The 57,671-nt window shown below is 61.0% G+C and carries 56 protein-coding genes and 1 tRNA gene (2 of these 57 running past the window's edge); 24 read left to right on the forward strand and 33 right to left on the reverse strand.

Going from position 1 to position 57,671, the window contains the following annotated elements:
- On the forward strand, positions 1-137 hold the end of the coding sequence (locus RID42_17595; protein ID MEQ8249492.1) for a biotin carboxylase N-terminal domain-containing protein. Its footprint begins 1,858 nt before the window's first position; 137 of the gene's 1,995 nt are visible here — the last part of the coding sequence; its start codon lies beyond the left edge, outside the window; the stop codon is at positions 135-137.
- Here RID42_17595 and RID42_17600 read toward each other — a convergent pair.
- Together RID42_17600 and RID42_17605 are read right to left on the reverse strand one after the other, a co-directional pair.
- Positions 131-877, reverse strand: coding sequence for an arylmalonate decarboxylase (locus RID42_17600; GenBank protein ID MEQ8249493.1), 747 nt, complete (start codon positions 875-877; stop codon positions 131-133). The two genes, RID42_17595 and RID42_17600, sit on opposite strands and share 7 nt — an antisense overlap.
- 60 nt (positions 878-937) lie before the next feature.
- Positions 938-2,161, reverse strand: coding sequence for an FAD-dependent monooxygenase (locus RID42_17605; GenBank protein ID MEQ8249494.1), 1,224 nt, complete (start codon positions 2,159-2,161; stop codon positions 938-940).
- Between the two features lie 103 nt (positions 2,162-2,264).
- On the opposite strand from RID42_17605, the gene RID42_17610 reads away from it, so the two are divergent.
- Positions 2,265-2,684: a DUF1489 domain-containing protein gene (locus RID42_17610; protein MEQ8249495.1), complete on the forward strand. Its 420-nt coding sequence runs from the start codon at positions 2,265-2,267 to the stop codon at positions 2,682-2,684.
- On the opposite strand, the gene RID42_17615 is transcribed toward RID42_17610, so the two are convergent.
- Together RID42_17615 and RID42_17620 are read right to left on the reverse strand one after the other, a co-directional pair.
- Complete coding sequence (locus RID42_17615) at positions 2,685-3,500, reverse strand: MipA/OmpV family protein (GenBank protein ID MEQ8249496.1); 816 nt, start codon at positions 3,498-3,500, stop codon at positions 2,685-2,687. It abuts the gene before it with no gap.
- Between the two features lie 72 nt (positions 3,501-3,572).
- Positions 3,573-4,691: an NAD(P)/FAD-dependent oxidoreductase gene (locus RID42_17620; protein ID MEQ8249497.1), complete on the reverse strand. Its 1,119-nt coding sequence runs from the start codon at positions 4,689-4,691 to the stop codon at positions 3,573-3,575.
- Positions 4,692-4,820: 129 nt separating this feature from the next.
- Between RID42_17620 and RID42_17625 the strand changes: the two genes are divergently transcribed.
- The 6 genes from RID42_17625 (at position 4,821) to RID42_17650 (ending at position 11,006) form a co-directional block, all read left to right on the forward strand.
- Complete coding sequence (locus RID42_17625) at positions 4,821-5,861, forward strand: DUF3179 domain-containing protein (GenBank protein MEQ8249498.1); 1,041 nt, start codon at positions 4,821-4,823, stop codon at positions 5,859-5,861.
- Between the two features lie 69 nt (positions 5,862-5,930).
- Complete coding sequence (locus RID42_17630; protein MEQ8249499.1) at positions 5,931-6,638, forward strand: VWA domain-containing protein; 708 nt, start codon at positions 5,931-5,933, stop codon at positions 6,636-6,638.
- 1 nt (position 6,639) lies between these two features.
- Positions 6,640-7,353, forward strand: a complete 714-nt coding sequence (locus tag RID42_17635; protein MEQ8249500.1) for a molecular chaperone DnaJ — start codon at positions 6,640-6,642, stop codon at positions 7,351-7,353.
- 66 nt (positions 7,354-7,419) lie between these two features.
- Entirely contained in the window at positions 7,420-8,295 is an 876-nt protein-coding gene (gene galU / locus RID42_17640; GenBank protein ID MEQ8249501.1) for a UTP--glucose-1-phosphate uridylyltransferase GalU, read from the forward strand.
- Between the two features lie 3 nt (positions 8,296-8,298).
- Positions 8,299-9,630: a UDP-glucose/GDP-mannose dehydrogenase family protein gene (locus RID42_17645; GenBank protein MEQ8249502.1), complete on the forward strand. Its 1,332-nt coding sequence runs from the start codon at positions 8,299-8,301 to the stop codon at positions 9,628-9,630.
- Complete coding sequence (locus tag RID42_17650; protein MEQ8249503.1) at positions 9,627-11,006, forward strand: phosphomannomutase/phosphoglucomutase; 1,380 nt, start codon at positions 9,627-9,629, stop codon at positions 11,004-11,006. The genes RID42_17645 and RID42_17650 overlap by 4 nt, the downstream gene beginning before the upstream one ends.
- On the opposite strand, the gene RID42_17655 is transcribed toward RID42_17650, so the two are convergent.
- From RID42_17655 to RID42_17665, 3 genes are all read right to left on the reverse strand, one after another.
- Positions 11,007-12,182 (reverse strand): class I SAM-dependent methyltransferase, encoded by a 1,176-nt coding sequence (locus tag RID42_17655; protein ID MEQ8249504.1) that lies wholly within the window; start codon positions 12,180-12,182, stop codon positions 11,007-11,009.
- A 56-nt stretch (positions 12,183-12,238) separates the two neighbouring features.
- Complete coding sequence (locus tag RID42_17660) at positions 12,239-13,405, reverse strand: methyltransferase domain-containing protein (protein MEQ8249505.1); 1,167 nt, start codon at positions 13,403-13,405, stop codon at positions 12,239-12,241.
- An 84-nt stretch (positions 13,406-13,489) separates the two neighbouring features.
- A complete protein-coding gene (locus tag RID42_17665) occupies positions 13,490-14,728 on the reverse strand; it encodes a D-alanyl-D-alanine carboxypeptidase (GenBank protein MEQ8249506.1) in 1,239 nt (412 codons plus the stop codon).
- 151 nt (positions 14,729-14,879) lie between these two features.
- On the opposite strand from RID42_17665, the gene RID42_17670 reads away from it, so the two are divergent.
- The 4 genes from RID42_17670 (at position 14,880) to clpA (ending at position 19,115) form a co-directional block, all read left to right on the forward strand.
- Positions 14,880-15,587 carry a hypothetical protein gene (locus RID42_17670; GenBank protein ID MEQ8249507.1) on the forward strand — a complete coding sequence of 236 codons (708 nt, stop codon included), beginning with the start codon at positions 14,880-14,882 and terminating at the stop codon, positions 15,585-15,587.
- A gap of 103 nt (positions 15,588-15,690) precedes the next feature.
- Positions 15,691-16,224, forward strand: a complete 534-nt coding sequence (gene phaP / locus RID42_17675; protein MEQ8249508.1) for a TIGR01841 family phasin — start codon at positions 15,691-15,693, stop codon at positions 16,222-16,224.
- Between the two features lie 159 nt (positions 16,225-16,383).
- The gene (gene clpS / locus RID42_17680; GenBank protein MEQ8249509.1) at positions 16,384-16,713 is read left to right on the forward strand and encodes an ATP-dependent Clp protease adapter ClpS; all 330 of its coding nucleotides are present in this window, start codon (positions 16,384-16,386) and stop codon (positions 16,711-16,713) included.
- Positions 16,713-19,115, forward strand: coding sequence for an ATP-dependent Clp protease ATP-binding subunit ClpA (gene clpA, locus RID42_17685; GenBank protein ID MEQ8249510.1), 2,403 nt, complete (start codon positions 16,713-16,715; stop codon positions 19,113-19,115). The genes clpS and clpA overlap by 1 nt, the downstream gene beginning before the upstream one ends.
- Here clpA and RID42_17690 read toward each other — a convergent pair whose 3' ends face one another.
- The 3 genes from RID42_17690 to RID42_17700 are packed head-to-tail and all read right to left on the reverse strand — an operon-like array spanning position 19,116 to position 22,227.
- Entirely contained in the window at positions 19,116-20,555 is a 1,440-nt protein-coding gene (locus RID42_17690) for an MFS transporter (GenBank protein MEQ8249511.1), read from the reverse strand. It abuts the gene before it with no gap.
- Positions 20,556-20,587: 32 nt separating this feature from the next.
- A complete protein-coding gene (locus RID42_17695) occupies positions 20,588-21,751 on the reverse strand; it encodes a GNAT family N-acetyltransferase (GenBank protein MEQ8249512.1) in 1,164 nt (387 codons plus the stop codon).
- Between the two features lie 8 nt (positions 21,752-21,759).
- Positions 21,760-22,227 carry a RidA family protein gene (locus RID42_17700; GenBank protein MEQ8249513.1) on the reverse strand — a complete coding sequence of 156 codons (468 nt, stop codon included), beginning with the start codon at positions 22,225-22,227 and terminating at the stop codon, positions 21,760-21,762.
- Between the two features lie 128 nt (positions 22,228-22,355).
- Between RID42_17700 and RID42_17705 the strand changes: the two genes are divergently transcribed.
- A complete protein-coding gene (locus tag RID42_17705; protein MEQ8249514.1) occupies positions 22,356-23,588 on the forward strand; it encodes an adenylate/guanylate cyclase domain-containing protein in 1,233 nt (410 codons plus the stop codon).
- A 47-nt stretch (positions 23,589-23,635) separates the two neighbouring features.
- On the opposite strand, the gene RID42_17710 is transcribed toward RID42_17705, so the two are convergent.
- Positions 23,636-24,358, reverse strand: a complete 723-nt coding sequence (locus RID42_17710; protein MEQ8249515.1) for a GGDEF domain-containing protein — start codon at positions 24,356-24,358, stop codon at positions 23,636-23,638.
- Between the two features lie 227 nt (positions 24,359-24,585).
- On the opposite strand from RID42_17710, the gene RID42_17715 reads away from it, so the two are divergent.
- Complete coding sequence (locus RID42_17715) at positions 24,586-25,380, forward strand: DUF1849 family protein (protein ID MEQ8249516.1); 795 nt, start codon at positions 24,586-24,588, stop codon at positions 25,378-25,380.
- Here RID42_17715 and RID42_17720 read toward each other — a convergent pair whose 3' ends face one another.
- Genes RID42_17720 through RID42_17730 form a run of 3 tightly spaced genes read right to left on the reverse strand, consistent with a single transcriptional unit; the run spans position 25,381 to position 28,501 of the window.
- A complete protein-coding gene (locus RID42_17720) occupies positions 25,381-26,292 on the reverse strand; it encodes an ROK family protein (GenBank protein MEQ8249517.1) in 912 nt (303 codons plus the stop codon).
- Positions 26,293-27,774 carry an FAD-binding protein gene (locus RID42_17725; protein MEQ8249518.1) on the reverse strand — a complete coding sequence of 494 codons (1,482 nt, stop codon included), beginning with the start codon at positions 27,772-27,774 and terminating at the stop codon, positions 26,293-26,295.
- A gap of 55 nt (positions 27,775-27,829) precedes the next feature.
- Complete coding sequence (locus tag RID42_17730; GenBank protein MEQ8249519.1) at positions 27,830-28,501, reverse strand: hypothetical protein; 672 nt, start codon at positions 28,499-28,501, stop codon at positions 27,830-27,832.
- Positions 28,502-28,542: 41 nt separating this feature from the next.
- On the opposite strand from RID42_17730, the gene RID42_17735 reads away from it, so the two are divergent.
- Entirely contained in the window at positions 28,543-28,923 is a 381-nt protein-coding gene (locus RID42_17735) for a response regulator (protein ID MEQ8249520.1), read from the forward strand.
- A gap of 45 nt (positions 28,924-28,968) precedes the next feature.
- On the opposite strand, the gene rpmG is transcribed toward RID42_17735, so the two are convergent.
- The 12 genes from rpmG to ruvX all read right to left on the reverse strand — a co-directional run bounded on the left by rpmG (position 28,969) and on the right by ruvX (position 42,825).
- Entirely contained in the window at positions 28,969-29,136 is a 168-nt protein-coding gene (gene rpmG, locus RID42_17740) for a 50S ribosomal protein L33 (GenBank protein ID MEQ8249521.1), read from the reverse strand.
- Between the two features lie 80 nt (positions 29,137-29,216).
- The gene (locus RID42_17745; protein MEQ8249522.1) at positions 29,217-30,125 is read right to left on the reverse strand and encodes an alpha/beta hydrolase; all 909 of its coding nucleotides are present in this window, start codon (positions 30,123-30,125) and stop codon (positions 29,217-29,219) included.
- On the reverse strand, positions 30,126-30,869 hold the full coding sequence (locus tag RID42_17750) for an NUDIX domain-containing protein (GenBank protein MEQ8249523.1): 744 nt from the start codon (positions 30,867-30,869) through the stop codon (positions 30,126-30,128).
- 59 nt (positions 30,870-30,928) lie between these two features.
- Positions 30,929-33,160 carry a ribonuclease R gene (gene rnr / locus RID42_17755; protein ID MEQ8249524.1) on the reverse strand — a complete coding sequence of 744 codons (2,232 nt, stop codon included), beginning with the start codon at positions 33,158-33,160 and terminating at the stop codon, positions 30,929-30,931.
- Positions 33,161-33,164: 4 nt separating this feature from the next.
- Complete coding sequence (gene topA / locus RID42_17760) at positions 33,165-35,858, reverse strand: type I DNA topoisomerase (protein ID MEQ8249525.1); 2,694 nt, start codon at positions 35,856-35,858, stop codon at positions 33,165-33,167.
- A gap of 174 nt (positions 35,859-36,032) precedes the next feature.
- The gene (locus RID42_17765) at positions 36,033-37,163 is read right to left on the reverse strand and encodes a tetratricopeptide repeat protein (protein ID MEQ8249526.1); all 1,131 of its coding nucleotides are present in this window, start codon (positions 37,161-37,163) and stop codon (positions 36,033-36,035) included.
- A 7-nt stretch (positions 37,164-37,170) separates the two neighbouring features.
- Positions 37,171-38,268: a DNA-processing protein DprA gene (dprA, locus tag RID42_17770; GenBank protein ID MEQ8249527.1), complete on the reverse strand. Its 1,098-nt coding sequence runs from the start codon at positions 38,266-38,268 to the stop codon at positions 37,171-37,173.
- A gap of 3 nt (positions 38,269-38,271) precedes the next feature.
- Positions 38,272-39,081: a glycerol-3-phosphate acyltransferase gene (locus tag RID42_17775; GenBank protein ID MEQ8249528.1), complete on the reverse strand. Its 810-nt coding sequence runs from the start codon at positions 39,079-39,081 to the stop codon at positions 38,272-38,274.
- 8 nt (positions 39,082-39,089) lie between these two features.
- Positions 39,090-40,379, reverse strand: coding sequence for a dihydroorotase (gene pyrC, locus RID42_17780; protein ID MEQ8249529.1), 1,290 nt, complete (start codon positions 40,377-40,379; stop codon positions 39,090-39,092).
- Positions 40,376-41,347, reverse strand: a complete 972-nt coding sequence (locus RID42_17785; protein ID MEQ8249530.1) for an aspartate carbamoyltransferase catalytic subunit — start codon at positions 41,345-41,347, stop codon at positions 40,376-40,378. Before RID42_17785 ends, pyrC begins: the two co-directional genes overlap by 4 nt.
- A 40-nt stretch (positions 41,348-41,387) precedes the next feature.
- A complete protein-coding gene (locus RID42_17790; protein ID MEQ8249531.1) occupies positions 41,388-42,332 on the reverse strand; it encodes a hypothetical protein in 945 nt (314 codons plus the stop codon).
- Complete coding sequence (gene ruvX, locus RID42_17795) at positions 42,325-42,825, reverse strand: Holliday junction resolvase RuvX (GenBank protein MEQ8249532.1); 501 nt, start codon at positions 42,823-42,825, stop codon at positions 42,325-42,327. The genes RID42_17790 and ruvX overlap by 8 nt, the downstream gene beginning before the upstream one ends.
- Before the next feature lie 91 nt (positions 42,826-42,916).
- Between ruvX and gatC the strand changes: the two genes are divergently transcribed.
- From gatC to RID42_17830, 7 genes are read left to right on the forward strand one after another with little or no spacing between them, the layout of a single operon-like run.
- Positions 42,917-43,204, forward strand: coding sequence for an Asp-tRNA(Asn)/Glu-tRNA(Gln) amidotransferase subunit GatC (gene gatC, locus RID42_17800; GenBank protein MEQ8249533.1), 288 nt, complete (start codon positions 42,917-42,919; stop codon positions 43,202-43,204).
- Positions 43,201-44,688, forward strand: coding sequence for an Asp-tRNA(Asn)/Glu-tRNA(Gln) amidotransferase subunit GatA (gene gatA / locus RID42_17805; protein ID MEQ8249534.1), 1,488 nt, complete (start codon positions 43,201-43,203; stop codon positions 44,686-44,688). Before gatC ends, gatA begins: the two co-directional genes overlap by 4 nt.
- Positions 44,685-46,139, forward strand: coding sequence for an Asp-tRNA(Asn)/Glu-tRNA(Gln) amidotransferase subunit GatB (gene gatB, locus RID42_17810; GenBank protein ID MEQ8249535.1), 1,455 nt, complete (start codon positions 44,685-44,687; stop codon positions 46,137-46,139). The genes gatA and gatB overlap by 4 nt, the downstream gene beginning before the upstream one ends.
- Before the next feature lie 9 nt (positions 46,140-46,148).
- On the forward strand, positions 46,149-46,970 hold the full coding sequence (locus RID42_17815; protein ID MEQ8249536.1) for a helical backbone metal receptor: 822 nt from the start codon (positions 46,149-46,151) through the stop codon (positions 46,968-46,970).
- Between the two features lie 31 nt (positions 46,971-47,001).
- Positions 47,002-47,706, forward strand: coding sequence for a glutathione S-transferase N-terminal domain-containing protein (locus RID42_17820; protein MEQ8249537.1), 705 nt, complete (start codon positions 47,002-47,004; stop codon positions 47,704-47,706).
- An 8-nt stretch (positions 47,707-47,714) separates the two neighbouring features.
- Positions 47,715-48,434: a glutathione S-transferase N-terminal domain-containing protein gene (locus RID42_17825; GenBank protein ID MEQ8249538.1), complete on the forward strand. Its 720-nt coding sequence runs from the start codon at positions 47,715-47,717 to the stop codon at positions 48,432-48,434.
- A gap of 7 nt (positions 48,435-48,441) precedes the next feature.
- Positions 48,442-48,930 carry a YbaK/EbsC family protein gene (locus RID42_17830; protein MEQ8249539.1) on the forward strand — a complete coding sequence of 163 codons (489 nt, stop codon included), beginning with the start codon at positions 48,442-48,444 and terminating at the stop codon, positions 48,928-48,930.
- A gap of 6 nt (positions 48,931-48,936) precedes the next feature.
- Here the strand turns inward: RID42_17830 and RID42_17835 are convergent, their stop codons facing one another.
- Positions 48,937-49,230, reverse strand: a complete 294-nt coding sequence (locus RID42_17835; protein ID MEQ8249540.1) for a hypothetical protein — start codon at positions 49,228-49,230, stop codon at positions 48,937-48,939.
- A 196-nt stretch (positions 49,231-49,426) separates the two neighbouring features.
- Between RID42_17835 and RID42_17840 the strand changes: the two genes are divergently transcribed.
- Positions 49,427-49,519: transfer RNA gene (locus tag RID42_17840), tRNA-Ser, on the forward strand.
- Between the two features lie 172 nt (positions 49,520-49,691).
- On the opposite strand, the gene RID42_17845 is transcribed toward RID42_17840, so the two are convergent.
- From RID42_17845 to RID42_17865, 5 genes are all read right to left on the reverse strand, one after another.
- Entirely contained in the window at positions 49,692-51,302 is a 1,611-nt protein-coding gene (locus RID42_17845; GenBank protein ID MEQ8249541.1) for a recombinase family protein, read from the reverse strand.
- A complete protein-coding gene (locus tag RID42_17850; GenBank protein ID MEQ8249542.1) occupies positions 51,292-51,783 on the reverse strand; it encodes a DUF2924 domain-containing protein in 492 nt (163 codons plus the stop codon). Before RID42_17850 ends, RID42_17845 begins: the two co-directional genes overlap by 11 nt.
- 257 nt (positions 51,784-52,040) lie before the next feature.
- Positions 52,041-53,000 (reverse strand): restriction endonuclease, encoded by a 960-nt coding sequence (locus RID42_17855; protein MEQ8249543.1) that lies wholly within the window; start codon positions 52,998-53,000, stop codon positions 52,041-52,043.
- Positions 52,997-54,265 carry a three-Cys-motif partner protein TcmP gene (locus tag RID42_17860; protein ID MEQ8249544.1) on the reverse strand — a complete coding sequence of 423 codons (1,269 nt, stop codon included), beginning with the start codon at positions 54,263-54,265 and terminating at the stop codon, positions 52,997-52,999. Before RID42_17860 ends, RID42_17855 begins: the two co-directional genes overlap by 4 nt.
- Before the next feature lie 26 nt (positions 54,266-54,291).
- Positions 54,292-55,074, reverse strand: coding sequence for a DUF5131 family protein (locus tag RID42_17865; GenBank protein ID MEQ8249545.1), 783 nt, complete (start codon positions 55,072-55,074; stop codon positions 54,292-54,294).
- 871 nt (positions 55,075-55,945) lie between these two features.
- On the opposite strand from RID42_17865, the gene RID42_17870 reads away from it, so the two are divergent.
- Positions 55,946-57,310 carry a hypothetical protein gene (locus RID42_17870; GenBank protein MEQ8249546.1) on the forward strand — a complete coding sequence of 455 codons (1,365 nt, stop codon included), beginning with the start codon at positions 55,946-55,948 and terminating at the stop codon, positions 57,308-57,310.
- A gap of 9 nt (positions 57,311-57,319) precedes the next feature.
- On the opposite strand, the gene RID42_17875 is transcribed toward RID42_17870, so the two are convergent.
- On the reverse strand, positions 57,320-57,671 hold the 3' portion of the coding sequence (locus tag RID42_17875; protein MEQ8249547.1) for a hypothetical protein. The gene runs 341 nt beyond the window's last position; only the last 352 of its 693 coding nucleotides appear in the window; its start codon lies beyond the right edge, outside the window; its stop codon occupies positions 57,320-57,322.

Genomic DNA, 57,671 nt, shown 5'->3' on the forward strand with positions numbered 1-57,671 from the left:
CGGTTGTCGAAGCAATGAAAATGGAACACGTCCTGCGCGCGTCAATCGACGGCACGGTATCGGGCGTGGAGGTTGGGGAAGACCAATTCGTCGATGAAGGAGACGTCCTGGTCGTCCTAGAAGCCGGGGATCAATAGTCGGCGAGAAGCGGCCCGAATCCGTGAACTTTGTCGTCGATCCCGCTATGGCGTAGCGCGTGCCAATAGCACGCCGTGTTGATGGCAATAACGGGTTTCTTTAGCCACAGCCAAGCTTCGCCGGCGACTTTGGCGTTGGCGAGCCCGGTGCCCACCTGCACGATCGCATCGGGGTTGCTGGCGTTGACCTTTAGGGTCGCCTCGCGCAGGGCGGTTTCGCTCACATGACAAATCTCGGCAGGCATGCCGACGTTAAAGCTGAATAGATCGGTGACGTCGTATCCGGCCTCGTTGAAGAAACGTCGGACCCGTTCGTCGCCCAACGGCTTATGCGGCGTGATGAGGGCTATCTTCTTGATATTCCCAACCTTTTTGAGCGCTTCCAAGATCGCGTTGTTGCCCATCGACATCTTGATGGAGAATTTCTTCTCCAGTCGGTCCAGCATGTCGAGGCTACCCTGGAGGCCTTCCCAAAACGCTTCCAACGATAGGCCGTTAACGACGTAGTCGGGATTGCACGTCATGACGCGCTCGACCGCCGCGTCGATTCCTGCGCGCATTCGTTCGATGTGGGCGATGAAGTCATCGTCGGACCCGAGCTTTGCGTCGGGAATGGCGATGCGCGAAACGTGGTTGGTGACCCCCGGCGGTTGCATCGCGGCAAACTCGGTTTGGACGACTGTGTTGGTAGAGGGAACGACGACACCGATCTTGAGGCGGTGGCCAAGGGAGTCAGTCATGCGAATCCTCGTGCGTTGAACCGGTTAGCGCGGTTGTATCCATTGTTAGGTATGCAGGTTCTAGGTGATTGAGTCAGCGCGCTCGACTGATTTGAACATCGCAGTCCGAAGCAAGAATGCGCGCGCCTTGTCCGGATCGGCCGCAGTCTCACGCCATTCCTCCTGACGTCTCTGACGCACTGCCGGATCGCGCTCTTCGAGATCTTTCTTGTTCTGTGCGGTTTGCGCCAAAAGATACTCCTCGGCGACCGTGCGCCGTTGGCGGTCATAGAGTCCAAAGACATCGTTGGAGGCTCCGCCCCGCATGACCGTCCCCATTTTTTCGGTAAGATTGAGGGCGTCGTGAATGCCGAAATTCAAGCCCATGCCGCCCAACGGGTTGTTGATGTGCGCGGCGTCTCCGGCCAGAAACATGTTCCCGTCGGCAAAGCGACCGGCAATGCGTTGATGTACCTGATAGATGTTTTTATGGACGATCGGGAACGTGCCGCCGTCGGGGTGGGGGAGAACGGCCTGTATCCGCGCCTGACAGGAGTCGTCGTCGAACGCTTCGGCTTCGGTCGTCCCCAGGGCTACCGGGGAAACCACGCGCCAGCGCCCGGGCGGGCCGTCTGCCGGCACTTTGAACATGGAGTACCAGCGCTTTGGATCCGCGATGTAGCAAGTCCCGCGGAAGCCGTAGGGAGCGTAATCGAAGGGCGTTGTCAGGACGAGAAAGCGTTCCTCGAAGGTATGCCCCTCAAAGCTCACTCCCATCGCGTGGCGAACGGCGCTTCTTCCGCCATCGCACCCGATGAGGTACCTGCCCGTTACCTCCTCCGGGCCATCGGGGCCTTCGGCGGTAACCGAAACCCCGCTTGCATCCGAGCGGGCCGACAGGACCGTACGTCCCTTGCGAATCTCGCATAGATCTGAAGCTTCGATCTTTGCCAAAAGCATTTGTGCGTATTTGTGCTGTTCGCAGTGGAGTCGGTAGGGGTACCGGGTTATGTCGGCAAGGGATCCGAGGTCGAATTCGGCGACCAATCCTTCCTTCAAGTCTCGGAACTGCCATTTGGCGACTTCGAGCCCCATTGCATGGAGTTCGTCCGCGACGTCGAGTTTCTCGAGAAGTTTCATCGTCGGGGGGTGGAAGGTCGATGCCCGCGGCTCGGTCGGGACGTCGGCGTAGGATTCCAACATCAAAACGTGAATGCCCTGCCGGATCAGGGCGTAGGCGGCGGTGAGACCGACAGGCCCTGCGCCGGCGATAACAACCCGATTATTCTTGTTTTGCACGTTCACCACGCTTTCCCAATTTCTTTGGAGACTACGAATGAATCCCCGACGCGCTCCAGGATCGATCCCGTCTTGCCCGCTCCGCGCGCACTGCTAGTCTAACGCCGTTATGCCTCTGAACATCCTCAAGCTAAGCGTCGGTGTCGATGACGTCGATCAATTGCGGGCCATCCAGGCTCGCCGCTTGAAGCAAGAGGGCACGCTCCGCCACTTCACCCGACACCGTCCTCGGCGCGCCGACGAGATCGTCGAAGGGGGCTCGATCTATTGGATCATCAAGGGATATGTCCAGGTCCGCCAGCAAATCGTTGGGATCGAGACCGCGTCCCACCCGGAGGGTAAACAGTGTGCCTTGGTCCTCAGTCCGGATCTTGTCCCGACGATGCACCAGCCCAGGCGACCCCACCAGGGGTGGCGGTATCTAGAAGATCGCGATGCGCCGGCCGATGCGGTTGCCGGTCGGGACTCAGATAGCGACGCCCTCCCGGCGCCGCTGGTCCGCACTCTGAAGGAAATCGGCGCGTGGTAGTTAGAAACGGTACCCAAAAAGGGTGCCGAAGAAGTATTGCCCGTCCGACTGCGAAATCGGGCTATCGGCGGCCTCGCCGATCAGGAGAGTGCCCCGGATCATACCGGACACAAACACCCGCTCGCTGATGTTGTAGACCACGGTGGCGTAGCCGCCGACATCCGAGAACCCGCCGCCGTCGGCGCTGAACAGCGCTCGGCCTGTGCCCGCGACTGTCGAATCGAAGTAGGCCTTGGTGTAATCCTTGCTCGCGTAGTGGGTCACGCCGCCAAGGATAAGATTCGATTTGTCGCTCAACCGCCCACCAACCGCCAAGTCGAACGACGCGACAAACCCCTCGTGGCCGTTCAAACCCTTGCGCAGGTCGCCCTTGAATCGCCAGGGCCCGTTCGTCGTCTCAAGGAAAGCCCCAAACTCGATACCGGGATCGACATCGGGGAGACCCGTGAGAAACGTACTGTCGGAGGAATCGCGCCCGCGATCGTAGGTAAAGCGTGGCCCGAACTTCAGCCCCGAGCGGCGGTAAAGATTCAGACCTGCGCCGCGCTGGGTGCTGAGGAAGTAGGCCCCGCGCCACTCTACATCGACGAGCGGTAACGCGCCGATCTCGTAATCGTTCGCACCGATGAATTCTGGAACGAGGCCAAGGCCGCCGCCGACGACGCCCTTCCAATCGCTTTGCCTCGAAAACTCGATCGACGTGTCGGTCGCGCCGGCCAACTGGGATTCGTAGCTGCGGGTGCCGCCGACGTTCGCGGCGAACGCTTGCGAGGCCCCAAAGGCGATAACAATGGATGTGGCGATCAGTCGTAACATGGTTCATTGGCCCTTCGCTGATTGGCGCCAACCTAGCGGTTTCCCCCATAGCGGACAAGAATCGGCATGGTCCTAGGCGGTCGCGCCGATGGCGTCCGCAACATAGCGGCCAATCGCTAACGAAGAGGTTAACCCAGGCGACTCGATGCCGAACAGGTTGAATAGGCCCGCAATCTTGTGTTCTTGCGGTCCCTGGATCGCGAAATCTCCGGCCGCTGCGCCCGGTCCGACGATCTTCGGCCGCACCCCGGCATAACCGGCGTAGAGGGCGCCCGGGGCCAGGGCCGGGAAATAACGGCGAATGCTCGTTTCGAAGGTCGAGACGCGATCGCTATCGACGCGGTAGTCGATGGTTTCGACCCACTCGACATCGGGGCCAAAGCGCGCTTGGCCGCCGAGGTCGACCGAATAGTGCAGGCCAAGGCTGGCGCTTGTTGGCAGTGGGTAAATCAAGCGGTCGAACGGCGCTTTGCCGTCCAAGATGAAGTAGCTTCCCTTGGCAAGATACTGGGGCGGGATCAGGTCGGCGTTGAGCCCGCGGACGGCGCTGGCGACGGCTTGTGCATGGAGTCCGGCCGCGTTGACCAAAGTGCCGCAATCGAGTTCAACAGCGTCGGACTCGGCGGTTTCGACCTGGACGCGAAAGCCGGTCGTGGTTGGGGTCGCCGACTTGAACGTTGTCCGCAGCGCCACGACGCCGCCGGCAGATTCGATGTCGCCTTCGAGGGCAAGCATGTACTGGTGGCTATCGACGATGCCGGTTGAGGGCGACACCAGCGCCGCGTGACACCGGAGCTGGGGTTCCAAGGCTTGGGCCTCGGCGCCTTCGATTAGCCGGAGGTCGGCAACGCCGCAGGCTATGCCGTTGGCCTGGATTTCCCCGAGGCGTTCCATTTCCGACGCCTCCGCCGCAACGATCAACTTACCGCATTGGCGAAAGGGAATGCCGCGGTCGCTGCAGTAGCGGTACAACAGTGCTTTTCCCTCGACACAAAGCGCGGCCTTCTTCGATCCAGGTGGGTAGTAAATCCCTGCGTGAATGACTTCGCTGTTGCGTGAACTGGTGACGCTTCCGATTCGGTCTTCTTCTTCGAGGACCACAACGTCCCGGCCTTGTCCGGCGATGCTCCTGGCGACGGCCAGTCCGACAACACCGGCGCCGATCACTATGCAATCAACGTAGTCGGTCATGGACGATCTCGGCGCTGCGCTCCCTGTGCGGCAAAGGTGTCACGAAAGCTTGACCTGCTTTGATTTGGGCCGCTCTCGGGTGAGGGTCAATGTAGGCGATGTCCCCGGTGGCTGGAATAGGAACACACGATGATGAGCACGGTCTTGCGCGCGGCTGCTGGCGCCGTCGTTTGCGCCACGGTCTTGGTTGGTGCGGCCGCCGCCGATCCATCGGTGTGGCGCCACGAGTGGCCGTCGACGGACTTCTCCCGAACGTCGGTCGAGTTCGACGAAATCCTCTCCGGCGGCCCGCCGAAAGACGGCATACCGGCTATCGACTGGCCGCGGTTCATCGACTTGGCAGAGGTCGCTGGTTACCGAGACTTCCGGATCGAACCTACCGAGCCGGTCGTTGGCGTTACCGTAAACGGCGAAATGCGGGCTTATCCGTTGTCGATTCTGATGTGGCACGAAATCGTCAACGACGACTTGGGCGGCGTGCCGATCTCGGTGACGTTTTGTCCCCTTTGCAATGCAGCGGTCGTATTCGATCGGCGGCTCGACGACCGGGTTCTCGATTTCGGCACGACCGGTAAGCTGCGCAATTCGGATCTCGTGATGTACGACCGCCAGACCGAAAGCTGGTGGCAGCAGTTCCTTGGCGAAGCCATCGTCGGTGAATTGCTCGGGAAGCGGCTTGCGGTCCTCCCTGCACGGCTCGAGTCATGGGCGAATTTTGAGGCGCGTGCGAACGATGCCGCAACGTTGCTAGTGCCGACCAACGCGGCGTTGAGACGGTACGGCGCCAATCCCTATTCGGGGTACGACTCACTTTCGACGCCGTTCCTTTATCGGGGTGTGGCGCTGGAGACGCTGAAACAGGTAGGGGTTGCGCCGCTGGCGCGGGTGATCACCGTCGATCGAGAGGGCAACAGCACAAAGGCCGCGTGGTCCCTGGATCTGCTTCGTGAGCGTGGTCGGGTCGAGACCGACGACGGCTTCGTCATTACCTGGGAACCCGGGCAAAACTCTGCGCTCGATTCCTCTTCGATCGCCAGGGGCGTCGATGTCGGCAACGTCGTCGTGCAGCGACGAACCGGGGACGGTGCGCTGGTCGACTATCCCTACGGGATCGATTTCGCCTTCGCTTACAAAGCGTTCTTTCCAAACGGCCAAATCATCTTGGATTAAGCTGAATTCATCCCCTGTGGCGCGCGTGAACCGACCCTATATAGTGGGGTCGGTTGAATTAGAGACGCCATGGTTCAGAAACCGCGAAATACCCCGACGAATCCTGCGCGGACCGGTGTCCAGGCGTTCCTCGATAAAGTCGCTGTGACCCCGGTCGCGCCAACCGCGGGCCGCGGGCGCTTGATCTTTGCGCTCGATGCTACCGCGAGCCGAGAGCCTATGTGGGACCGTGCGTGCCACATCCAGGCTGAAATGTTTCGCGAGACAGCGGCATTGGGCGGCCTAGAGATTCAGTTGGCCTACTACCGGGGTTTCGACGAATTTGCAGCGACCCCATGGATAGCCAGTTCAGCCGATCTTATTCGCCGCATGACCTCGGTGTTTTGCCTAGGCGGGCATACGCAGATTCGCAAGGTGCTAGACCACGCCGTTGCCGAAACAAAACGTCGCAAGGTGAACGCGGTCGTGTTTGTCGGCGACTGCATGGAGGAAAGTGTCGACGATCTTTGCCATAGCGCCGGCAAATTAGGTGTACTCGGCGTACCGGTGTTTCTTTTTCAAGAGGGTGCCGAGCCGATCGCGGATATGGCGTTCCGGCAAATCGCCAAGCTCACACGCGGCGCACATTGCCGCTTCGATGCGTCGAGCCCGAATCAACTCCGCGACCTCCTCAACGCTGTTGCCGTCTATGCTGCGGGTGGGCGGCGCGCCCTTACCGACTTCGGCCGCAAGTCGGGTCCCGACGTTCGGCGTCTCACCAGCCAATTGAAAACATAGAATGTACTGGCTTCTGATTGGTTTCACGGTGCTTGGTACGCTGTTCCTTATGGCGCGCTGGTTTGTGACCGCCGAACCGCGCGAGATCCTCCGCGCCGGGCGGTGGCTTGCGGTCCTTGGCGGCGTTGCGTTTTTAGGATTTCTGGCGTCGCGTGGGCTTTGGGGCGCGATGTTCCCGTTGCTGATGGCCGGGTTCATGTACTACCGGCGTCGCGCTAAGCGGGCGGCGTTTACGCGGGCGGCCGATCCGGCGGATGCGGCGCGCACGGGTAAGACCTCCGAAGTGCGGACTGCGACGTTGCGCATGAACCTTGACCACGATACCGGCACCCTCGACGGCAGCGTCTTGCAGGGACGGTTTGCCGGTCGCGACCTCGGCGCGTTGTCGGAAGCCGAACTCATTGCCCTCCTTGAGGAGTGCGGTCGTACAGACTCGGAATCGGCGCAACTTCTAGAGACCTATTTGGATCGGCGCCTCGGTCCGGCGTGGCGGGATAGGCACGACCATGCGGCGGATACCGCGCCGTCCGGCCCCGGCGCCATGTCCCGCGCCGAAGCCTTTGCGGTCCTCGGTTTGGAACCTGGCGCCAGCGACACGGAGATCCGGCAGGCCCACCACAGGCTGATGAAAGGGATGCATCCCGATCAGGGCGGGTCGACCTTCCTCGCGACGAAAATCAACCAGGCGAAGGATCTTCTCCTGGGAAAAGGCTAAACTTGCCTGGCGGTCGGTCGCGTGGCACAAGAACCCGCCTTTCTGCCCCGCCGGAGCCCGCAATACATGACTGCAACCGTGCGCAAAGCCGTTTTCCCCGTGGGGGGGCTCGGGACGCGTTTTTTGCCCGCGACGAAGGCGCTGCCCAAGGAAATGCTGCCCATCGTCGACAAACCGCTGATCCATTACGCGGTGGAGGAAGCGCGGGCGGCCGGAATCGAAGAGTTCATTTTTGTCACCGGCAAAGGCAAAAGCGCGATTGAGGACCATTTCGATCATTCGTCGGAGCTAGAGGCGCTGTTGCGCTCGCGCGGTAAAGCGGAAGCTGCCGCGAGTTTGAGCAGTTGGTTACCGGCACCGGGCAAGGTCGCCTATACCCGCCAACAGGAGCCGCTTGGACTGGGCCACGCCATTTGGTGCGCGCGGCACTTCATTGGCGACGAGCCCTTCGCCGTTCTGCTGCCCGACGATATCTTCTTGGCTGAGGTTCCCTGTCTCAAGCAGATGGTCGACGCCTATTCCGGCCGTGGCGGGATGGTTGCAGCGGAGATCATCGAGGGAGCCGACATCTCCAACTATGGCGTTCTCGACGTAGCGGGCGGGAATGGGAAGGTCGTGAACGTTCGCTCGCTGGTCGAGAAGCCTAAGCCCGCAGACGCGCCATCGAATTATGCGGTCGTCGGGCGCTACATTATGACCCCGAGAGTCTTCGAGTATCTTGATCGCCAAGAAAAGGGTGCCGGCGGCGAAATCCAGCTAACCGACGCGCTCTCGTGGTTAGCCTCGGTCGAGGAATTTGCCGGTATCGAGATCGAAGGCGAGCGCTTCGATTGTGGCCAGCGGTCGGGATACCTTCGCGCCAATATCGCCTTTGGACTTCGACGGGCTGACTTACGCGACGGTCTAATTCAGTACATCCGGAGCTTAGACCTCGGTGCATAACAGATGAAGATCGTTGTCATTGGAACCGGTTATGTCGGGCTCGTTTCGGGCGCTTGTTTCGCCGATATCGGTAACGATGTCACCTGTGTCGACAAGAATCCGACGATCGTGGAACGGCTGGGTCGCGGGGACATTCCGATCTACGAACCGGGCCTTGGCGATGTGGTTGCGCGCAATGTGGCAAACGGTCGGCTGACTTTTGCCGACACGGCGGCGCAGGTGGTCTCCAACGCGGATGTCGTTTTTATAGCGGTGGGAACGCCGCCCAAAGAAAACGGGGATGCCGACCTTTCCTACGTCCAGGCGGCCGCCGCAGAATTCGCGCCGTATCTTGCGGGCTATACCGTCGTCGTGACCAAATCGACAGTGCCGGTCGGCACCAACCGGAAGGTCGCGGAGATCGTCCGCGCCAACGCACCGGACGCCGATTTCGATATCGCGTCGGTGCCGGAATTCCTGCGAGAAGGGAGCGCTGTGGCGGACTTCGCCTCGCCCGACCGTATCGTCGTTGGCGTCGATAGCGCGCGCGCCGCGGACACCCTGCGGACTCTGCATGAACCGCTGATCAAGGGCCGTCCGGAGAGATTGGTGGTCGCCGATGTCGAGACCGCCGAGCTTATTAAGTACAGTGCCAATGCGTTTCTTGCGGTGAAGATTACCTTCATCAACGAAATCGCCAACCTTTGCGAACGGGTCGGTGCCAATGTCGAGGACGTTGCCCGCGGCATGGGTTTCGACACCCGCATCGGCCGCTGGGGACTGAGCGCCGGGCCGGGATACGGCGGATCGTGCTTTCCAAAGGATACTTCGGCGTTAGCGCATGGCGCCGCGCAGGCAGGCGCCCCGACGCGGTTGGTGGAAACGGCCATCGAGGTCAACGACGCGCGTAAGCGGGGGTTGGCGGAAAAGATCGCGGCGGCGGTCGGCGGAAGCCTCGCAGGAAAAACCGTTGCCGTTCTCGGGATCACGTTCAAAGCGAATACAGACGATGTGCGCGATAGTCCCGCCATCGATCTGGTGCAGGGCCTTCTGACTGCCGGCGCCGCGGTTCGGGTCTTCGATCCCCAGGGCGAATCGCATGCCCGAAGGCTAATCGACGGCGTTACATGGTGTGACGGTGCGATCGACGCGGCCAACGGTGCCCATGTGGCTACGATTGCGACGGAATGGGATCAGTTCAAACCGGGGCATCTGGACCTGACGGCACTCAAAGCGGCAATGGCTGTGCCGGTTTTGGTCGATTTTCGTAATCTTTTCGAACCGGCGGATGCCGCCGCCGCCGGGTTCACCTACGTCAGCGTCGGGCGGCGGCCGGTCTCCCCAATTAACGTATGATCGCGCATCGGTTCGATCCCTCGATCCTGCGGGCCTACGATATTCGAGGCGTGCTCGACGAGACGCTGGGCGCGGCCGACGCGGTGGCGATTGGGTGTGCCTTCGGCACTATTGTTCGGCGGCGCGGCGGGCGCACGGTCAATGTCGGCTACGACGGTCGCCACAGTTCGCCGGGCCTAGCGGATCGCCTTGTCGAAGGACTGAAGTCCACCGGCGTCGCGGTTCGGAGAGTCGGGCTCGGCCCGACTCCAATGCTCTATTTTAGCGTGCATGACACGTCCGCCGACGGCGGCATCATGGTGACCGGTTCCCACAATCCGCCCGACCACAACGGCTTCAAATTCATGCTGGGCCGCTCGGGATTTTTTGGCGAAGACATACAAGCCCTTGGAAAGATGGCCGAGGCTGGCGACTTCGATGTCGGCGACGGCACGGAGGAAACAATCGACGTTGCCGTCCGGTACATCGATCGTCTGGTCGCCGGTGCCGATTTTCCGGCCGACCTTACGGTAGCATGGGATCCCGGCAATGGTGCGGCCGGTGCGGTTCTCGAGGCGTTGACCGCGCGCATTCCTGGACGCCACGTCCTCATCAATGTGGCTGTCGACGGCGACTTTCCCAATCATCATCCCGACCCGACGGTTCCGGAAAACCTTGAACAGCTACGGGACGCCGTGACGCGCGAAGGCGCGGCGCTGGGATTTGCGTTCGATGGCGACGGCGACCGGATCGGTGTCGTCGATGCGGCGGGGCGTATCGTCTGGGGCGATCAGTTGCTCGCGCTGCTCGCGCGCGACGTCCTGACCAACCATCCCGGTGCAACGATTATCGGCGATGTTAAATGCAGTATCGCGTTGTTCGATGAAATCCGCCGCCTTGGCGGCGATCCGGTCATGTGGGCGGCAGGACACTCGCTGGTAAAGGCCAAGATGGTCGAAACCGGCGCGAAACTCGCAGGCGAGATGAGTGCGCACATCTTCTTTGCCGACGACTATTACGGTTTCGACGATGGGCTCTACGCCGCGGTTCGGACGCTTCAGCTGATCCAACGGAGCGGCACGTCGATCGGTGCCATGCTGGACGAGTTGCCCGTTTTCGTGAATACGCCCGAACTTCGCTTCGATTGCTCCGAGTCGCGAAAGTTCGCCGTGGCCGCCGAGGTTGCTGCACGGATGCGCGCGGCGGGCGCCGAGGTTGTCGACATCGATGGGGTTCGGGTAAGCAATGAAGACGGTTGGTGGCTGCTGCGGGCGTCGAACACTCAGGCGGTGCTGGTGGCGCGAATCGAAGCGCACGATCAGGCTGGCCTCGACCGTTTAAAGGCGCAACTTTTCGCCGAGCTCACCGCAAGCGGTGTCCAACCGCCCGCCGTCTAGTCAGGCCTTGCGTGCACCGAAGGCAAGCCACGTTGCGGTGCGCTTGAAGTCCTGACCGCTATCGATGCTTGCTTGTAGTAGGTCGGCGGCGACCGCATTCGGGACCATCTCCTGGAAGCTCCGCGTCCGATCGAAACCGACGCCGGCTGCGATGTCGATGAGGTCGGTGTCGTGCAAGGTGCCCCAGAACGGCTCGTGGTTATTGAGCGTATCCCAGTCGTAATAGAACTGCTCGAACGCATCCATCCCATCGTGCTGGCGTTGTTCGACGTGGAGCATCAGGCCCCCGGGCGCCAGGAGACGGAACGACTCGGCCAGGATATTACGCAGCGCCTGCCTGGATGTTTCATGCAGGACGATGTGGGAAACGACGAGATCGAAGGATCCTGCGGCGAAGTCCGTCGCCTCGGCGTTCTGTTGGGAAAAGTGAATGGCTTCACCCATCGAGCTCGCGCGGGCGTGCGCGTAGCGCAACATCGGCGCAGAAAGATCGATTGCGTCGATCCGCGCCTCCGGATAGACCGCGCAATAGGGCAACGTGCTGTGGCCGACGGAACAGCCAATATCGAGGATTCTTTTGGGGCGAAGGTCTGGAAACCGTGCCTTCAGAAACTTAATCGCAGAGGCACCCGCCGCTTCGCAATAGGGGCCCATGAAACCTTTGGTCAAGACGAAAACACCGGGGTCGTAAATCGCCGCCGGTGTGGAATCGTCTGGACAACGTTCCGCGTAGTACCCACCGGGCTGACCGTGGAAATCGACCTTGGCCACGTAGCCCGGCAATGCCAAGTCCGGGTTTAGACGGAGCGTGCCGGTCGCGGTACGTCCGAGCCGCGCGACGTCATCGTTGATGCGGTCGATTTGTCGGTGAACGAGTTCCTCGCCGGTTGCTTGTTTCATTTCCTGCGTCGTGCGTCGCAATCCACTCCACCACTGGAAAAGGGGTTCGTCGGCCATGGCGCGGCGGATCTCGTGCCGATCCTTTGGCGGACGCCCGTAATGCCGCTCGAACGCCGGGCCGACCCGCCGATCGTAGGCGTGCCGATTGCCTGGGAACACTTGGGCTTGGACCGCAAAATACATTGACGCGACGAAGTCCTCACGCGCCGCTTCGTCATGGCTGACGGCGGCCATGGCCCCGTGACGGCCCATTTGCCTAATGCCGATAGGCTTCATGGTTGAGGGACCGATTGCAGTGTCATGGTTGGCTCCCGGCCATCCGAGGACAGCGATTATTTTGTTGCGGTATAGAAGAACCAAGGCGGCGTTGGGGCCTCGCCCGGTTTATCTACGTTGTAGACCTGTCGGCGTTCTTCATCGCCCCATTCCATCGACTGACGGACCTTGCTGTTCGCGAAGCCGGCATCGACCGCGATTTTTTGCAAGTCCATGTCGTGAAGCGTTCCCCAAAACGGCTCGTTGTTGCCGAATGTATCCCAGTCGCGCATGAACTGATCGTAAGGATCCATGCCGTCATACTGGGGCTGTTCGATGTGGATCATCACACCGCCCGGCTTCAGGACACGGTGGCATTCGCGAATAATGTTCTTGATCCCCGCGGTCGATAATTCGTGGAGGGTCGCGCCCGAAATCACGAAGTCGAAGGTGTTATCCGCGCAGGTCATCCGTTCCGCGCTTTGTTGCGAGAAATGCACCGGCACGCCTAGGCTTTCGGCGCGGGCATGGGCATAGCGCAGCATCGGTGCGGCCACGTCGATTGCGTGAACCTCGGCGTCCGGAAGCGTTTCGGCGATGGCGACCGAACCGTGGCCCACGGCACATCCGACGTCCAAGACTTTTCCGGTGCGGAATTGCGGATAATTTCGTTTGATATACGCCGTGCTCGAGCGACCGAAACCGTCAACCTTCGGCCCCAAGAACCCCTGAGTGATGGAATAGACACCGCGGTCGTATAGAGCGCCGGCATAGACGTCGCCCTCCGTTGCCTCGCCGCAATAGCCGCCCGGCATGCAGTGGATATCGACCGCCGTGATGTAGCGCGGGAGATCGAGACTCGCGTCGAGTTCGAGCGACCCGCGCGTGCGCCCGCGCGGCTGGGCGCGTTCGTGCAGTTCGTCGTAGGTCCGATGCAGGCAGGTATCGGTCGCAACCCACATCATTTCCTGCGTCGTCCGGCGCAACGCACTCCAGGTCTGGTGGTAGGGGTCCTCGCGCATCTCCGCCCGAACTTCTTTGCGGGTCGCGGGTTGGCGTCCCTCGCGTTTCTTGAACGCAGGCAAAACGCGGTTCTGATAGACATCTTTGTTGCCCGGCATCAAATGGCCGAACACCTCGAAATGCATCGCCTGGGCGAAGTTCTCAAGTGCCATTTCGTCGTGGCTACTGTGAACGATTGCGCCATGGCGCTTCATCCGTTCGAAGGGTGTTGGTCCACTCATCCCTACCTCCAATTGGCAATGCACCCGAGTTGGCGCGTGGAGAGGATTATAGGCGCGTGACGCGACCGCGGCTACGGAGAGAGGTCAGCCGCCAGATTGATTGAGGGCGACACAGTCGAGGCCGTTTTTCACCAAGGTGCGGCAGGCAGAAAGCGCGTTCTCCCGCGTAATTCCGACGATTCGCGCGCGAAAGAGCGGTGTACTGGTTCGCGACGGTGCCTCGCTTACGGCTACCCGGGCGTCGCTAAGGTAGCGGGCGGCGATATCCGATGCGCGGCGAATCCCATGGAACGCGGAATCTTTGTCGCTGAAAGCGCCTACTTGGATCAACCAGGTTCGCTGGGTGGTCGATCTACCGGCCATTTCAGGAAGGTTCTGGACCGAAGAATCCGCGGTCGGGTAGGCGTCGTCGGTCGATCCTTGTTCCGGGGCGTCTGCTTCCGCCGGCGCGTCGGCAGCGAGCTGCGGGGCCGGGACACCTGGACGCAACGGCTTGATCGCTGGCGTCGGCACGTTGCGTGCCTCAAGGACGCTGAACGCCCGATCGAACAAAGATTTCGCGTGGCTATCGCGCGAGTTTGCCGATTTTCCGCCGAAAACGACGCCGATCAGACGGCGGTCGCCGCGCTGGACCGAAGCAACGACGTTAAACCCCGATGCCCGGATGTAGCCGGTCTTGATCCCGTCTGCGCCTTGGTATTGCTCAAGAAGGTGATTGTGATTCCGGTAGGTCTTGCCGGCATAGGTAAATTTGGTGGTCGAGAAGTAATGGTAATAACGCGGGTGATCGTTCAGGAGGGCGCGGGCTAGCAGAGTCATGTCTCCGGCGGTCGTGCGCTGATGGCGATTGGGGAGACCGGTCGCGTTGCGGAAGGTCGTTCGGCGCATCCCGAGGTCACGCGCCTTTTCCGTCATCATTTCGGCGAAATTGATCTCGGTGCCGCCGAGTGCTTCGGCCACGACGGTGGCGGCATCGTTGGCCGACTTCGTGACCATTGCCAAGATCGCGTCTTTGGCCGTGATGGTAGATCCGGCACGGAGGCCGAGGCGCGACGGTGTCTGCCCGGCGGCGCGCTGGGATACTGGAAGTTTTTGGTTGAGCCTGAATTTACCGGAATCGAGTGCATCGAATGCCAGGTAGAGCGTCATCATTTTTGTAAGCGACGCGGGATAGCGGATGGCCTCGCCGTTCCGCGAGAAGAGAATCTCGCCGGAGTCGGCGTCGACGATCATTGCCGCGTATCGGGCTTCGGCCTGGTTCATGCCCAGCGCCCACGCGAACGTTAGGGCAACAACGCCGAGGGCGACAAAACGCCAAAGCAAGTCTACTTTTCTCTGCAACCGCTCGCGCCCCAGACTGGTCTGTAGAAGTTCCCCAACAGGCGCGTCGAGGGTGCGCCTGTAAGGATGATAGAAGAGCAGTTGGCCTCGTGTCTATTCATATATTTCAAATAGTTGCGGGAGAGTCTTGATAGTGAATCTAATTGCAAACGTTGCCGCGCTGGGGTTCGCGCTCGTGGTCGGCGCCTGCAGCCTACCCGATAGCGGGGTTCTGGGGCGTCAGTTGAGCTGGTTCGACTACGTGGCCGGCGAAGACATGCGGCAAAGTTGTCCGCGGTCGGATCTGGAACGCTACAGGCTCGTGTTTAACGCCGAGTATACGAAACAGGTCCGGACCTACGATGTCTTGCAGCGCGGCGAAGGGGCGATTCTGCGGGGGCATGTTTTTCGGGGCAGTTTGACGGCAGACAGGGCGTTCCCGTCGGCGATCGGCGGATTCGTGGGCGAGACCGGATCGCTCGAACTCAATCCGGCCGAATTCCAGGCGTTGCGTAGCGCCGTGGCGGCTGCACCGGCGCCGGGCAACGACGTGCTCTATCTGCGCGCGGACTCCTACTTCTGGGTGGTTGTGTCGTGCGTGAACGGGGTCCTAAGCGCCAACGCCTTTACCGGTCCAGCAGAAAGGTTGGAAAGTCTGCCGTTCCGCCGTTTCCTTCTGGCCCACGATCCCACCGGCGTCCCCGTGCGGGTGCAACGCGGGGTCGCCGCCGACCGGTTGACCGGCTATGGCAGCGTCTACAGCCCGATCGAGACCGAATCGGCAGACCGTGCGTCCGGACGCGGCGGCGCGGTCTTCCAATTCAAGTATGAAAACGGCGCAATTACGACGCTTGGCGGCTAATGCTGCAGTGCACAAAAACGCCTTGACATTGTTGGTAGGCGGCCTATCTTAGGTGTGCTGCAACGCAATATCGCAGTTGCGAGATTTTTCTAAGAGGGCTGTAATGAGCACGAAAAAGGCAAGCGGAGAAGGTTTCAAGGCGCAGGAAGCTGCGACTCAGACCATTGATGCGGCATTGAAGGCCGGCAAAGAGAACGTCGATGTGTTCCTGAAAGAGGGAACCGATGCGGCGGCAAAGGGTTTCGAGAAAGTCGTGACGATGTCGCGCGACGCCGCCGGGAACGCTGCTCGTCAGTTCGACGATGCATCGGCAATCGGCAAGTCGAGCATCGATGCGTCGATCGCCTCCAGCGACGCTTGGCTGAACGGCGTGGAAAAGCTTTCCAGCTATGCGACCAAAGCGACCCAGGACCTTGTCAATGAAGGCATTCAGGCCAGCCAAGCCATCCTCGCGGCTAAAAATCCGCAGGAAGCCGCGCAGCTTCAGGCAGAATACTTCCAAAAGGGCTGGTCCCGTTTTCTCGACGAATCGACCAAACTCGGCGAGCTTTCGGTGCAGGCCACCACGGGCATGTTCGAGCCGCTGAATACGCAAATCAGCGCCGTCATGGACCGGTGGACGAAGACCGCCGCCTAAACAGCGCTCAAGTAGCGACAAAAGCCCGGCCGTTCCGGCCGGGCTTTTTTTTGCCTCGCGGCTATCGCGCGACGGCCCCTTTTTTTTGCGCTGTCGAGTGGCATATTAGGAAGATCGAATCGGTGGCCAACGGGTAGCGGTGCCGCAACCAGGATGGATATGAGCGAACGAGACGCAGATCGCGACGGCGGCGGGATCGACGTGGGAGTGGTCACTAAGACGACCACCAAGACCAAAAAGCCGCCAATGTACAAAGTCGTGATGCTCAACGACGACTACACGCCGATGGAGTTCGTGGTCTATATCTTGGAACGCTTCTTTCACAAGAATCGCCAAGAGGCGACCCAGATCATGCTCCACATCCACCGGAAAGGTGTGGGTATTTGCGGGGTCTTCACCTATGAGGTCGCCGAAACCAAAGTTAATCAAGTGGTAGACTTTGCCCGTCAGAATCAGCACCCTCTTCAGTGCACCATGGAAAAAGACTAGTGCCCGGATTTTCGTCCAATCTCGAACAGTCGTTGCATCGCGCGCTGGCGCTTGCCAATGATCGACGCCACGAATATGCGACGCTTGAACATTTGTTGTTGTCGCTCATGGACGACGCGGAGGCCGCAGCGGTCTTGAAGGCATGCGCGGTGCGAGTCGACGAGTTGCGCGACGTCCTGGTCCACTATCTGGACGAGGAACTGAAGAACCTGATCCACGACAGCGACGAAGATGCCAAACCGACGGCCGGTTTTCAGCGCGTGATACAACGCGCCCTCATTCACGTTCAGTCGTCGGGTCGCGACGACGTCACGGGTGCAAACGTACTTGTCGCGATTTTTTCCGAACGCGAATCCCACGCCGCATATTTTCTCCAACAGCAGGATATGACGCGGCTCGATGTCGTCAGTTATATCTCTCACGGCATAGCAAAGGCGCCCGGTGAGTCGGAGCCGCGCACCGTTGAGGGGGCGGACGACGAACCCGACGCCGAGCCTTCGGCCCGTAAAGGAACCGAGGCCCTCGATGCCTATTGCGTCAATCTCAACGAAAAGGCCGAATCCGGTAAGATCGATCCGTTGATCGGTCGCGAGCACGAGATCGAGCGGACGATCCAGATCCTGTGCCGCCGGTCCAAAAACAATCCGCTCTTTGTGGGCGATCCCGGGGTTGGCAAGACCGCGATCGCCGAGGGTTTGGCGCGTCGGATCGTCAAACGCGAAGTGCCCGAAGTTCTCCACGATGCGACGATCTTTTCGCTCGATATGGGCACCTTGCTTGCCGGCACACGCTACCGCGGCGATTTCGAGGAACGGGTAAAGGCAGTTCTTACCGAGCTTGAGAACTACGAAGGGGCCGTCCTCTTTATCGACGAAATCCATACGGTCATCGGTGCGGGCGCGACGTCGGGCGGGGCGATGGACGCTTCAAACTTGCTGAAGCCGGCGCTGGCCAGCGGCGCGATCCGCTGCATCGGATCGACGACGTACAAAGAGTTCCGAAACTATTTCGAGAAAGACCGCGCGTTGCTGCGGCGTTTCCAAAAGATCGACGTCAACGAACCGTCGGTCGAGGATGCGGTCAAGATTCTCCAGGGCCTTAAACCCTACTACGAGGAATACCACGGCGTTCACTACACTGCGGATGCGCTGAAGAGCGCCGTCGAACTCACCGACCGTTACATCAACGACCGCAAACTGCCGGACAAAGCGATCGACGTCATTGACGAAGTCGGCGCGGCGCAAATGTTGCTGCCGCCCAGCCGCCGTCGGAAGACCGTGAATGCCAAGGATATCGAAGCGATCGTCGCCAAGATCGCGCGCATCCCGCCCAAACGGGTGTCGAAGAACGATCGAGAGAGCTTGAAGAATCTCGAGACCGAACTGAAGAGCGTGGTTTACGGACAGGACAAGGCGATTGGCGCATTGTCTTCGGCAATGAAGCTCGCGCGCGCCGGCTTGCGCGAACCGGAGAAGCCGATCGGCTCGTTCCTATTTTCTGGTCCGACCGGCGTCGGCAAGACCGAGGTCGCGCGACAGCTCGCGGCAATCATGGGCGTGGAACTAATACGGTTCGACATGTCCGAATATATGGAGCGCCACACCGTTTCGCGGTTGATCGGCGCGCCGCCGGGCTATGTCGGGTTCGATCAAGGCGGCCTCTTGACCGACTCGATCGATCAGCATCCCCATGCCGTGCTGCTCCTCGATGAAATCGAGAAAGCGCATCCCGACCTGTTCAGCATCCTGTTGCAGGTGATGGATCACGGAAAGCTTACCGATCACAACGGGAAAGCCGTCGACTTTAGGAATGTCGTCCTGATCATGACAACGAACGCCGGCGCGGCCGAGATGAGCAAGCAGGCGATCGGTTTCGGTCGGGGCCTGCGCGAGGACGAAGACAGCGAAGCTATCAAGCGTTTGTTCACACCTGAATTCCGCAACCGGCTCGACTCGGTGATTCAATTCGCCGGCCTCGACATCGACATCGTCGAACGAGTCGTCGACAAATTCATTGCCCAGCTAGAGGCGCAACTTGCCGACCGCAAGGTCGATATCGTGCTCAGCGACGAGGCCAGGAAGTGGATGGCCGTCAAAGGTTATGATCGTTTGATGGGCGCCCGGCCGTTGTCGCGGTACATCCAGGAAAATCTGAAAAAGCCGCTCGCCGAGGAGTTGCTGTTCGGCAAACTGGAAAAGGGCGGGACCGTCCAGATCGAACTCAAGGACGGCGACCTAGCCTTTGAGTTCCTAAAACCAAAGGCAAAGGCGCCCAAGAAGCCAAAGGCGTTGCCGCCGGGCACCGAGCCGAAACGGTTGACCAAGAGGACCGACGGTCCGGACGACGAGGGCGGGGACGATCCGGCCGATGGTGACGGAAAAGTCCCGGAGTTCGTCCACTAGCTAGTTTGGCGAGGGCGCGCCAAGCGGCGCTCCCGGTAGATCGTCGTACCGGCGGCGGCGGTGCAAAACGAGGACACCGGCGATCGCGGCTGCCGATAGGGGCGCCAAAGAACCGATGCTTTCCACCCAACTCACCGCGCGGATGACGGTTTGCGTGCTGATCCCGTCGCCCAAGCCGCCAAGGTTAGCGACGAGACCCGCGGTCGCCGCGGCAACCGCGATCCCGAGCGATCTGACCGTGTGAATCGACCCGGCCGTGATGGACTCCTCGCCCGGTGCGGCAAGCGTCATGGTCCAGTTCATCAGGTGTGACATCGACATGCCGACGCCGAACCCGGCAACAAGCTGGAACGCCGTGACAACCTGCCAGGGCCACGTGCCGACACTGAACCCGATTCCAAGGATCCCAAGACCGGCCATTGCCGGTCCGACGACAATAAAGATGCGTTGCCATTTGATGTTTGCCCCGGCCGTCGCAATGCCGGATACCGACCACGCCAAGGCAAGTGATGCGCCAAGATAGCCCGACATGAGCGGCGAGAGACCGTAGACCACACGGTAGGTGAGCGGCATAAAAGTGCCAACGCAAACAGGGGCGACCACGATGAGAACGAAGACCCAGTAGGCCGGGCCTATCGCCCCGGTGAACGAAAAAGGCCGACTCGGAAAAATCTTGTTGGTCGCATTCCGGTCGGCGTGGAAACTCGACCAAATCACGGCAAGACCGACGACCAACGCGAAGACGCGCAGCGCGAGATGGTCGACGATTCCCGACGCCGCCATCAGCAAAACGCCCAGGCCCAATATGGCAACCCGGGCCACCGGAAAGCGCCGCCGGTTCGCGTTGGCTTTCGTTGTGTCGGGGATCACGCGGGCCGCAACCAGGGTGAAGCCCAGGATGATAGGAATGGCGAACCAAAAGGCGCCGCGCCACATGCCCAGTTGGTCGAACAGGCCGCCGACCGTCGGGCCGAACACGGCCGCGGTCGCCCAGACCATCCCGTTCATGGCGATCATCCGCGTCCGCAAGTTGCCTGGGAACAACTCGCTGATCAGGGCGGTGTTCTGCGAGACGATCAAGCCCGCGCCAAACCCCTGGATCACCCGCGCGCTGAGGAGGACACCCATGTTGGTGGCGAGACTGGCCAGAATTGTGCCAGCCAAAAAAATCAACCCGGCGGCGACATAACCGCGTCGGGTGCCGAGCATCAACCGCGCCGGGGCACCGCTGGCGGCACCAACGATCGACGCCGTCATGTAGAGCATCACGACCCACGTGTAGAACTGCGCGCCGCCGATCTCGCGGACCACCGAGGGCATTACCGTCGAGACCACGAAAGCGTCCATCGCATGTAGCGAAACGGCGAGCGTCAGCGAAATCGTGTAAACCGCGCGGCCCTCGCGAAACAGGTCCGCCCAGGTATATGTCGCGGTGTTCATCGTTGTCGGTTTTCCGGGTCCCACGGCGCTGCTCAGTCGCCGGATTTCTTGAAGGGAGAATACTCGTCCAGTGCGGCGATGTCTTGATCGACCGCGGCGCGTTCTTGGCCGAGGTAGTTGTCGACGGCGCGACGGAACCCGTCGTCGGCGATCCAATGGGCGCTATAGGTGTGGATCGGCAAATAGCCTCGGCTCAGTTTGTGTTGACCTTGCGCACCGGCTTCGACTCGCGCCAGCCCATGGTCGATCGCGTAGTCGATGGCCTGGTAGTAACACAGTTCGAAATGCAGGAAGGCGTGATCTTCGAGGCATCCCCAATAGCGTCCGTACAACGTATCTTCGCCGATGAAATTCAGGGCACCGGCGATATAGCGCCCGTGCCGCTTGGCCAGGACCAACAGGACGCGGTCGCCCATCGTGTCGCTGATGAGGCTGTAAAAGGCTCGGGTCAGATAGGGCCGGCCCCATTTGCGCGCGCCGGTGTCGGTATAGAAGTCGAAGAACGCGTCCCAGTGTTCTTCGCGGAGCGCCGAGCCGGTTAACCACTCGATTTCGATGTCGTTTTCCACGGCGCCGCGGCGTTCCTTTTTGATCGCCTTACGCTTGCGCGACGACAGGGCCCCCAGGAAATCGTCGAAGCTGTCGTACCCGTCGTTGGACCAGTGAAACTGCTCGCCGGTTCGCTGCAGGAAACCTGCGGCGCCAAGCCGTTCCCACTCAGGCTTGGTTGGAAAATTGACGTTTACCGACGAAAGGTTGTGCTGCTTGGCGACTTCGATTGCCCCGCGGATCAAGGCATCCTCCATCGGCGCGCGGGCCAATCCGTCGCGCACCAAAAGGCGCGGCCCGGTCGCCGGGGTGAAGGGTACGGCGATCAAAAGCTTGGGATAGTAGCGCCCGCCGGACCGCTCAAAGGCTTGGGCCCAGCCATGGTCGAAAACGAACTCGCCTTGGGAATGGCTCTTGACGTACATCGGCGCGCAGGCGGCGATACCGGCACCGTCTTCGACCACAAGATGGTAGGGCGCCCACCCGGTCTCCCCGGTGGCACTGCCGCTTTCCTCCATCGCCGCGAGAAAGGCATGCGCGACGAAGGGGTTTTTGTTCCCGGCGCACCTATTCCATTGATCGGCCGGTAGGCGACGGATATCGCCAACGACCTTGATCGTTATTTCCGTTTGTTCGATGTCGCCCATCGGGCGGTTCAGCGAATCTCGAAGACGGCATCGACCTCGACGGACGCGCCGAGCGGGAGCGACGGGGCGCCCACGGCAAACCGCGCGTGCGCCGCTTTGTCGCCAAAGACCGCGGCCATCAGGTCGGAGGCACCGTTTATCACTTTCGGGTGATCGGTAAACCCTGGATCGCAGGCGACGAATCCGCCGAGTTTGACGCACCGGACCACGCGGTCGAGATCGCCGTTGCAGGCGGCATTCAACTGCGTAATCAGGTTGATGGCGCATAGGCGTGCCGATTTCTGGGCTTGATCCAGTGAAACCACGTCCGGCACCCGCCCGGGGAACTGCAACGTCCCGTCGACCAGCGCGATCTGTCCGGCTAGGAAAACCAGGTTGCCGGTCACGACATAGGGGACGTAGCTGCCCTGCGAAGCTGGCGGTGAGGGGAGCGAAATGCCCAGTGACGTCAGCGTCTCGGAAACTTTTCCGGCCATTTGTCGTCCTTCTCCGTTTTCGGTGCGTCTTGGATGATACTATGCGATGAAGGCGGGGCAATCGCGCCCCATGCGTTTTGTGGCGGCCGACCGTGCCGCCACTACATATCAGTTTGTGGAGGGCACGTTTGTCCGATTACACGATCGGCGATATTTCGGACTGGGTGATTGCGAGCGGCCTGATCGGGTTGCCGGAAACCGACATCATCGACGGTGTCTGCCAGCGGCTTGCCAAGGCGGGAACGGAAGTCATGCGGGTCCAGATCGGACAGCGCATCCTTCACCCGGTCTACGCCGGAACCGGCTACCTGTGGGAGCGCGGCAAAGGAGCGATCAAGAACGATTGGGAACGGGTCAGCGACGAGGTTGGGAACGGCTTGGAAAATAGCCCGTTCGGCCATCTGTTCGAGCATGGCCTAGATAAGTGGCGCTTTCGGATCGACGGCGCCAACGAGCCGATGCCCTATCCGATTTTCCAGGAGCTCAAGGACAAAGGCGCGACCGACTACATCGTCTATGCAACCGGGTTCACCCAAGGTGGGGTCAACAACATCGGTAACGACCGATACCCCGAGGGTATGGTCTCTTCGTGGACGGTCGACCAACGCGATGGGTTCTCCGACCTTGAAATCGAAAGCCTGACGCGGCTCGTTCGAACGCTGGGTCTGGCGATCAAGAGCGGTCGCAACCACCGCATGGCGCGCACACTTCTTGAAGTCTATCTCGGGAAAGACGCCGGCCGGCGCGTATTGTCCGGCGAGATTGAACGCGGCTCTGTGCGCTCGATTTCGGCGGTCTTGTGGTACTGCGATCTCCAGGGATTTACCAAGATTGCCGAGGTCACCCCGCCGGACGCGCTGATCCATCTGCTGAATGACTATTTCGAGAATATGGTCGAGCCGATTCACCAGGCCGGCGGGCAAGTGTTGAAGTTCATGGGCGACGGTCTCATGGCGATCTTCGAACTCGGCGACACCGCCGCCGCCGATGTATGCCGCGTCGCCCTGGATACCGTCGAGGAAGCGCGGCGGCGCATTGCCGAGGTCAATCGGGTCCGTGCCGCCGCCGGTCAGCCGACGACCGATTTCTATATCGCGATCCATCTGGGGGAGGTGCAATACGGCAACATCGGGTCCAAGGACCGGTTGGATTTCACCGTGGTCGGGCCGGCGGTCAACGAGGTCAGCCGAATCGAGACGATGTGCCGGCCCCTCGACCAAGAGGTGATCGTTTCCTCGGCGTTTTCGGACGCGGCAATCCATTGCCAGGATCGATTGGTCTCGCTGGGTCGGTATGCGTTGCGCGGCGTCCGCCAGCCCAAAGAACTGTTCACCCTGATTCCGGCCGACGGCGGGGAATAAAAAGGCCCCCGGCGTGAGCCAGGGGCCTACAGAGAGAGGCCGCCTCCCTAACTGGCGAGAGCGTCCCTGCCAATTCGATGTTGCCAAGTATTGTGGGGCTTTCGCCGACCCTTATCCGTGTACATCGCTGCATCGGCCCGGCGCATCACCGCACGCGGATCGGCCCCGGACACGAAAGGCGCGACGCCCATGCTCGCACTCACTGAAATAAGGTTTCCCTGGAATGTTAGGTGAGAGGAATTCATCAGCAATTGGAGCGTGCGCGCCCGGCGCTCGCCTTCTTCCGGCGTCGTCTGCACCATGAGAATCGCAAACTCGTCGCCGCCGAGGCGGGCAACAGTATCGGTCAACCGCACGCTGTTACGCAGGAAGTCCGCGACGTAAATCAAGACAGCGTCGCCTGCTTCATGACCCATCAGGTCATTGATCGGCTTGAATCCGTCGAGATCGATATAGGCGAGAACCCCGGCCTCGTCGAAACGGCTGGCGCCGGCGACGGCGCGGCGAACCTGCTCTTCGAACGCACGCCGGTTCGCCAAACCGGTAAGGGGGTCGGTCATGGCCTGGGACTTGAGCGCCGCGATCACCGAGTCCTTTTGGGAGAGCATCTGTTCGCTCTCCGCTATTTTATGAAGCGCTTGAACCAGCAAGCGCATCAGTCGCGGCGGGTCGGCATGCACCTCGTTGCCAAGCGCCGATGCGACATTGACCGTGATGGGGTCGGCACCGAGTCTGTCTTGGTCCAGTGTGATGACTTGCGGAGGCGCCATGTGAATATCCTGACCGATCGAATCGGAAAAGCGGGATTACTACTCCCCTTCCTACTGGCAAGGTGCGTGCCAAATGGAGCGCGCGGTTTGGCTGTTTACCCATGGTTAACGTTCTTGGGCCAGGAATGTTGTGCCGACGCAGGCGGCAGCACTTGCCCGGTCCGTAGGTGATGACAACCCGGGACGGGGCGAATACCGTGTCGACCTGTAACCGAAGGACCGTGTCTATGTTCATGCGATTAGGGATCGTCGGCCTTGTTGTTGTGCTATGGCCGCAACTGGCAGGGGCCGTCACATTGCAATCCCATGTCGGCGTCTATGAATTGGCCATGTCGAAAAACCGCAGCGATAGCGGCATTTCCGGTGTCAGCGGGCGCCTCGTTCTCCGCGTCGTAGAGTCCTGTGACGGGTTTACCCAGTCCCAGCGCATGATACTCGTCACGACCAGTGCGGACGGCCAAGAGGTGGTTCGGGATTTCAATTTCGAATCGGTCGAGTCGCGCGACGGTACCGACATTCAGTTCGACAGTAGCGACACGGCGAATGGCGCGCTCCAGGGGCACCATGTCGGCCGTGCCGAACTCGACGAGCGGGGCGGTGAGGGAAAGGTCGTCTTTACCAAGCCCCAACGGGAGGCAGTCTCCCTCGAACCGGGGACGATTTTCCCGACTGAGCATTTTGTCGTTCTCATTGAGGCCGCCCGCGTCGGACAAACAACAGTCGAAAGACGCGTATTCGACGGTTCAGGTCCGAATGGCATATACGATGCGGTCGCCCAGATATCGAAACCCGTCACGCCGTCCCGCGACCAAGCGGTGACGCCGCAGCTTGCCGACGCCGCCGCTTGGAACGTCCACGTGGCCTATTTCAAGCCGGCAACGGATGGGATCCTGCCCGAGTACGAGATCGGTTTTCGGCTCCACGACAACGGTGTCGCCAGCGACCTCGACCTCGATTATGGCACCTTCGCTTTACGGGCGAGCCTCTCACGCTTGGACTTTCTGCCCGACACTTGCAACTGATTACGGCCATAGCCGCGCGGCGCCGCGGACGCCGCTCGAATCGCCGTGCCGCGCCGGGACCAACGGGGTCGCAACCTCGTCGGAAAAGACGTAGCGGTTCCACCGCGCGGGTATCATGTCGTAGAGCGCGGCAACGTTCGACATCCCGCCGCCGAGGACGATCACCTCCGGATCGAAGATGTTGACGACCACCGCCAATGCCTTGGCGAGGCGTTCGGCGTAGCGATCGAGCGACCGTTGACATCCAAGGTCGCCCGCCGCGGCCGCGGATGCGATCGATGGTGCATCGAGAATCGCCCCGGTTGCGGACTTGTGATCGGCGCTAAGGGCGGGGCCCGAGAGGAACGTTTCGATGCACCCACGCTTACCGCAGTAGCACAACGGTCCGGGCGTCTCTTCAGGTGTCGCCCAAGGAAGTGGCCCGTGGCCCCACTCCCCGGCGATGGCATTGCGTCCGGTAAGGGCGCGGCCATCAACGACTATCCCGCCGCCTACGCCTGTGCCCAGAATGACGCCAAAGACACAACGGTGACCCGCGGCCGCGCCGTCCGTGGCCTCTGAAAGCGCAAAGCAGTTGGCATCGTTGGCCAAGCGGATGGGGCGTCCGAGAGCCTGTTCCAGGTCGCGGTCGAGCGTTCGCCCGATGAGCCACGTCGAGTTGGCGTTCTTGACGCGACCGGTCGCCGGAGAAATCGCCCCCGGTATCCCGATCCCGACCGGGCGGGCGCACGGTGCGGTGCCGGCCAGTTGCTCGACCAACCCTGCGATTGCTGCGATCGTGGCGTCGTAATCGTCCCGTGGCGCAGGAATGCGGATGCGGGCGCGTTCGTGACCGTCGCGCTCTAATGCAACGCCCTCGATCTTGGTGCCGCCCAGGTCGATCCCGATCCGGCACTGCCGATCGTCTGGCACCTATTCCGCCGCGGCTTCGGCCTCGTTGCGGCGCCATTGCAAGATGCGGTCGCCTAATAAACGACCGAAGGTCAGGGCCGGGGTGACACTCATACCGCCGCAGAAAGAATTGCCGGTAAGGACACCGCCGCCGATAACCTCGCCGGCCGCATAGAGGTTGCCGATTGGTTTGTCGTTGCGGTCGAGGACGCGAAGGTTGTCGTCAACCGCGATCCCTGCATAGCTCTTGACCGCCGTACCGTGATTGCGGATGGCGTAGAACGGCGGGGTTTGGATCGGTAGAGGATGGTGTTTTCGGCCCAGCGGGTCGGTGCCGTTTTCGACACCTTGGTTGAATGCCGCGACGGACTGCGCCAATGCCGCCGCGTCGATGCCGGTTTGCTTTGCGAGGTCGGCCAGCGAGTCGGCACGAAAGAAGTCGGGATGGCCGTCGAAGGCGCTGTCGTAGATAGCGCCCCGCGCCGGGGCTTCGCCGCCGCGATAGGGGTTGTCAGGCCATTCAGAAATAATGCTGGGCGAGCGATCTTTGATCGTTTGGTCGAACACAACCCAAAACCGTAGATCGGTTTGCTCCAATAGGGCCCGTTCCCGCGCATCCACCGATTCGGTGTCTTCGCACACGAAACGCTCGCCCTCCAGGTTCACATAGATTTCCCAAGGTTGCCGGTACTGCGGTGTCAAATTGCAAATGCCGCCCTTGTAGTAGCCGGGCCGGGTTGGATCTTCGACGCCGCCGAAGGTCGGCATCAGCATATCGCCGCCGCGGACATAACTGCCCGCCCCGGTGCCGATGACAATTCCTTCGCCAAGGCTGGTATCGTTACCCAACGGATAGAGCGGGTGCCCTGCATTCAGCATCGGAAACAGCCCGCGGTTGCCGGTATATCCGCCGGTCGTCAGCACGTAGGTGTCGGCATGGACGACCCGGTGCACGCCGTCCGGTCCCTTTAGCACTGCCCCGACCACGTCGCCGTTGGCGTTTTGGCGAAGGCCGGCCAGTTTGGTGTTGAGTTGCAGGCTCACCTGGCCGCTGTCGATCGACTCCTGCAGCCACGGCCCGATGGCCTCGAGTACCGAGACCCCCAGTTTCGGACCCCAATACGTCCGTGGGACGCTGTAGGCCTCATGTCCGTAGTTGATGACGGGCATTTCCGGCAACATCTCGAAGCCGATATCCAGCAGCCAATGGATGGTGTCCGGGGCATTATCGACTGCGAGGCGCACCATCGTCGGGTCTGCGCTGGCCCGGCTGATGCGCATGATGTCGTCGTAGTGGCGATCGGGGGAATCGTCGATTCCCTTTGCCGCTTGAACCCGGGTGCCGCCGGCGCTCATGTTACCGCCCGACAGGAACAGGGTGCCGCCGATTCGGTCTCCGGCTTCGACCAAGAGAACCCGGGCGCCGCGCTGGGCGGCAAATCCCGCTGCCGGAATGCCGGCGGTCCCGGCACCGACAACGATGACGTCATAATGTTGTGTCACTTTGCCCTCCTGATTTTGTGCAACGTTGACGCTAAGCCGGAGGGGAGTCCAGCGGCTAGACCGCGTCGATCTCGAAAATCGACCGGATAATCTGCTCGGCATCGGACCACGTCTCGGTCCGAACGTGGCTGTGGTGGGCGGGACCCACAAGGTTTTCCAGCCGAGGGTCTTCGATAAAGTGAACGCGGTGAACGTCCCCTGCGTGCAGCGCCACCGATTCGTGATGTTCGGGCAGATCGTCGACGAAAACCGCGCGGGCATCTACGCGCCGGGCCAGATCGCGCACGGCATGGCCCTTGCCGCCGACGTTGGTGACGATGGGATAGTCCATGCCGAGCCGGTTCAGGCCGGTCCGCCTCGCTTCCCTGGCGCTGTGGGGAATGTTGGTCAGGACCACGATTTGCGCGTGATCCGACAAGCGTCGAAGCGCCTCGCTGGCGCCGCCGACCGGCGGCAGGTCGGGGATACGTTCTTCGAGAAACCGCTCGCGGATTTCCGCCACAATGTGGTTTGGGACCGGCTCACCGTCGCTGGACCGCCGAATTGTTCCCTCGAAATGGAACGCGCTCCAATCGTAATAGAGGCCCTGCTCGGCGAGGAAAATTTCCATCCCGGCACCGAACCGGACGAGAACTTCGTCCGCGTCGGTAACGATCAGCGGTCGCGTGGGGTCGAGGACGATTGCCTCGACCTGCACCGCGACCTCGGGGGCGAGGCGGTCAGGCATCGGGCCGTACGCGGTGGTGGGAAGCCACTATACTTTCCTTCGTGCAGGAAAAAACGATCATCGTCGTCGAGGACGACCGGCTCATCGCGCATTTGGTGTGCGACGTTTTGCACGGGCTTGGGCATTCCGTGAAGACATGCGACGCCGGCGAGAGCGCCTTCGCTCTGGCCCTGAGCGCGGCGCCGGCGGTAATGCTGGTCGATTTGCGGCTCGGTGCGGAATCGGGTGAGGCGTTGATCGCGCGGCTGGCCGGCGATCGCCGTACTGCTGGGATTCCGATCATCGCGATGACGGCAACCGGCGAACCCGACGTTCTCGCGCGTCTCGACCGCGCTGGCGTTGTTGCCTTGCTCGAGAAACCGTTTGCGGCAACCGACGTTGCGGCACTTGTCGAGGCGGTGCTGATGGCGGGCCCCAAATAAAAAGGCCGCCCAAAAAGGCGGCCCGATCCCGTGGTTCGCCGGAGGCTACTTGATCCGGGCTTCCTTGAATTCGACGTGCTTACGCGCAACCGGGTCATACTTTTTCATGACCATCTTTTCGGTCTGGTTGCGCGGATTTTTCTTGGTCACGTAGTAGTACCCGGTGTCTGCGGTACTCACGAGCTTGATTTTTACGACAGCGGGTTTGGCCATTCTTTTCTCCGTTGCGCCGCTGGGGCGCCGTTCGGGGGCGGACGATAGTCAGTCCGCGAGCAGTGTCAAGCGATCACCGGTCAATCGCCAAGAGCCGACCGCAAACCCGCAGAAATCATGGAAATTCCATGGGCGGCATCGTCGAGGGCGGCGCCCATCCCGGTGAAATTGTGGATCATCCCGGGAAATTCCTTGAAGGTGACCGTAGTCCCCGCGGCGTCTAGTTTTGCCGCGTAGGCCGCGCATTGGCCCCTTAGCCCATCGAACTCGCCGGTGAGGATGAGGTGCGGGGGAAGGCGCCCGAGGTCGGGATGACGCAGCGGCGAGGCGCGGAAATCGTCGGCATCGTTAGGGTCGCCAAGATATTGGTCGCGCATCCACCCTGCCAGCGACGGCGGCGCCAAAGGGTCGCGCCGGCCCATCTCCAACAGCGCGCACGACAAGACAACCAGCCGTAGCGCCGGTCCATTTCCGTCCCGCGCCAGCAACGCGCAGACGGTGGCCAACGTCCCGCCGCAGCTTTCGCCGCCGATGGCGATCCGGGCCGGATCGGCGTTGAGCGCCGCAGGTGACGACGCGGCCCATTGCAGGGCGGCCCAGGCGTCGTCGACCGCCGCAGGGAATTTGGCTTCGGGGGCGAGCCGGTATCCGACCGACAGGACGATACAACGCGTCTCAAGCGCGATTGTGCGGCACTGCGCATCCGCCGTGTCGATGTCATAGACGCAATAGCCGCCGGAGTGAAAATAGATGAAGACCGGCAACGGGGTATCGGGCGCGACGGGTTGGTAGATGCGGACGGGGATCTGTCCAGTTCCTGAATCGATCAGATCGTCGGTGACCGCGTGCAATGCCGGGCCTACACCGGCCAGTTCGATCAGCCGGGTATTCATCGCCTGTCGCAACGTGTCCACGCCCACCACGGCGGGATCGAGCGTACTCCATCCGTTGCCATCGATGACCGCCTGGGCTTGGGGGTGGATGGGCACTTAGCCCTCGTCGGCGTCCACTGGCGCTTCGAACAAGCCGCGCACGATGCGGCCGTTTCCCATTTCGTAGCGAATCACCCGCTTACCCATGCGCCGGGTAATGAACGGGATCCCCAGACCGGCATCTTCCTCGGGCTGGCGCGACAGGGCGAGGCCGACCTCGCGCAAGACCAGCTCCGTGACGTTGGCGAGGGGCAGCGTGTCGGTTCGGTTGAGCGGCACCCAGCGCAGGTCGAGGAGTTCGTCGGTGTCGCGCAAGTCGCCTTGGAGGTGTCGCGCATCGCCGACAAAGAACCGGGCGTGAAAGCGGCGCGGCGGGCCCTTGGGTGTGATCGCGCGGGCCACCAACCCGAGCGCGTCGAGCGACGGTTTGACGCCAGCCTCGGCAAATGCCGCCCAGCCTTCCGGTGGCCGCGCGGTGAATGATTGGGCCGGCAGGCCGAACATCAGGCCGGTCTCTTCGTAGGTTTCCCGAATCGCCGCCAAGCCGAGCGCCCGTGCGCGATGCGGCGTGCAGTGCCGGGTGAGCGCGCTATTGACGGCCGGGTGGTAGTCGCTGGCGATTTCCGCGTACCCGTCACGCCGGTCTACCGCGCCGCCTGGAAAGACATAGACGTCGGGCATGAACGTCTGGCGCCGCGGGCGGCGGCCCATCAGGACCTCGGCCTCATCGTTGCGCCGGCGCACCAAGATCAGGCTGGCGGCGTCGCGGGGGTATTTTGCCTTCGCGGCATTGTCGCTCATACAGGAGTTCTACCTGAGATTACCCTGGTGTAGAACCCGGTAGCGTCGCTCGCCCGCACCTAACGCCGCTTGGTGCCGCGCCGGGCGCTTGGCCGCCCGCCCTTGCGCGGTTTGCGGGCGGCCCCAGGTTTGCTATGGGCCAGCGGTTCGCTGACGATTTCCAACCGCAAACGCCCGCCGATTGGATCGGCCTCTTGGAGTTTTACCGTGACGAGATCGCCCAGGCGCCACGTCTCGCCGGAGCGTTCGCCGATCAAGGCGTGCTGGGTTTCGTCGTGTTGAAAGAACTCGGCGCCCAAGGTCCGGATCGGGACCAAGCCGTCGGCACCGCTTTCTTCCAACGTGACGAAGAGGCCGAAACGGGACACGCCGCTCACCCGGCCCTCGAAGGTCGCCCCGACCTGCTCGCTGAGGAAGAGCGCGGTGAAACGATCGACCGCATCGCGTTCGGCGGCCATCGCCCGGCGCTCGGCCCGCGAGATGCGTTCGCCGACTTGGCGCCAATCGGTGGAGTCGGGCCGCGGCAACCCGTCGTTGCCAAGTTTGCACGCGGCAATCAGACCGCGGTGGACCAGCAGGTCGGCGTAGCGGCGGATCGGCGAGGTAAAATGAGCGTACCGCGGCAAAGCGAGACCGAAGTGACCGATGTTGTCGGGGCTGTAGACCGCCTGTGCCTGGGCACGCAGGACGACTTGGTGGATCAAGTGGGCGGCAGGCGTCCCGTTGGCCTTGGCCAAAATCGCGTTGAACGCCTTCGGCCGCAGAACCTGGCCGGGGGCAAGGCTCAGATCCATCGACTTAAGAAAATCCCGGAGCGCCGCAAGTTTCTCGCGATCCGGTTCTTCATGGATACGGTACATGCAGGGCGTGGTTCTCTCTTCAAGCGTTTCGGCCGCGCAAACGTTGGCGAGAATCATGAAATCCTCGATCAACTGGTGGCTTCGCAACGGGATGCGCGGCTCGACGGAGACAATGTCTCCTTCGGGCGCTAGACGGACAATCCGTTCGGGAAGGTTGAGCGCGAGCGGTCCGCGCGCGCTGCGCGCCTTCGTCAGTGCGTCGTGGGCACGGTAGAGCGGCAGGACAATACGCTCGCGTAGCGCACCGGTGTCGCTTTCGTTTTCGAACAACTCTTGTGCTTGGGCATAGGTGAATCGGTGGGCCGAGCGCATCAACCCCCGCACGAAACGGTGACGGCGTTTGTTGCCGTCGCGGTCGATCCAGGCTTCGACAGCCATACATGCCCGGTCTTCGTCGGGCCGCAGCGAACACACTCCGCTCGACAACGCTTCGGGCAGCATCGGTACGACTCGGTCGGGAAAATAGGCCGAATTGCCGCGCTTCAATGCGTCTCGGTCCAGCGCCGTCCCCGCGCGCACGTAATGCGCAACGTCGGCAATCGCGACCAGAAGATGCCACCCACCGGGGTTGGCGGGGTCGTCATCGGGTTCCGCCCACACCGCATCGTCGAAATCGCGGGCGTCTTCGGGATCGATCGTCACCAGCGGGACGCCGCGCAGATCGGTGCGCTTGCCTAGCGATGGAACGCTCGCGGCGTTTGCCTGGGCTAACGAGTCGGGCTCGAATCGCGTTGGCAGATCGTGGGTATGGATCGAAATCAGGCTGAGCGCGCGGGCGTCGCCTTTCTCGCCGATTCGTTCGACGACGCGGCCCTGCTGGAGGCCAAGGCGGCGGGCGGGCAGGATATCGGCTTGCACCAGATCGCCGGGTTTGGCCCCGCCGCTGTCGGCGCCTGACACCCATAGGTCGCGCCCGTTGCGATCCGCCGGATGGATGCGCCCTTGGCCGTTCACGAGTTCGAATACGCCCACGACTTGATCCGGTCCACGCCCGATCACACGCATGATGCGGGCCTCGTAGGTATTTTCTTCTTTCTCGACGATCCGGGCGAGAACCCGGTCGCCGGGGCCGAGCGCCGGAACGCCCGCGCGGCGTTTGTCCGGAATCAAGAGGATGCGCGGTGCGTCTTCTTCGGACTCCCATTGGACCGGGCGGCACCAAAGTTCGCCGTCGACATCGATTTCGCTGATTTCGAGCGGTGTGACGTTGGGCAGTTTGTTGGGATCGCCGATGCGGCGGCCCCGGCGCCTCTCAAGGCTTCCTTCATCGATGAGTTCGCGAATGACGCTTTTCAGTTGCTTGCGTGCATCGCCTTTGATTCCGAAGGCGCGAGCCACATCGCGCTTGGAGGCGTGCTCCGGGTTGTCCTGGATATATCGGAGGATTTCGTCGCGTGTGGGGAAATGCGCCGAGCGTCCGCCGCGCGCCATACGACTACTCGTCGGCCGCGGGAGGCGGCTCCGGTTCGGTCTTCTTCGTCGAAGTTTTCGATGCGGCGCGAACCTTCTTGCCCCCGGCTTTGGCGGCTGTCTTTGCCTTGGCCTTCTTCGCTTTGGGCTTTTTGGCCTTGGCTTTCTTCGCCTTGGCCTTCTTGGCCGCAGGCTTCTTTGATTTCTTGCCCGCCTTCTTCTCCCGTTCTGCCAGGAGGCCGAGCGCGACCTCAAGTGTAACGTCGGCGGGTTCGGTGCCCCCGGGCAATGTCGCGTTCGTCGAGCCGTGATTGACGTAGGGACCGTAGCGTCCTTCGAGGACCGCCACGGCCTTGGCGTCGTCGGGATGTTCGCCGAGCGTCTTGAGTACCTTCGGGCCGCGTCGGCGTTTGGGTTCCGCCAGCAGCGCCACGGCGCGGTTGAGGCCGACAGTCAGGACGTCTTCGTCGTCGCCGAGCGAGCGGTATTCGCCGTCATGGCGGATATAGGGTCCGAAGCGGCCGATACCGGCGCTAATCTTTTTCGTCGTTTCCGGATGCTTGCCGACCTCGCGCGGGAGCGACAGGAACCGGGCGGCTTCCTCCAACTTGAGCTCGTGCGGATCGGCGCCCTTGGGAATCGCTACCCGCTTTGGCTTGGTGTCGCCCTCGGCTTCGCCGCGCTGGATGTAAAACCCGTAGGGGCCCTTGCGGACTGTGACCTGTTCGTTGGTCGTTGGGTCCACGCCGAGTTCGCGGGGGCCAACTAATCCGCCGCCGTTGCCGTCGCCGGCATCGCCTAGCGCGCGGGTGAATTTGCATTCGGGATAATTGGAACAGCCGACGAAGGCACCGAACTTACCCAGCTTGATGCTCAGGCTGCCGGTTTCGCACGCCCGGCACTTGCGCGGATCGACGCCGTCCTCGTTGGGATGGAAGACGTGATCGGCGAGGATCTCGTTGAGCGAATCGAGCACTTCGCGGACCCGCAGTTCTTTGGTGCCGCCGACCGCGATCGTGAAGTCGCGCCAAAATGCCGACAGAACGCTTTTCCAATCGACGTTCCCGGCGGAGACTTCGTCGAGCTGGTTCTCTAGGTCGGCGGTAAAATCGTACTCGACGTAGCGTTCGAAGAAACTCACCAGAAACGCCGTGACCAACTGACCACGGTCCTCGGCGAAGAACCGCGATTTCTCAAGTCGGACGTAGTTGCGATCTTGCAGGACGGAAAGGATCGACGCGTAGGTCGACGGCCTGCCGATCCCCAATTCTTCCAACCGTTTGACCAAGGTCGCTTCGGTGAAGCGGGGCGGGGGTTCGGTGAAATGCTGAGCCGGCTTGACCTCGCCGCGCTCCAACGGGTCTTTCGCCGCAACCTTCGGCAGGGCGCGGTCCGCGTCTCCTGTGTCGTCGCTCGATACGTCGTCCCGGCCCTCTTGGTAGAGTTTCAGGAACCCGTCGAACAGGATGATTTGGCCGGTGGCGCGGAAAGCGCTGTTGCCGTCGTTGGCCGCGATGTCGATGCTGGCGTTCTCAAGCCGGGCGCTGGCCATTTGGCTCGCGATTGTCCGCTTCCACACCAGTTCGTAGAGCTGCGCCTGCTCGGGGGAGAGATGTTTCGCCATGTCGCGCGGCAGGCGGGAAAGATCGGTCGGGCGGATCGCTTCATGCGCTTCCTGCGCGTTCTTTGCCTTGGTCTTGTAGGCCCGTGGGCTCTCGGGGACGTAGGGCGCGCCGTACTGGGTCTGGATAACCTGACGGCAACCCGCGACCGCTTCGTTGGCAATCTGTACGCCGTCCGTCCGCATATAGGTAATGAGGCCGGTGACCTCGCCGCCCAAATTGACCCCTTCGTAGAGACGCTGGGCAACCTGCATCGTGCGCCGGGCGGCGAAACGGAGTTTGCGCGACGCTTCCTGTTGCAGGGTCGATGTCGTGAACGGCGGCGGTGGATGGCGCGCGGTTTCCTTGGCGGCGACATCGGCCACCGAAAATCCGGGTGACGCTTGGATCAGGGCCAACGCGTTTTGCGCGTCGGCTTCGTTCTTGAGCGAGAATTTGTCGAGCTTTTCGCCGCGCAACTGAACCAGTCGCGCCGGCAACGTTGCCCCGTCGCCGGTTCTGAAATCGGCCGCGATCGACCAATATTCTTGCGGGATGAACTTGTCGATCTCGAGTTCGCGCTCGCAGATCAACCGCAAGGCCACCGACTGGACGCGTCCTGCCGACCGTGCGCCTGGCAGCTTGCGCCACAGAACCGGAGACAACGTGAACCCGACGAGATAGTCCAGCGCGCGGCGCGCCTGCTGGGCGTTGACCAAGTCCATGTCGATATCGCGCGGATGGCGCATCGCTTCTTGGACCGCGTTCTTGGTGATCTCGTTGAACACGACGCGTTTGACATCGACGCCCTCGGCGGCGCGCATCTCGATCAATGCGTTCAGAACATGCCAGGCGATGGCTTCGCCTTCGCGGTCCGGATCGGTTGCGAGGTAGAGGTGTCCGGCGCCCTTCAGAGCCTGGGCGATCGCCTTGAGGTGTTTGGCCGATCCTGGATCGGTCTCATAGGTCATGGCGAAGTCGGCGTCGGGGTCGACGGAGCCGTTCTTCGAGGGTAGATCCCGCACGTGGCCGTAACTCGCCAGCACAATGTAGTCGTCGCCAAGATACTTGTTGATCGTCTTGGCCTTGGCGGGTGATTCGACGACGACAACGTTCATAATGTGCGCGCTATGGTTCCCGAAGCTTGTCGCTGGTACTCAAACCGCCAGGGGGCGGATGTTGAGCGGCCAGCACTTAGTCCAAAAGCGAAGGCAGTGTCAATTGCGGGCCACGCCGGTGTGAACCAGCGGTAACAACGCCCGACTGAAGAATTCGTTAAGGGAATCGACGGTTTAGCGTCGTCGCAGGACGTAGATTTGGCCAAGCACGGGCAAGCCGCGATCAAGCCTTACCTCGATATCTTGGCTTAGCGCCACGGTGAAGCCGGTTTGTTCGCACAGCGCACGTACGTAGCTTGGCGCGTGGGCAAAACGTGCGGTTGACCTAAGGACAAAGCCTTCTCCGGCATGACTTTCGACGCTGAACGCGAACAAGCCGCCGGGTGTCAAGGCATCGGCGGCGGCGCACAAACAAGGCTCCATATCGCCCACATATATAAAGACATCGCCGGCGAGCGCGAGGTCGAAGGAACCCGGTCGGGCAGTCAAATAGGACACGACGTCCTCACAGACGATGTCGTTGTAGATGTTCCGCTCTTGCGCCTTTGTCACCATGCGCGGCGCGATATCGGTCCCGTGCAGGCTTGCGGCAAGGTCGGCGATCGCAACGCCGCAGAGCCCCGTGCCGCAACCTAAATCTACGACACGCTGCGATGCTGGCGCTGCGGACTCGCCGAGTACCTTATCCACCGCCGACCGCATGAGGCGCGGGACGTCGTATTTCAGATCGTCGGTGAGGTGCTTATCGAATCGATCAGCATACGAGTCGAACAGGTTCTTGGTGTAGGCTGGCGGCGCGCTTATGCGCGGTTCGCCGCGAATGGCGGCCAGGGTGAATCGGGTCTCTTCGTCGTCAGGGTATAGATCCAGCGCGCGCGCGAAGTGATCGGCCGCGGCGGCATAGCGGCCAAGCCCCTGCAATACGTTGCCGACATTGACGTGCGCTTCGCGCAACGCCGGGTCCTGCTTTAGGGCTACGTTGTAGGCCGCCACCGCGTCGTCCAGCCGTCCAAGATCGCGTAGCGCGTTACCAAGCCCGCTGTGCGCTTGGGGAAATTCGGGTTTGGCCAGGAGTGCCTGACGATACAGCGCCTCCGCGTCACGGACCTCACCCTGGGCGCGGAGGATCGTGGCGAGATTGCACGCGACCTGCGGCGAAGTCGTCCGACGCAGAATTCGTTCATACAAGATCCGCGCTTCGCTCAGTTGGCCGCGTTGGTGCAGATCCACGGCTTTTTCGAACAACGCTTTTACGTCGGTCGGTTCGTTCGCGGCAGGATGTTTAGCGGAGGTTGTTGCGTTCATGATTGGGTCAGGCGGCCAGTTGGACGCGGTGTCCGGGTAGGCGCTCGATCCTGCCGGCAAGTTCAAGTTCGAGGAGCGTCGTCGCGACAAGCGGAGAGGGGGCGTCGCAGCTCCGCGCCAGATCGTCGATATCGATCGGGGCGAAGCTCAAGTTGGCAACGATCGCCGATCGTATCGCGTCGATGTCGGCCGCTATCGGCAGTGGCGCGGCTTCCTCGACCGTACGGCTATGCAGGTCCTGGCGCCGCGGCATGCTAAGCGCAGCCAATACATCCTCGACGCCCTCGCACAGTGCCGCACCCTGTTTGATCAGGGTGTTCGGTCCGCGGGCCCTAGGATCGAGTGGCGAGCCAGGGACTGCAAGCACGTCCCGACCCTGCTCAGCGGCAAGACGAGCCGTGATGAGCGATCCCGACCGCGCGGCGCCTTCGATTACGACGACGGCCTTGGCCAGGCCCGAAACGATCCTGTTCCGGCGTGGAAAATGACGCGCCTGGGGCACTGTTCCGAACGGCATTTCGGAAATCGCACAACCCTGGGCGCAGATGTCTCGGAAAAGCGGTTCGTTCTCCGCCGGATAGACGTTGTCGAGGCCACCGGCCAGCACCGCGATCGTCCCCGAAGCAAGGGCGCCGCGATGGGCGGCGGTGTCGATTCCCCGCGCAAGGCCGGAGACGATGACGATGCCCTGCCGACCGAGATCGCCGGCCAGGTCGCGGGCGAACCGCATGCCGACTGCCGATGCATTGCGCGCGCCAACCAGGGCCACGCTCTCTCCATTGAGAAGGCCAACATGTCCCACCGCGAAGAGAATCGGCGGTGCATCGGCGATCTCGTGCAGGAGGGAGGGGTAGTCTGGCGTACCGTGAACGATAACTCGGGCGCCGGCGCGAGCGGCTGTGTCCAACTCGCGCGCCGCATCGTCCACCGAGCCGATCCGCAATGGTCTGGTTCGGCCCCCGCGCCGTGAGAGGTCGGCAATCGACGCCAAGGCCTCGGTCGCGCCACCGTATCGTTGGAGGAGTTCTCGGTAGGTGACCGGCCCGACCGACTCGGAGCGAATGAGTCTAATCCGATCGACGATCTCGCGATCCGCTAGGGCCAAGCTCTACTCTCCTCCGTTGCCGTCTATCCCTACCTTGCGCGCCCCGATCTTTGGTTCGGTTCCGCTCAGAAGTCGCCGAATATTTCCGGCATGCCTAATCAAAACCAGAACGGCAACAAAAACCGAAAACTCGACGCGCTGCGGGTCCGACCAGTAGGTCCCCGCCAACGGGGCGTTGGCCAATAGCAGCGCAAAAATAGGCGCGCCCACAAATGCGCCGATGCCTGCCAATGAAGAGTATCGAAAGACCAGAGCTAAAATCAGCCATGTCGCACACGCCAGAACGCCGACGACGGGATTAAGTGCCAAGAGGACGCCGAGCCCGGTCGCGACACCCTTGCCTCCCCAAGCAAAAAAGGTGCTAGAGACGAGCAAAGCGGCGCCGACCAAACTCACCGCCCCTTTGCCCAGCAACGCAACACCCGCCCCAACGACAAGCAGAAGCGCTTCCCGAACCGCGAAGCCTAGACCGCGCGGGCTGGAAGAGACGAGCCACAGGGGCAGAAGATGGCCGAGGAGAGCGCCAGCGCCGGCCATCACCGCCTGGTCGCGAAACAACAGATGGTCGGCCAGGATCACCGGTCCCGCACCCTTCAACCCGTCGAGCAGCAGTGTCAGGGCGGCGAGCGAACGGCGGCCCGTCCGCAGAACGTTAGTCGCGCCGAAATTGCCGGAGCCGATGGTGCGGATATCGCCCAAGCCCGCCAACCGCGTCAGGATCAAACCGAAGGGAATCGATCCAACAAGGTACGACGCGATAAAGACCGCGAAATAAGGCCAGGTGAAACTAAGGTCGCCGACGGGATCGGGCATTGGCGCCTCTACGCGGCTTCGAAAGCCGTCGATCCAGCCACGACGGTCCGCAGAACGCGGCCCTGGACGGGACGTTGATCGAATGGCGAGTTCTTCGATTTGCTGTGGAAGGCGGCAGCGTCGATGCGCGCCGGTCTGTCGAGGTCGAAAAGGACCAAGTCGGCCGGCGCGCCGCGGGCGAGACGCCCCTGGGGTAGCCCAAGAATTCCCGCCGGCCCCAAGGTCAGTCGAGCAATCAAATCCGGGAGCGACAATCGACCTTTGTGATAGAGCTCGAGGCCGATGACGCACAGGGTCTCGAGACCGACCGCGCCGAAGGCGGCCTGGGCGAAGGGGAGGCGTTTCGCTTCGGGGTCTTCGGGACGGTGGTGGCTGGCGATCACGTCGATCGTGCCGTCGGCAAGTCCAGCAACAATGGCCTCGCGATCGCCTTCGCGGCGCAGCGGCGGGCTCACCTTTGCAAATGTCCGGTAGTGGCCGACTTCGTTTTCGTTCAGTGCGAAATGGTACGGCGCGACCCCGCACGTAACTTTCAGGCCTTTGTCCTTGGCGCGGCGGATCACTTCGACGGACTCTGCGGTCGAGATCGATGCCGCGTGATACCGCCCACCGGTGACCTCCGCGATCCGAATATCGCGCTCCAGCATGATGGTCTCGGCGACGTTCGGAATACCCGCAAGGCCCAGGCGCGTCGCCGTTTCGCCTTCGTTCATGACGCCGTTGCCGACGAGGTCCGGCAATTCGGTGTGGTGGGAAATCAACGCGCCGAACGTCGACGCGTAGGAGAGCGCCCGCCGCAACACCTGGGCGTTGACGATGCTCTTGTATCCATCGGTAAACATGACCGCGCCGGCTTCTTGGAGAAGGCCGATTTCGGTCATCTCCTGGCCGCCCATTCCTTTGGTGATCGTCGCCGCGGGCAGGACCCGAACCACGCCGGCGGTTTGGACCTGGCGCTCGATGAACTCGACAAGGGCGATTTCATCGATAATCGGCCGGGTATCGGGCGACGCGACGATGGTGGTGACGCCGCCTGCCGCCGCCGCCCGGGTGCCGGTAGCGATCGTTTCCTTATGTTCGCGGCCGGGTTCGCCCAAGGTCGCCATCATGTCGATCAACCCGGGCGACAGACAATGGCCACCGCAGTCTACGACAGTGCTGTCCTCGGGCGTCCCGTCGCCGAACAGCCTGCCGACATCGGCAATCGTATCGCCGATCGTCAGGACATCGCCGGGGCCGTCCGTTCCGCTCACGGGGTCGATCAGTCGCGCGTTGGTATAGGCAACGGTCTTCGTCACGTTACGGCCATTTCCGCTGGATGCTCGATCTTCTGGTGAACCAGTGCGTCGATGCACACCATCCGCACGGCGACGCCCATCTCGACCTGCTCGCGGATCACGCTGCGGTTGATGTCGTCCGCGACCTCGGTGTCGATTTCAATCCCCCGATTCATCGGTCCGGGATGCATGATCAAGGCATCGGGTTTTGCATGGGCCAGTTTTTCCCGATCCAGTCCGTAGTAGCGGAAGTACTCCCGGATCGAGGGCACGAACGCGCCGGTCATCCGCTCCAACTGAAGCCGCAACATCATGACGATATCGACGTCCTTCAGTCCCGCGACCATATCGTGGTGAACCTCGACGCCGAGCCGCTCGACGTAGGTTGGCAGAAGCGTCGGCGGCGCCACAACCCGCACCAAAGCGCCCATTTTCCCGAGGAGTTGGATGTTGGAACGCGCGACCCGGCTGTGGAGAATGTCGCCACAGATCGCCACCGTCAGCCCTTCGAGCCGGCCGAGGCGTCGCCGAATCGTCAGGGCGTCGAGGAGTGCCTGGGTGGGATGGGCGTGGCTGCCGTCGCCCGCGTTGATGACCGACCCGGTCACCTTTTGCGACAAAAGGTCCGCCGCGCCGCTATCTGCATGACGAATGACCATGGTATCGGGCTGCATCGCATTGAGGGTCATCGCCGTATCGATCAGCGTTTCGCCCTTTTTGATGGCGGACCCTTCGACGGACATGTTGATGACATCCGCGCCCAACCGCTTCCCGGCTAGTTCGAACGAAGTCTTTGTGCGGGTCGAGTTCTCGAAAAAGAGATTGATCTGGGTTCGCCCGCGAAGCCGGTTCAGTTTCTTTTCAGGCCGTCGGTTCAGCTCGACGTAAACATCCGAGAGATCCAGCAAGGCTGTGATCTCAGCGGGCGAAAGATCCTCAATGCCCAGCAGATGGCGGTGGGGAAACGGCGTTGCGGGAGGCGATGTCATTAAAGGCGCACTATACGCGATTCGCGCGGGCGGTCGATATCTAGCTGAACACCCACAGGGCAACGGGCACGGTAAGAACCGACAGTGCTGTCGCGATCGTCGTGATACCGGGTAGAAGGCTTTGGGCTGCTTCGCCAACCACCGTGAAGCGAGGTACGACGCCCGGCAACGCCGCGATCACGACCAGGGCCGTCGCTGCCACGCCCGAGAAGCCAAAGACAAGCGCCGCGAGGCCCGCGACGGCCGGCAGCAGGATAAGTTTGAGCGTAACAACCGCAACTACGGTACGGCGCGCGGCGTCCAAAGTATTTTGCGCCGCTGCAACGCTGAGAGCTGCCCCGGTCGCCAGCAGGCCGATCGGGATCGCCGCAAAACCGGCCGCTCGAACCAGTTCGTTTAGTCCCGTGGCAAGCGGAATGCCCAGCACGTTGAGGGCTGCGCCGAGGACGATGCCGGCGGCAATCGGGTTACGGGCGAGAAGGCGAAACGCGGTCGCGATCGCCTGCTCCTGGTCGGCTTCCGCATCGCTATCCCGTCGGCCAATTAGCTGGTTGAAGACGCCGCCCGCCACAACGACCGTCGGCAGATAGGTTGCAGCGGCGATCAGAAAGGTTTGCAGGCCGGCGGTGCCGCCAACAGCGAGGCTGATGGCCATGCCATAGGGAACATTGGCGCGTACCGCGGCTTCGAGAAGTTGTGGCCCGAGTTCCGCCGCCTGGGCGTCGCGGGTGTACCAAAGCCAGACCGCGGCGCTCGCCGCGGCGAGGACGAATGCGACCGCGACGATGAGACCGAAAAGCGGGATCGCCGCGAATTCATTGCCTCCAGCGAGGCCGGCCACGAACATCGCCGGTAAGAACAAGTAATAGTTGAGCTTCTGTAGCGCCGCCCAGGTATCGGCGGGCAGGAACTGGCGGTGGAATAGGGCCCCGCCCAGGAGGATCAGTAGAAAGGCCGGAATTGTGCTGGCAACGACCTCAGCCATCGCGATCCAGCTCCTCCGTTGCCATGCCGTGCAGGCGGTCCAAGGCGCCCTGCAGGATGTAGGCGGCCGCGTGCGCGTCGATCACCGTCTCGCGTCGCCGCCGGGAGACGTCCTGGGCGATCAACGACCGCTCGACCGCCGCCGTTGATAGCCGTTCATCCCAGAACGCTATCGGGAGGTCGATGAACTGTCCGATGTTCTCGGCGAATTGACGCACCGACTGGCACCGCGGCCCCTCGGTTCCGTCCATATTCACCGGCAAACCGATGACTAGACCGCCAACATTGCGCGTCTCGATCAACGCCTGGAGCGCTGCGACATCGTCCTTCAACTTGCGGCGGCGCAGGGTGGAAACGGGGGTCGCCAAGTTCAGGCGGCCATCCGAAACCGCGATTCCGACGGTTTTGGCTCCGACATCGAGCCCCAATAGGCGTTCGCCCGGGCCCAATCGGGCGCGTAGCTGGGTCAGATCGCTGGTCTTGCTTGGACACATGACGAGTGTTAGGGTCCGCTCGATTTTGCCCGGAATTCTGCGCTTTTTCGGCTCGCCTACAGGGCCATTCAACTATTGTAGAACGTGACATATGTCCCTCGATAGCGCCACCGTTGCCCGCATCGCCAAGCTTGCCCGAATTTCCCTGCCCGAAGACGAGCGGGCGCCGATGGCGGCCGAGCTCTCCGGCATTCTCAAATGGATCGAACAGCTCAACGCGGTCGATACGACCGGTGTCGCCCCCATGACGAGTGTCGTCGGCCATGAGCCGCACCAGCGCGACGACGTGGTCACCGATGGCGGTCGCCGCGAGGAAATCCTCGCCAATGCACCGGAGTCGACGGACGGCTACTTCGTGGTGCCCCGGGTGGTCGAGTGACGGCATCGCTGACCGACCTGACGATCAAGGAGGCGCAGGCGGCGCTGAAGAATCGATCGATCTCGGCGCGGGAACTTACCGAGGCACACATTGCGGCAATCGACGCGGCGCGACCGCTTAACGCCTTCGTTGCCGAAACCGCCGACCGTGCGCTCGCCGACGCGGCTCGTGCCGACGCGCGCCTCGCCGACGGCAGTGGCGGTCCCCTGGAAGGCATTCCCCTGGCGATCAAGGACCTCTTCTGCACGCAGGGAATCCCATCGACGGCCGGTTCGCGCATTTTGGAGGGGTTCGCGCCGACCTATGAGTCGACGGTGACCGCGCACCTCTGGCGCGACGGTGCGGTGATGTTGGGCAAGACCAACATGGATGAATTCGCCATGGGGTCGTCGAACGAGACCAGCGTTTACGGTCCGGTGTTCAACCCATGGCGGCGAACGGGCGACAATCGAAATTTGGTGCCGGGCGGGTCAAGTGGTGGCTCGGCGGCGGCGGTCGCGGGCAGGCTATGCCTGGGTGCTACGGGAACCGATACCGGGGGGTCGATCAGGCAGCCGGCGGCGCTCACCGGGACCGTCGGCATCAAACCGACCTACGGTCGGTGTTCGCGCTGGGGCATCGTTGCCTTTGCCTCCAGCCTAGATCAGGCCGGGCCGATGACCCGCACGGTTCGCGATGCCGCGATCATGTTGCGGTCGATGGCGGGTCATGACGAAAAGGATTCGACATCGGTCGACACGCCGGTGCCGGATTATGAATCGACTCTAGAGCAAAGCGTCAAAGGCCTGCGGGTCGGGATTCCATCCGAATACCGCATCGACGGAACGCCACCGGAAATCGCGGCGCTGTGGGACCAAGGGATCGAGTGGCTGAAAGAGGCCGGTGCTGAGATCGTCGAGGTCTGCCTGCCCTACACCAAGTATGCCCTGCCAGCCTACTACATCGTGGCACCGGCCGAGGCCTCGTCGAACCTGGCCCGTTACGATGGGGTGCGCTACGGATTACGCGTCGCGCGCGACGATCTGACCGATATGTACGAGGCGACGCGCGCTGCCGGCTTCGGCAAGGAGGTCAAGCGCCGAGTCCTCATCGGCACCTACGTGCTCTCTGCCGGCTATTACGACGCTTACTACCTGCAGGCCCAAAAGGTGCGGACCCTTATCGCCGACGACTTTAAACAAGCCTGGAACACGGTCGACGTCCTGCTCACGCCAACCACGCCGGAACCCGCATTCGGGGTCGGCGAGAAGAGCGGTGATCCAGTCGCGATGTATCTCAACGACATCCTGACCGTTCCGGCCAACATGGCGGGTTTGCCGGCTTTGTCCGTTCCCGCGGGCCTTTCGTCGCAAGGCTTGCCGCTTGGCCTCCAGGTCGTCGGCCGCGCCTTCGATGAAGCTACGGTCCTGCGTGTCGGACGCGCACTGGAACGCGCCGCCGGGTTCGACGCCCGCCCACAAGCGTGGTGGCAGGACCGGTCATGAGCGGAACGATCCAAGGCGCCACCGGGGTGTGGGAAATGGTGATTGGGCTAGAAGTCCATGCCCAGGTGGCGTCGCACTCCAAGCTCTTTTCCGGTGCGCCGACCGCGTTTGGCGCCGAACCCAATACCCAAGTGAGCCTGGTGGATGCGGCGATGCCGGGAATGCTGCCGGTCATTAACAAGTTCTGCGTCGAACAGGCGGTGCGCACCGGCTTGGGTCTCAAGGCCCAGATCAATCTGCGGTCGGTTTTCGATCGCAAGAACTACTTCTACCCCGACCTGCCCCAGGGCTATCAGATTTCCCAGTATCTACAGCCTGTCGTTGGCGCCGGCACCGTCGTCCTCGACATGGACGACGGCCAGACGCGTGAGATCGGCATTACCCGGCTCCATCTTGAACAGGATGCGGGCAAGAGCGTCCACGACCTCGAGCCCGACCGTACCTACGTCGATCTCAACCGCTCTGGCGTAGCGCTCATGGAAATCGTCTCTGAACCGGATTTACGTTCGGCGGAGGAAGCGGGGGCATATGTGCGCAAGCTGCGTTCGATCCTGCGGTATCTGGGCACCTGCGATGGAAATATGGAGCAGGGCAGCATGCGGGCCGACGTCAACGTTTCGGTGCGGCGACCGGGCGAGGAATACGGCACCAGATGCGAGATCAAGAACGTCAATTCGGTTCGCTTCGTCCAGCAAGCCATCGAGTACGAGGCGCGCCGTCAAGTCGACATCCTCGAAGAGGGCGGCACCGTTGTGCAAGAGACGCGTTTGTTCGATTCGCGCAAGGTCGAAACCCGCTCGATGCGTTCAAAAGAGGAAGCGCACGACTATCGCTACTTCCCCGATCCCGATCTGTTGCCTCTGGAGTTCGACCAGGCTTGGGTCGACGAAATTGCCGCAGCGCTTCCCGAACTTCCGGATGCGCGAAAAGCACGGTTCGTCAGCGAACTCGGCCTATCGTTCTACGACGCTGGTGTGCTCGTTGCCGAAAAGGAAGTTGCGGACTTTTTCGAGGAAACCGCCCGCAGTCGCGACGCCAAGATCGCGGCAAATTGGATCATGGGCGACCTCTTTGGTGCGCTGAACAAGGCTGGACTGGATATCGCGCATTCGCCGGTTTCTGCCCAGAACCTGGGTGCCCTGCTTGATCTGATTGCCGACGGCACGATATCGGGCCGGATCGCCAAGGATGTTTTCGAGGAGATGTTGAAGTCCTCGCGCCCGCCGGCGCAGATCGTCGAAGAGAAGGGCCTGCGCCAGGTGACCGATAGCGGTGCGATCGAAGCGATCGTCGACTCCGTTCTGGACGCCAACCCCGACAAGGTTGCGGAGTTTCGCTGCGGCAAAGACAAGCTTCTCGGCTTCTTTGTCGGCCAGGTGATGAAGCTGTCGGCGGGCAAGGCGAACCCGAACGTCGTCAACGACCTACTTGTAAAGAAACTGCACGGGTAGGCCGGCGCGATGTCAACCGCTCGGCCCTTCCCGCGCGACGCCATGGGCGTCGCCCACGCGCGGGTCGATCCGGCGCAAGCGCGCATTGTGTCACTGGTGCCCAGCATCACGGAACTTCTGTTCGACTTGAACCTTGGCGACCGTCTGGTTGCCCGAACCCAGTTTTGTGTTCACCCTGCTGGCAAAGTCGACGCGTTGCCCAGCGTGGGCGGCACCAAGAAGCTCAAGCTCGATCGGTTGCGCGCCCTCGCGCCGACCCATGTCATTCTCAACGTTGACGAGAACACCAAGGAACTGGCCGCGCAGCTGCGCGATTTTGTGCCCAACTTGATCGTGACGCACCCCATTCTGCCGCGCGACAACCTCGATCTGTTTCGCATGATCGGCGGAATCTTCGATCGCGCCGAACGCGCCGAAGGTTTGTGCCAGGACTTCGAAATAGCATTGCGATCGGTGATGACCTACGCCCCACGTCTGCGCGACCGGCGGGTGCTGTATTTGATTTGGAAGGACCCGTGGATGACGGTCTCGCCCAACACGTACATCGCGCGGATGCTCGAGCTGGTGCGGTGGCGGACGGTTTCAACCGACACCCGGGTCCGCTATCCGACGATCCCGATGACCCAAAAACTATTGGACGGCGTCGACATCGTTCTCTTTTCGACCGAGCCGTTCGCCTTCACCGAAGAGCACATCGCCGAGTTCAAGGGGAAATTCAAGGTGAGCGGCAAGACCCTGCGCATGATCGACGGAGAAATGGTATCTTGGTACGGAAGCCGGGCCGTGCAGGGGTTGACCTATCTGCGCCAGCTCGCAACGGAAACGCGGTAACGGAACGACCTTCCATGAAAGGGAAGACCCGATGATCGATCTCTATACGTGGCCGACACCCAATGGGCACAAGGTCCACATCATGCTCGAAGAGCTCAAACTTCCTTACAAGGTCATCCCGATCAATATCGGCAAAGGCGATCAGTTCAAACCGTCGTTCCTCAAGATCAGCCCGAACAACAAAATGCCGGCGATCGTCGATCGCAAGGGGCCGGGCGGCAAACCTATGTCGCTCTTTGAGTCCGGAGCGATCCTGCTGTATCTGGCCGAGAAAGAGGGCAAATTTCTGCCCAAGACGACGCGCGGCAAGTACGAAGTCATCCAGTGGCTGATGTTCCAGATGGCGAGCGTCGGGCCAATGCTGGGCCAGGCCCATCATTTTCGCAACTACGCGCCCAAGCGCATTCAATATGCCTACGACCGCTACACCAACGAGGCGACTCGAATCTACGGCGTCATCAATCGGCGTCTGAAAAAGTCCAGATTCATCGCCAACGACAAATATTCGATCGCCGACATCGCGATCTTCCCGTGGATCCGCTCCCACGCGAACCAGGGGCAGAAACTCGAAGACTACCCGGACCTCAAGCGATGGTACGAGACGATCGACGCGCGACCCGCCGTTCAGCGCGGACTCCAGGTCCTCGCCGACCGGCGCCGACCCGGCCCGATGGACACTAAATCCAAAGCAATCCTTTTCGGCCCGGCGCAGTACAAGCGCCGCACCGCAGCCTGAGGCACCCTATGATCCGTTGTTATTCCTGGCCGACCCCCAATGGCATCAAGGTTCACACTATGCTCGAGGAGACCCGTCTCGACTATAAAGTGACGGGGATCGACATCACGCGGGGCGATCAATTCAAACCGTCGTTCCTGAAGATCAGTCCGAACAACAAAATGCCGGCGATCGTCGACGAGAAGGGGCCCGGTAACAAACCGATTGCCGTTTTCGAATCCGGCGCGATCCTCATGTATCTCGCCGAAAAGACCGGAAAGTTCCTGCCGAAACGGCCGCGCGAGCGTTACGAAGTCATCCAGTGGCTGATGTTTCAAATGGGCGGCGTGGGGCCGATGCTTGGGCAAGCCAACTTCTTTCGCAAATATTGCCCCGAGAAAATTCCCTACGCGATCAAGCGCTACACCAACGAAGCTTCGCGCCTTTACAACGTGCTGGACGTGCGCCTGAAGAAGCACGAGTACCTCGCCAACGACAAATATTCGATTGCCGACATGGCGGTCTGGCCTTGGATCATTCCCTACTTTCAGGGGGTCAAGCTCGGCGACTACAAGAATCTCCAGCGATGGTATCTCGAAATCGAAAAGCGGCCGGCGGTGCAGCGCGGTTTGAAGGTTTTGTCAGAGCGCCAAGCACCGGGCGAAGAGATCAAGATGGACAAGACCGCCAAGGAGCGCTTGTACGGCAAGACCCAGCGTGACGCCGGAAAGCGCCGAGTCGCCTCCTAACGTTCCGATGGGTGTTCTGAATCGCGATTCGGTACAGCGGGTTCGCGACGCCCTTGTCCAGCACGGATCGAACGCCAAGATCGTCGCGCTGGAAGAGACCGCGCGAACGGCGCGAGATGCCGCGGCGGCATTAGGCTGCTCGCTTGGGGCGATTGTGAAATCCCTGGTGTTCCTGTGCGGCGACGAAGCGGTCTTGGCGCTGGTCGCCGGCGATCGCCAATGCGATCCGGCAGAACTGCGCGGTGCACTGGGGCGTACCGGTGACGTGAAGATCGCCGATGCCGATGCGGTGCGGACCGCCACAGGATTTGCAATTGGCGGCGTCGCGCCGGTCGGACACCCTAAACCGCTCCCCACTTTGATTGACGACAGCCTGCGCCGTTTCGATACGGTCTATGCCGCCGCCGGCCATCCGCATTGCGTTTTTGGTACGACGGTCGATGAATTGTTCGCGCTGACCGGTGGGCGGGTTGCCGCGGGGATTACCCGCCTCTAACCGCCACTACTTCTCGTCGTCGATCCAGCGGTGCATCTTCATCACGTCCTCGGCGCGACCGCGTTCCCAGTTCGTCGCAACCGTCACCGGTTTGACCGCCTTGGTGCTTCCCTTGCCGACCGCTAGTTCAAACACCGGATATTCGTTGCTGTTGGGGCGCTGCCGCTTGAGCATATCCTGTGCCCATGCTTCGGCCTCCGCCCGGGTTGCAAACGCCCCCAGCACATTGTGGGATTCCCCCCGGGACAGGTGGGGCTGGGCGAACACACGTTCGCAAACGAGATAAACCTTGTCGCTCATCATCCAAACCGTCTAGGTAGCGTTTTCCGAGCCCCGGAAGCCCTGAGTCTACGCCAGCCGGCCCGCGTCGTCTTTGAGAAAGCCCGCGGCCCGCTAACAATAGCGTTTCCGCGGGCCGTGGAACCGCCTGTAAGCCAATCGAAGGCCGCGCGCGGGGTTTGACTTGCCCCATACCCCCTACTAAAACGCAACCGGAGGAGAGGTGGCCGAGTGGCTTAAGGCGGCGGTTTGCTAAACCGTTGTACGGGGTAAACCCGTACCGAGGGTTCGAATCCCTCCTTCTCCGCCACCCAGTCTCGCTGTTCTCCGTGCAGCTGATTTGTTGCGCTAACATCGGCGCAGTACTGCGGCGTTCCAGGCACGTCGGCTCATTGGATCGCGCGTGAGTGTGCCTGCAACGACGCCCGAAGTGCCGAGTTTCTCTGCGTCAAAAAATGAACTGCGGGTTGGTGGCGTTGGCCTCAGAGGCCGAGTCGGGTGTCCTGCCAGCTGAGCGGTATCTCGCGGCGGGTGAGATGGGCCAGATCGACGTGAGCGGGTTGGTGTCCCTCGACCAGTTTCTTTGTTGCCTCGGGCGACAGGAATGTCAGTTGAACCAGGCTTGCGATGTAGCGATCGCCAACACCCTCCTTGCGGCCCAACGATTCAAAAGATGTCGCTTCCCCGATCTCCAGCATTCGGCGCCAACGCCAGCCGCGCGCCAGGGCCTTGATGATGGCCTGATCCGGCCGCGGCTCAAATAAGCTTCCATGCGGCACGCGTAGGAAGGTCTCGCCCCGGATCTTCGTAAGTTTCGTTGGGATGGTTCGATGAAGAGTGGTCTTGCCGGCTTTTGACCAATCCGGAGAGTTGGCTAGAGCGGGGTACAAACGATTTTTCCGTAAGGCGGATATAGAAAGCTCGACCTCTAGGCCATGTCGCCGGACGGCGATGCGCGTGACCAGATCTCTTAGGACCGGCCACTCAATCAGGTCAGTGGCTTCCGGGTCTAGCCAACTAGATATCTCGCTGTGGACTAGGTCTTCCGTATCGGGAGCCGGCAGCCGAGACACGGCACCCGGTTCGTCGCGGCCCTTGTCCAGCAGCGCGGTGCTCACGTAGTAGCGGTAGCGCTTACCCGAGGCCTTTTGCGTATAGGTCGGGCTCATCGGGTGCCCCTGATCGTCAACGATCAGCCCGGTGAGCGGCGAAACAGCTGACACTGCATCCTTATGCCCAAGATCCTTCCTGCGGTTCTCTGCCAGCATAGTTTGAGCCGCGGTCCACAGGGCCAACGGAACGATCGGATCGTGGTTGCCAGGGTAGGAGTCTTTCTTGTGGGTGATTTCACCCAGGTAGACCCGGTTTTGCAGCAGATCGTAGAGCGCACCACGCATCATCGGCTTGCCCCCAAGGACCCGGCCTGTTTGGGTCGTCCACCGCTTGCTGAAGATTTCTCTCTCCCGCAGATCCTTCGCCAGCGCGGCGACTGAGCCAAGGTCCAGGTAGCGCTGGAAAATGAGGCGAACCCTTTCGGCCTCCTTCTTGTTCACAACTAGCTGGCGGTCTTTGGCGTCATAGCCCAGCGGCGGATTGCCGCCCATCCACATGCCCTTCTTCTTGGAGGCCGCAATCTTGTCCCGGATCCGCTCGCCGGTGACCTCACGTTCGAACTGAGCGAAGGACAGGAGGACATTCAGCGTGAGCCGCCCCATCGAGGTGGTGGTATTGAACTGCTGGGTTATGGAGACGAACGAGATGCCCTTGGTATCCAGCACATCGACGATCTTGGAAAAGTCGGCGAGAGAGCGGGTCAGCCGGTCGACCTTGTAAACGACAATGATGTCGACCTTGCCGGCTTCGATATCTGACAGAAGGGCCTGAAGGGCAGGGCGGTTCATGGAACCGCCCGAGAATCCACCATCGTCATAGGAAGTCTTCAGGGCTGACCAGCCCTCATGCTTCTGGCTTTTGATGTAAGCGTCGCAAGCCTCGCGCTGGGCGTCCAGCGAGTTGAACGACTGGTCCAGGCCTTCGTCGGAAGACTTCCGGGTGTAGATGGCGCAGCGTCGAACGGGCTGTTTATTGGCCATGGCGCGCCTCGGGTGAGGTCGTGCCTCGTTTTCTAAGCCCGAAGAAGAGCGGGCCATTCCATCGTGTCCCGGTGATGTGACGGGCGACCTTGGACAATGATGCAAAGCGCTCGCCGTCATAGAGGAAGCCATCGCGCGTTACCGTCACGTCATGCCGCACGCCATTCCAACGTCGGCCCAAGACTGTCCCGGGCTTGATGCTGACACTGGAGGAGGGAGGGTGGTCGGAATTTGCCGCGTACTTCCGTCCCAGGTCGCGCAGGCGTTTGTCTGTTTGTTTGGCAAGGCCCCCGAACGCTCGCTCCTGAAGCTTCCAAGCAAGTAGCCGGCGAATGAAGTCGGGACTACTAACTGGCGGCGGCTGATCTCCTAGTTCGTGGATCCAAGTTTTTCTGAGTTCATTGAGTCTTAAGCCGTGAAGCCGTTCGACGGTTCTCTTAAGTTCCGAGTGATGTTTGAGGTTGTCTGTTCTCGTGCCCATGATATCTCCGCGTTCTCTTGAACTGCGGCATGGACGCTCGGTTCCGCCCAGAAGGCCAGTCGAAAGGTTGCTTGCACGTCAGGTGTGCAGAACGTCGAGAATCTTGCGGCATAGCTGCCAACCGGAAGGGGTCAGCGTTTCTTGGCGATGAACCCAGCGGGCGTGAGAGTGGACGGTGGCTCAATTGGCTAATGGCGAATCACTCTTCGCATGCGCGTCGCACAAAAATGCTGGTGAAGGGGTGGGTTCACTGTCGACTAGCGCCGGTTCGACGTATCAGGCCAATTGCCCCCGGTGTGAAGGTCAGCGATATCATCTGAGTGCTTAGGGACCTGGAGCGAGATACGCCGGTCACCTGACTTGTCCCTGCGGGACGCAAATTCGACACGCTGGATTGTGGACAACTCAGCGGACGCATATTCGACCCTGCTGGCTTCATCGAGTGAGATCGATTCTGCTTCGATCCAGAGTGCCACGGTGAGTATGACGTCGCCCAGCAAACAAGGGCCGTCGGCCGCAGCGACGGTGACTGTGCCCGGGTAGGGGAAGCACGCGGTACGCAGCACTGGTGGCTGCGCCTTCTGCACTCCTTCAAATGGATCAGTTGCCTCTTGGAGTTGGGACCACAGATCATTCAGAGACCAGTTCTTGCCCGTTTCCTCATTGTGAAAAATAGGCGTGGACGGATCAATATCCTCAGGGAGGACCAAATCCACTTCCTCTGAAGCCGGCACTTTCCAATCAAGAGAACGAAATCTTCTAACGCCGACCCGCGAAATGGCGCACGCCTTGTGCCAAAAAAGTACCAGGTCTAGCCGAAGTAGCGAGTTGAGATCGTCAGCCGCTATGTCCGACAAATTGCGCGTCGAAATACCGTTCTGCTCCGCGATCTTTTGTGCGCTGTCGGTGAACCCTGCCGAACTCACCGCGATAGTTCGGTCCGCACCTATCGCCCTCTTTTTGGTGACGAGTTGCTCTATCCAAGTGACATCCTGGATCGCTGCCCGTTTTCGGCATTCGACGGTGACCAGCATCTCAGCTGTTCCGACTCGCGAACGGATGCTGGCATCAACCTCCCTTAGGCGGCCGGTGACCTTACACCTAATCCGATCAGGGCAGGTCACCGTAATGCCGCGCGGGCCAGCGTCAGATTCTATGCGCGCAACCAAGCGTTCGAATTCGCGCCACTCCGGGTCTTTGCGACGCCGGTCGCTCACGGTTTATCACTCAGTTTTTTTGTTCCGGCGTTCACGAACATGGGAAAGAAGCTCCGTTGGGTCTTAATCTTGATGACATCATTGACGGCGATCGTGTTGGACTTCCTCCTCTCACCACCGGCAGGGGTGATTACCTCAAGATCGGGGCTTTCAATAACCGCAGCATTGATATCGTCGGCGTGAGCAGGAGTGACATTGTAAATGTTTTCGTAGAACTCGGTCACGGGCATGGCATCGCCGGCTTCCGTCACCAACCGGGGAATATCCTCCAGAAGCTGAGTTTTGGCAGACGACCGGCCGTCACTGTCGAAGAGGTAGAGCATTCCTTCGTCATGCCGGGGATCATAGGACAGCATGTTGAGACCTGAGCGGCCGAAATGCGCCTGAAGGCTGGCATTGTCATGGAGAATGTTGTTATAGACTTGCCTCGCTCGATAAGACTTCGCGAAATGGATTAGCCAGTATCGCCACCCATCGGGGTTGTTGATGGAGAACGGGCTGACGTAAGGCGCATAGAGACCGAAAGCGTCAAAGACGATCCTTTCCGCAGTGCCAAGCCAATCCCTGCGGCTCATGATCGTTTCGAGCGAACGCATTTCGTTGCTTGACAGACTCAAATGGCTTAGCTGAGCGCGCAGGCGATCGGGATGATTTTTCTGGAGGAAGGTTATCAGCGAGCTGATGGCGAACGTGTAAAATATCTCAGCGGCCGGATAGGAGTGCATGATGTCGAGGATAGTACCTCGTTCAACATGGCTATGGCCGCATTGATCGAGGTTGAACAGGACACTTCGATATCGGCCCTGCTCCAACAGTTCTTTCACTTTCGGATAGGCGGACTCGAAGGACTCGTTCAAATATTCGATGCGCAAGTGGAGCTTGGCGCAGGTTTGCGCGATGTTGGCCTGCATTGGCCCAACGTGCGATCTCAGAAGCTCAATCGCTTCCCGTCTAGCGTCGTTAAAAATGAGCAGGCATTCGACTTCGATCGTGCCCAGACCCTGAGCAGCCCGATGTGCATTCACCGCCTCAACAGAGCGCTTCAGCTCCTCGATGAAGATGAGAGGTGAGCCTGCGGTGCCGCACTGGTAGCGTCCGCCACCCGCAAAGCCGTCGACAATGGCGAGCCGGAAGCGCTCTTGCTGTGGCAGTTTGCAACGGACGGTCAGATAGGCGAATACGTATTCACGCAGGATTTTGTGCTTGCGTCGCGAATGCTCTTCTAGTTTTGCACCATCGGCCCATTCATATCGCTTCTCGACCATCATGCCCCTCGGCAGCTTCTAGCCCCCTAGGCGTTGGCTTGAGGCGCTATTGGCATTTCATCCCACGTCCGTCCGCGATATTCGCGGCCATTCGCCTTTTTTGAACGCTTCTTGTTGTCTTTTCCCCATGTGCCCCACTGTTTGAAAAAGAACGCGGTGCCGGCCTCCAGGCATTGAGCGTAGATTTCATCGATCCATGCCTCTTTGATTGGCCGGGCCGACCTTCCGCTTTCGCCGCCAACGATGGCCCATTGGATGCCATCGAGATCGACGGTACCAACAGGGCCGATTAGCGGTTCAAAGGAAATGAAGCGGATTGGGGCTGGCACCTTGCGTAGTTGCAAGATGCGATCAGTGACATCTGCGTTTTCGATGCTGGTGCCGAGCCAGACATTGGGCAGTACATCGCCGATCTCTTTAGAAACAAGGGCGGCCATACGGTCCGGCCGCTTAGTGAGGATTTGGTAACTGTGGCGGGGCGTATCACGCATCACCTGCCAGACGTCGAGAATGAATGCGTCGCTTACTCGTTCATGGAACAGGTCGCTCATTGAGTTTACAAAGATCTTGCGCGCCCTACCCCAACGATGTGGTATCGAGAGGGCGGCGCGATCCTCGCGAACCACGCCGTTCCAAACGGTGCGACGACCGGTCTTGCGGGTTAAGCCTGCATATTTCTCGACACCCATTGCCTCTAGGCGGTTAGCCATCGCCATAGCATAACAATGGGTGCAGCCGTCGGTTACGATTGAACAGCCCGCGACGGGGTTCCAGGTAGCGTCAGTCCACTCAATCTGGGTTTCGGCCATCATGCCCTCCGTGGGTTTTCCTGTTTGCCGCTAGCTTACGTGCTTTGAAACTCTTCGCGCCAAATTCGACTGCGAGAATTCGGCTAACCACTCGCAATATCGCATTATCTGTGTTTTCAGGCATTTGGTCGAGGTAGGAGCGAAGAGTTGAGCGGCGATCCATCGACTGGACGGCACTATCAGCGATAGCGCTACGGCGACGATCCGATGCCCCTTGCGACAAGAAGCACTGAAGCGCGCTCATATCTGGAACGTTGCGAGAGAGGACGAGGAAGAAATCGCGACGCGGGTGTCCGGCGCTTGACTACAGAAGCCTCATTTTACCAATCACCAAGATCTCTTTTGTAGGTTCACATGGCGTGGCTTCAACCAGCTCGAAACGCCCTGCTTTGACGAAGCCAGCCTTGACGATATCTACGCCTTGTTGCTCGCACCACTGGCAAATCTCATCGACAGTGAATCTACGGTCGCGCACAATCAATTCTCGCCGCAGTTGTTCATCCTTGTCGAACGTCTCCTTTCTCGCCGCAGTTGTTCATCCTTGTCGAACGTCTCCTTGCGTTACGCGAACGTTCGATCGCGATCGGGAAGCACGTAGTCTGGATTGAAGATCTCGCCACTAGCCTGCATCCTGTCGCTGGCAGGTAAGTCGTTGAGGTGAGGGAAGGGGTACTGAAGTAGTACAGTAGAACACAGCACGAAGACTCCAAATCGCACTTGAAGGTTCACAATTGGGAGGATACCGGGTAGACGAACGCCGCTGCGGTTGCGGCTCGTTCCCGTATGTTGCGCAGAATGCGGCAGTTCACCGCCAAGAAATACAAGTGCGTTCGGAAGCCGAGGCCGCCGTCGCTTCTAAAGGAGACTAAGATTGCCTGTTCAAAAGGATGAGGTTCTAGACACACTCGCGACTCACGGGAACGTCGCTCAATTTGTCGCGTTTCGTCCCAGCCATCTGGGAGTACCGAAGCAAAGTTTCTCACGCGTTGCGGGGCATGCCAGCAATTACCGGTTTTCCAATGCCTTCGAGGCTGTCAACGCGCTCTTGGCGCGCGGTGGCGAGGGTAAGGTAAATGTTCGTAGCTATCTGCCAGAGGACCCGCGAAGCAAGGAATTCGTCTACGCGCTCAGCACTGTCGACAGCGTGTTGTCTGCGGTTACAAGGCTAACCCGGGAGGGACTCTCCACAATCGTAAACGAGACGATCGACGTTTCTGATGGTGGGGTTTCAGGTGTACTGCAGAGCAATACCTTGGAGTTTAGTCCGGACGATACGCCACGTTGTGTTGAGAAGCCGGGCGTACTTTCTATGTCATTTCAGCAAGGCATGGTCCTTCTAAAAACGGTTTACGGCTTCAGGCCCGATCTTGAGGCAAGTATTTCTGAGCGGACTGAGTTCAGCATTCACCCTAGGGCGCGAGGGTGGAAGGAAACCCATACGCTTCTTTGGGAGCGTGAAGAAAATAACGCTGCGCCGGCAACTCCGACACTCCGTTGGCCAAACAACTTTAGCCGCCTCCTTGGCGACAAAGCGTTCGGCCTGCTGGTCGCGGATGGATTAGGTGTTCCAGTGCCCCGTACGATTGTTGTGTCCCGGCGCCTTGGGCCCTTCATATTTGGGCGAGAAACAGGATCCAGCGAAGTTTGGACTCGCACTTGCCCAAGGGAACCTCAGCCCGGACTCTATACGACGGTCAAGGGTTGGTTGGATCCTTTTAGTTTGCTAGCTCGCGAAGATCCAAGTGGAGGAGACATTAGTTCTGTACTTAGGCAAGATGCCGTAAATGCCGCATGGAGTGGAGCCGCAATCGCTGCCGCAGGAGAAGGAGTCGCAATCGAAGGAGTGCAGGGAGAAGGCGACCGCCTAATGCTGGGTCTTGATCGTCCGCAACGTCTCCCCACGGCGATATTGGCTGACGTAGAGCTTATGTATCAGCACCTCGTCGGGAAACTCGGACCAGTGCGAATCGAGTGGGTTCATGATGGTAAGCGAACATGGTGTGTTCAGCTTCACGTCGGCACTACACAGACTAGTGATTCTACCATTGTGCCCGGCGACGTTGACGAATGGTGGGAAATTCGCGCTGATATCGGGCTTCCCGCGATTCGTGAACGGCTTAACTTGTTACCGAAAGGGGCTGGCGTGCTGCTAGTTGGTGGCGTTGGAGTTACAAGCCACATTGCCGACCTGCTACGCAAGAAGGGTTGTCCCTCGCGCGTGGTAGCGGCAGATTGAAGTGATTATTCAAGGCTTGTCGTCATCATTTGCGTGTGGTGCGCGCCAAACTTCATTGACTATCTTGTCATTCATCACTTCATGGACAGCCAGTAGGTGGTCAGATACGTCGGGCACCGAGTGCTCGACGAGCAACTCGACGACGTTGTTTTCCGCCCGGCGCGTACGTGCTCTGTCCTCAAATGGAAAATCGTGGACCGTCTTGAAGGTCTTGTGGCCGCGCGGCTGGGGCTTAAACAAGGTTGAGCCGCTGTTGATCGGGCTTAGGCGGATACGATCTCTGTGTGTTGCCACTAGGGCTCGTGCATCCAAGGTCAGCACGGTTTGGAGTTGATCTCGATAGGCGCGCGCTCGTAGTAGC

The sequence above is a fragment of the Alphaproteobacteria bacterium genome (genome assembly GCA_040216735.1).
In the GTDB taxonomy this organism is placed as follows: Bacteria; Pseudomonadota; Alphaproteobacteria; order SHVP01; family SHVP01; genus CALJDF01.

Coding starts and splice junctions, on each gene's coding strand:
- RID42_17600 (MEQ8249493.1), bottom strand. CDS start 877: ATGACTGACTCCCTTGGCCACCGCCTCAAGATCGGTGTCGTCGTTCCC.
- RID42_17610 (MEQ8249495.1), top strand. CDS start 2,265: ATGCCTCTGAACATCCTCAAGCTAAGCGTCGGTGTCGATGACGTCGAT.
- RID42_17615 (MEQ8249496.1), bottom strand. CDS start 3,500: ATGTTACGACTGATCGCCACATCCATTGTTATCGCCTTTGGGGCCTCG.
- RID42_17620 (MEQ8249497.1), bottom strand. CDS start 4,691: ATGACCGACTACGTTGATTGCATAGTGATCGGCGCCGGTGTTGTCGGA.
- RID42_17625 (MEQ8249498.1), top strand. CDS start 4,821: ATGATGAGCACGGTCTTGCGCGCGGCTGCTGGCGCCGTCGTTTGCGCC.
- RID42_17630 (MEQ8249499.1), top strand. CDS start 5,931: ATGGTTCAGAAACCGCGAAATACCCCGACGAATCCTGCGCGGACCGGT.
- RID42_17635 (MEQ8249500.1), top strand. CDS start 6,640: ATGTACTGGCTTCTGATTGGTTTCACGGTGCTTGGTACGCTGTTCCTT.
- galU (MEQ8249501.1), top strand. CDS start 7,420: ATGACTGCAACCGTGCGCAAAGCCGTTTTCCCCGTGGGGGGGCTCGGG.
- RID42_17645 (MEQ8249502.1), top strand. CDS start 8,299: ATGAAGATCGTTGTCATTGGAACCGGTTATGTCGGGCTCGTTTCGGGC.
- RID42_17650 (MEQ8249503.1), top strand. CDS start 9,627: ATGATCGCGCATCGGTTCGATCCCTCGATCCTGCGGGCCTACGATATT.
- RID42_17655 (MEQ8249504.1), bottom strand. CDS start 12,182: ATGAAGCCTATCGGCATTAGGCAAATGGGCCGTCACGGGGCCATGGCC.
- RID42_17660 (MEQ8249505.1), bottom strand. CDS start 13,405: ATGAGTGGACCAACACCCTTCGAACGGATGAAGCGCCATGGCGCAATC.
- phaP (MEQ8249508.1), top strand. CDS start 15,691: ATGAGCACGAAAAAGGCAAGCGGAGAAGGTTTCAAGGCGCAGGAAGCT.
- clpS (MEQ8249509.1), top strand. CDS start 16,384: ATGAGCGAACGAGACGCAGATCGCGACGGCGGCGGGATCGACGTGGGA.
- RID42_17690 (MEQ8249511.1), bottom strand. CDS start 20,555: ATGAACACCGCGACATATACCTGGGCGGACCTGTTTCGCGAGGGCCGC.
- RID42_17695 (MEQ8249512.1), bottom strand. CDS start 21,751: ATGGGCGACATCGAACAAACGGAAATAACGATCAAGGTCGTTGGCGAT.
- RID42_17700 (MEQ8249513.1), bottom strand. CDS start 22,227: ATGGCCGGAAAAGTTTCCGAGACGCTGACGTCACTGGGCATTTCGCTC.
- RID42_17710 (MEQ8249515.1), bottom strand. CDS start 24,358: ATGGCGCCTCCGCAAGTCATCACACTGGACCAAGACAGACTCGGTGCC.
- RID42_17715 (MEQ8249516.1), top strand. CDS start 24,586: ATGTTCATGCGATTAGGGATCGTCGGCCTTGTTGTTGTGCTATGGCCG.
- RID42_17730 (MEQ8249519.1), bottom strand. CDS start 28,501: ATGCCTGACCGCCTCGCCCCCGAGGTCGCGGTGCAGGTCGAGGCAATC.
- rpmG (MEQ8249521.1), bottom strand. CDS start 29,136: ATGGCCAAACCCGCTGTCGTAAAAATCAAGCTCGTGAGTACCGCAGAC.
- RID42_17750 (MEQ8249523.1), bottom strand. CDS start 30,869: ATGAGCGACAATGCCGCGAAGGCAAAATACCCCCGCGACGCCGCCAGC.
- rnr (MEQ8249524.1), bottom strand. CDS start 33,160: ATGGCGCGCGGCGGACGCTCGGCGCATTTCCCCACACGCGACGAAATC.
- topA (MEQ8249525.1), bottom strand. CDS start 35,858: ATGAACGTTGTCGTCGTCGAATCACCCGCCAAGGCCAAGACGATCAAC.
- RID42_17765 (MEQ8249526.1), bottom strand. CDS start 37,163: ATGAACGCAACAACCTCCGCTAAACATCCTGCCGCGAACGAACCGACC.
- RID42_17775 (MEQ8249528.1), bottom strand. CDS start 39,081: ATGCCCGATCCCGTCGGCGACCTTAGTTTCACCTGGCCTTATTTCGCG.
- RID42_17785 (MEQ8249530.1), bottom strand. CDS start 41,347: ATGACATCGCCTCCCGCAACGCCGTTTCCCCACCGCCATCTGCTGGGC.
- RID42_17790 (MEQ8249531.1), bottom strand. CDS start 42,332: ATGGCTGAGGTCGTTGCCAGCACAATTCCGGCCTTTCTACTGATCCTC.
- ruvX (MEQ8249532.1), bottom strand. CDS start 42,825: ATGTGTCCAAGCAAGACCAGCGATCTGACCCAGCTACGCGCCCGATTG.
- gatC (MEQ8249533.1), top strand. CDS start 42,917: ATGTCCCTCGATAGCGCCACCGTTGCCCGCATCGCCAAGCTTGCCCGA.
- gatB (MEQ8249535.1), top strand. CDS start 44,685: ATGAGCGGAACGATCCAAGGCGCCACCGGGGTGTGGGAAATGGTGATT.
- RID42_17815 (MEQ8249536.1), top strand. CDS start 46,149: ATGTCAACCGCTCGGCCCTTCCCGCGCGACGCCATGGGCGTCGCCCAC.
- RID42_17820 (MEQ8249537.1), top strand. CDS start 47,002: ATGATCGATCTCTATACGTGGCCGACACCCAATGGGCACAAGGTCCAC.
- RID42_17825 (MEQ8249538.1), top strand. CDS start 47,715: ATGATCCGTTGTTATTCCTGGCCGACCCCCAATGGCATCAAGGTTCAC.
- RID42_17830 (MEQ8249539.1), top strand. CDS start 48,442: ATGGGTGTTCTGAATCGCGATTCGGTACAGCGGGTTCGCGACGCCCTT.
- RID42_17835 (MEQ8249540.1), bottom strand. CDS start 49,230: ATGAGCGACAAGGTTTATCTCGTTTGCGAACGTGTGTTCGCCCAGCCC.
- RID42_17845 (MEQ8249541.1), bottom strand. CDS start 51,302: ATGGCCAATAAACAGCCCGTTCGACGCTGCGCCATCTACACCCGGAAG.
- RID42_17850 (MEQ8249542.1), bottom strand. CDS start 51,783: ATGGGCACGAGAACAGACAACCTCAAACATCACTCGGAACTTAAGAGA.
- RID42_17860 (MEQ8249544.1), bottom strand. CDS start 54,265: ATGGTCGAGAAGCGATATGAATGGGCCGATGGTGCAAAACTAGAAGAG.
- RID42_17865 (MEQ8249545.1), bottom strand. CDS start 55,074: ATGGCCGAAACCCAGATTGAGTGGACTGACGCTACCTGGAACCCCGTC.